The organism is Leuconostoc rapi, from assembly GCF_016908715.1.
Taxonomy (GTDB): domain Bacteria; phylum Bacillota; class Bacilli; order Lactobacillales; family Lactobacillaceae; genus Leuconostoc; species Leuconostoc rapi.
This window is the reverse complement of record NZ_JAFBEK010000011.1, coordinates 1-50,884: the sequence shown is the minus strand read 5'-3', so window position 1 is coordinate 50,884 and position 50,884 is coordinate 1. Positions and strand designations below refer to the sequence as shown.

51 protein-coding genes, 2 tRNA genes and 1 other annotated feature are annotated in these 50,884 nt (G+C 38.0%); of the genes, 8 read left to right on the top strand and 45 right to left on the bottom strand.

The annotated features are described in order from the left end of the window. Positions 1-122 precede the first annotated feature (122 nt). The 27 genes from cysS to JOD28_RS08720 all read right to left on the bottom strand — a co-directional run bounded on the left by cysS (position 123) and on the right by JOD28_RS08720 (position 29,826). Positions 123-1,532 carry a cysteine--tRNA ligase gene (gene cysS, locus JOD28_RS08850; RefSeq protein ID WP_204770451.1) on the bottom strand — a complete coding sequence of 470 codons (1,410 nt, stop codon included), beginning with the start codon at positions 1,530-1,532 and terminating at the stop codon, positions 123-125. A gap of 163 nt (positions 1,533-1,695) precedes the next feature. Next, on the bottom strand, positions 1,696-2,913 hold the full coding sequence (locus JOD28_RS08845) for a phosphoglycerate kinase (protein ID WP_204770450.1): 1,218 nt from the start codon (positions 2,911-2,913) through the stop codon (positions 1,696-1,698). An 80-nt stretch (positions 2,914-2,993) separates the two neighbouring features. Further along, positions 2,994-3,854 carry a glycosyltransferase gene (locus JOD28_RS08840; RefSeq protein ID WP_204770449.1) on the bottom strand — a complete coding sequence of 287 codons (861 nt, stop codon included), beginning with the start codon at positions 3,852-3,854 and terminating at the stop codon, positions 2,994-2,996. Then, the gene (locus tag JOD28_RS08835) at positions 3,827-5,272 is read right to left on the bottom strand and encodes a glycosyltransferase (protein WP_204770454.1); all 1,446 of its coding nucleotides are present in this window, start codon (positions 5,270-5,272) and stop codon (positions 3,827-3,829) included. The genes JOD28_RS08840 and JOD28_RS08835 overlap by 28 nt, the downstream gene beginning before the upstream one ends. 117 nt (positions 5,273-5,389) lie before the next feature. After that, the gene (locus JOD28_RS08830) at positions 5,390-6,067 is read right to left on the bottom strand and encodes a DUF4811 domain-containing protein (RefSeq protein ID WP_204770448.1); all 678 of its coding nucleotides are present in this window, start codon (positions 6,065-6,067) and stop codon (positions 5,390-5,392) included. Next, on the bottom strand, positions 6,064-7,572 hold the full coding sequence (locus tag JOD28_RS08825) for an MDR family MFS transporter (RefSeq protein WP_204770447.1): 1,509 nt from the start codon (positions 7,570-7,572) through the stop codon (positions 6,064-6,066). Before JOD28_RS08825 ends, JOD28_RS08830 begins: the two co-directional genes overlap by 4 nt. A 124-nt stretch (positions 7,573-7,696) precedes the next feature. Beyond that, positions 7,697-8,371, bottom strand: a complete 675-nt coding sequence (locus JOD28_RS08820; protein ID WP_204770446.1) for a nucleoside/nucleotide kinase family protein — start codon at positions 8,369-8,371, stop codon at positions 7,697-7,699. After that, on the bottom strand, positions 8,371-10,734 hold the full coding sequence (helD, locus tag JOD28_RS08815; RefSeq protein WP_204770445.1) for an RNA polymerase recycling motor HelD: 2,364 nt from the start codon (positions 10,732-10,734) through the stop codon (positions 8,371-8,373). The genes JOD28_RS08820 and helD overlap by 1 nt, the downstream gene beginning before the upstream one ends. Positions 10,735-10,861: 127 nt before the next feature. Further along, a tRNA-Glu gene (locus JOD28_RS08810) sits at positions 10,862-10,933 on the bottom strand. Between the two features lie 120 nt (positions 10,934-11,053). After that, on the bottom strand, positions 11,054-12,289 hold the full coding sequence (locus tag JOD28_RS08805; RefSeq protein WP_204770444.1) for an NADH-dependent flavin oxidoreductase: 1,236 nt from the start codon (positions 12,287-12,289) through the stop codon (positions 11,054-11,056). A gap of 100 nt (positions 12,290-12,389) precedes the next feature. After that, the gene (locus JOD28_RS08800) at positions 12,390-13,007 is read right to left on the bottom strand and encodes a LysM peptidoglycan-binding domain-containing protein (protein WP_204770443.1); all 618 of its coding nucleotides are present in this window, start codon (positions 13,005-13,007) and stop codon (positions 12,390-12,392) included. Between the two features lie 158 nt (positions 13,008-13,165). After that, positions 13,166-14,668 (bottom strand): bifunctional metallophosphatase/5'-nucleotidase, encoded by a 1,503-nt coding sequence (locus tag JOD28_RS08795; RefSeq protein WP_204770442.1) that lies wholly within the window; start codon positions 14,666-14,668, stop codon positions 13,166-13,168. A 44-nt stretch (positions 14,669-14,712) separates the two neighbouring features. Continuing rightward, the gene (gene phnE, locus JOD28_RS08790) at positions 14,713-15,522 is read right to left on the bottom strand and encodes a phosphonate ABC transporter, permease protein PhnE (RefSeq protein WP_204770441.1); all 810 of its coding nucleotides are present in this window, start codon (positions 15,520-15,522) and stop codon (positions 14,713-14,715) included. Positions 15,523-15,532: 10 nt separating this feature from the next. Then, on the bottom strand, positions 15,533-16,354 hold the full coding sequence (phnE, locus tag JOD28_RS08785) for a phosphonate ABC transporter, permease protein PhnE (protein WP_204770440.1): 822 nt from the start codon (positions 16,352-16,354) through the stop codon (positions 15,533-15,535). Next, positions 16,354-17,100, bottom strand: coding sequence for a phosphonate ABC transporter ATP-binding protein (gene phnC / locus JOD28_RS08780; protein WP_204770439.1), 747 nt, complete (start codon positions 17,098-17,100; stop codon positions 16,354-16,356). Before phnC ends, phnE (JOD28_RS08785) begins: the two co-directional genes overlap by 1 nt. 153 nt (positions 17,101-17,253) lie before the next feature. Beyond that, complete coding sequence (locus JOD28_RS08775; RefSeq protein ID WP_204770438.1) at positions 17,254-18,300, bottom strand: phosphate/phosphite/phosphonate ABC transporter substrate-binding protein; 1,047 nt, start codon at positions 18,298-18,300, stop codon at positions 17,254-17,256. A 323-nt stretch (positions 18,301-18,623) separates the two neighbouring features. Next, positions 18,624-19,073, bottom strand: a complete 450-nt coding sequence (locus JOD28_RS08770) for a F0F1 ATP synthase subunit epsilon (protein ID WP_204770437.1) — start codon at positions 19,071-19,073, stop codon at positions 18,624-18,626. A 14-nt stretch (positions 19,074-19,087) separates the two neighbouring features. After that, positions 19,088-20,488 carry a F0F1 ATP synthase subunit beta gene (gene atpD / locus JOD28_RS08765; protein ID WP_204770436.1) on the bottom strand — a complete coding sequence of 467 codons (1,401 nt, stop codon included), beginning with the start codon at positions 20,486-20,488 and terminating at the stop codon, positions 19,088-19,090. A gap of 243 nt (positions 20,489-20,731) precedes the next feature. Continuing rightward, positions 20,732-21,640 carry a F0F1 ATP synthase subunit gamma gene (locus JOD28_RS08760; protein ID WP_204770435.1) on the bottom strand — a complete coding sequence of 303 codons (909 nt, stop codon included), beginning with the start codon at positions 21,638-21,640 and terminating at the stop codon, positions 20,732-20,734. Positions 21,641-21,655: 15 nt separating this feature from the next. Beyond that, complete coding sequence (gene atpA / locus JOD28_RS08755; protein ID WP_204770434.1) at positions 21,656-23,170, bottom strand: F0F1 ATP synthase subunit alpha; 1,515 nt, start codon at positions 23,168-23,170, stop codon at positions 21,656-21,658. Positions 23,171-23,182: 12 nt separating this feature from the next. Continuing rightward, positions 23,183-23,725, bottom strand: coding sequence for an ATP synthase F1 subunit delta (gene atpH / locus JOD28_RS08750; RefSeq protein WP_204770433.1), 543 nt, complete (start codon positions 23,723-23,725; stop codon positions 23,183-23,185). 11 nt (positions 23,726-23,736) lie between these two features. Further along, entirely contained in the window at positions 23,737-24,246 is a 510-nt protein-coding gene (gene atpF / locus JOD28_RS08745) for a F0F1 ATP synthase subunit B (RefSeq protein WP_204770432.1), read from the bottom strand. Between the two features lie 26 nt (positions 24,247-24,272). Then, entirely contained in the window at positions 24,273-24,500 is a 228-nt protein-coding gene (gene atpE, locus JOD28_RS08740) for a F0F1 ATP synthase subunit C (RefSeq protein WP_013103401.1), read from the bottom strand. A gap of 160 nt (positions 24,501-24,660) precedes the next feature. Next, positions 24,661-25,386, bottom strand: a complete 726-nt coding sequence (gene atpB, locus JOD28_RS08735) for a F0F1 ATP synthase subunit A (RefSeq protein ID WP_204770431.1) — start codon at positions 25,384-25,386, stop codon at positions 24,661-24,663. A 412-nt stretch (positions 25,387-25,798) separates the two neighbouring features. Further along, positions 25,799-27,073: a solute carrier family 23 protein gene (locus tag JOD28_RS08730; protein ID WP_204770430.1), complete on the bottom strand. Its 1,275-nt coding sequence runs from the start codon at positions 27,071-27,073 to the stop codon at positions 25,799-25,801. A 534-nt stretch (positions 27,074-27,607) separates the two neighbouring features. Continuing rightward, positions 27,608-29,119, bottom strand: a complete 1,512-nt coding sequence (locus JOD28_RS08725; protein ID WP_204770429.1) for a peptide chain release factor 3 — start codon at positions 29,117-29,119, stop codon at positions 27,608-27,610. An 83-nt stretch (positions 29,120-29,202) separates the two neighbouring features. Next, entirely contained in the window at positions 29,203-29,826 is a 624-nt protein-coding gene (locus JOD28_RS08720) for a carbonic anhydrase family protein (protein ID WP_204770428.1), read from the bottom strand. Positions 29,827-29,961: 135 nt separating this feature from the next. On the opposite strand from JOD28_RS08720, the gene JOD28_RS08715 reads away from it, so the two are divergent. Continuing rightward, positions 29,962-30,639, top strand: coding sequence for an NAD(P)H-hydrate epimerase (locus JOD28_RS08715; protein WP_204770427.1), 678 nt, complete (start codon positions 29,962-29,964; stop codon positions 30,637-30,639). Positions 30,640-30,725: 86 nt separating this feature from the next. On the opposite strand, the gene JOD28_RS08710 is transcribed toward JOD28_RS08715, so the two are convergent. The 7 genes from JOD28_RS08710 to JOD28_RS08680 all read right to left on the bottom strand — a co-directional run bounded on the left by JOD28_RS08710 (position 30,726) and on the right by JOD28_RS08680 (position 37,311). Then, a complete protein-coding gene (locus JOD28_RS08710; RefSeq protein ID WP_204770426.1) occupies positions 30,726-31,523 on the bottom strand; it encodes an amino acid ABC transporter ATP-binding protein in 798 nt (265 codons plus the stop codon). Between the two features lies 1 nt (position 31,524). Continuing rightward, positions 31,525-32,244 carry an amino acid ABC transporter permease gene (locus JOD28_RS08705; RefSeq protein WP_204770425.1) on the bottom strand — a complete coding sequence of 240 codons (720 nt, stop codon included), beginning with the start codon at positions 32,242-32,244 and terminating at the stop codon, positions 31,525-31,527. Then, positions 32,241-32,963, bottom strand: a complete 723-nt coding sequence (locus JOD28_RS08700) for an amino acid ABC transporter permease (protein ID WP_204770424.1) — start codon at positions 32,961-32,963, stop codon at positions 32,241-32,243. Before JOD28_RS08700 ends, JOD28_RS08705 begins: the two co-directional genes overlap by 4 nt. Before the next feature lie 24 nt (positions 32,964-32,987). Beyond that, positions 32,988-33,848 carry a transporter substrate-binding domain-containing protein gene (locus tag JOD28_RS08695; RefSeq protein ID WP_204770423.1) on the bottom strand — a complete coding sequence of 287 codons (861 nt, stop codon included), beginning with the start codon at positions 33,846-33,848 and terminating at the stop codon, positions 32,988-32,990. A gap of 13 nt (positions 33,849-33,861) precedes the next feature. Further along, a complete protein-coding gene (locus tag JOD28_RS08690) occupies positions 33,862-34,866 on the bottom strand; it encodes a uroporphyrinogen decarboxylase family protein (protein WP_204770422.1) in 1,005 nt (334 codons plus the stop codon). 6 nt (positions 34,867-34,872) lie between these two features. Then, entirely contained in the window at positions 34,873-35,892 is a 1,020-nt protein-coding gene (locus JOD28_RS08685; protein ID WP_204770421.1) for a uroporphyrinogen decarboxylase family protein, read from the bottom strand. Positions 35,893-36,078: 186 nt separating this feature from the next. Beyond that, positions 36,079-36,337: a binding site (T-box leader), on the bottom strand. Between the two features lie 128 nt (positions 36,338-36,465). Next, entirely contained in the window at positions 36,466-37,311 is an 846-nt protein-coding gene (locus JOD28_RS08680) for an undecaprenyl-diphosphate phosphatase (protein WP_204770420.1), read from the bottom strand. A gap of 196 nt (positions 37,312-37,507) precedes the next feature. On the opposite strand from JOD28_RS08680, the gene JOD28_RS08675 reads away from it, so the two are divergent. Next, a tRNA-Lys gene (locus tag JOD28_RS08675) sits at positions 37,508-37,580 on the top strand. 130 nt (positions 37,581-37,710) lie between these two features. Here JOD28_RS08675 and trhA read toward each other — a convergent pair. The 4 genes from trhA to JOD28_RS08655 all read right to left on the bottom strand — a co-directional run bounded on the left by trhA (position 37,711) and on the right by JOD28_RS08655 (position 40,120). Continuing rightward, on the bottom strand, positions 37,711-38,349 hold the full coding sequence (gene trhA / locus JOD28_RS08670) for a PAQR family membrane homeostasis protein TrhA (RefSeq protein ID WP_204770419.1): 639 nt from the start codon (positions 38,347-38,349) through the stop codon (positions 37,711-37,713). 121 nt (positions 38,350-38,470) lie between these two features. Next, positions 38,471-39,352 carry a DegV family protein gene (locus JOD28_RS08665; RefSeq protein ID WP_204770418.1) on the bottom strand — a complete coding sequence of 294 codons (882 nt, stop codon included), beginning with the start codon at positions 39,350-39,352 and terminating at the stop codon, positions 38,471-38,473. A 49-nt stretch (positions 39,353-39,401) separates the two neighbouring features. Continuing rightward, positions 39,402-39,740, bottom strand: coding sequence for a fluoride efflux transporter FluC (locus JOD28_RS08660; protein WP_204770417.1), 339 nt, complete (start codon positions 39,738-39,740; stop codon positions 39,402-39,404). Beyond that, complete coding sequence (locus tag JOD28_RS08655; RefSeq protein WP_204770416.1) at positions 39,737-40,120, bottom strand: fluoride efflux transporter FluC; 384 nt, start codon at positions 40,118-40,120, stop codon at positions 39,737-39,739. Before JOD28_RS08655 ends, JOD28_RS08660 begins: the two co-directional genes overlap by 4 nt. A gap of 129 nt (positions 40,121-40,249) precedes the next feature. Here JOD28_RS08655 and JOD28_RS08650 point away from each other — a divergent pair, with 129 nt between their 5' ends. From JOD28_RS08650 to JOD28_RS08640, 3 genes are all read left to right on the top strand, one after another. After that, the gene (locus JOD28_RS08650; protein WP_013103384.1) at positions 40,250-40,501 is read left to right on the top strand and encodes a hypothetical protein; all 252 of its coding nucleotides are present in this window, start codon (positions 40,250-40,252) and stop codon (positions 40,499-40,501) included. 1,014 nt (positions 40,502-41,515) lie between these two features. After that, positions 41,516-42,187 (top strand): sensor histidine kinase, encoded by a 672-nt coding sequence (locus JOD28_RS09805; RefSeq protein ID WP_239531183.1) that lies wholly within the window; start codon positions 41,516-41,518, stop codon positions 42,185-42,187. A gap of 5 nt (positions 42,188-42,192) precedes the next feature. Then, complete coding sequence (locus JOD28_RS08640; protein WP_204770415.1) at positions 42,193-42,918, top strand: response regulator transcription factor; 726 nt, start codon at positions 42,193-42,195, stop codon at positions 42,916-42,918. Between the two features lie 419 nt (positions 42,919-43,337). Here the strand turns inward: JOD28_RS08640 and JOD28_RS08635 are convergent, their stop codons facing one another. The 3 genes from JOD28_RS08635 to JOD28_RS08625 all read right to left on the bottom strand — a co-directional run bounded on the left by JOD28_RS08635 (position 43,338) and on the right by JOD28_RS08625 (position 44,377). Continuing rightward, a complete protein-coding gene (locus tag JOD28_RS08635) occupies positions 43,338-43,451 on the bottom strand; it encodes a class IIb bacteriocin, lactobin A/cerein 7B family (RefSeq protein WP_204770414.1) in 114 nt (37 codons plus the stop codon). A 239-nt stretch (positions 43,452-43,690) separates the two neighbouring features. Then, on the bottom strand, positions 43,691-43,882 hold the full coding sequence (locus tag JOD28_RS08630; protein WP_204770413.1) for a hypothetical protein: 192 nt from the start codon (positions 43,880-43,882) through the stop codon (positions 43,691-43,693). A gap of 330 nt (positions 43,883-44,212) precedes the next feature. Further along, on the bottom strand, positions 44,213-44,377 hold the full coding sequence (locus JOD28_RS08625; protein WP_204770412.1) for a lactococcin family bacteriocin: 165 nt from the start codon (positions 44,375-44,377) through the stop codon (positions 44,213-44,215). Positions 44,378-44,682: 305 nt separating this feature from the next. Here JOD28_RS08625 and JOD28_RS09890 point away from each other — a divergent pair, with 305 nt between their 5' ends. Beyond that, a complete protein-coding gene (locus tag JOD28_RS09890) occupies positions 44,683-44,850 on the top strand; it encodes a LytTR family transcriptional regulator DNA-binding domain-containing protein (RefSeq protein WP_338087918.1) in 168 nt (55 codons plus the stop codon). A 492-nt stretch (positions 44,851-45,342) separates the two neighbouring features. On the opposite strand, the gene JOD28_RS08615 is transcribed toward JOD28_RS09890, so the two are convergent. From JOD28_RS08615 to JOD28_RS08605, 3 genes are all read right to left on the bottom strand, one after another. Continuing rightward, complete coding sequence (locus tag JOD28_RS08615; protein ID WP_204770411.1) at positions 45,343-45,522, bottom strand: hypothetical protein; 180 nt, start codon at positions 45,520-45,522, stop codon at positions 45,343-45,345. Between the two features lie 671 nt (positions 45,523-46,193). Next, positions 46,194-46,343 carry a class IIb bacteriocin, lactobin A/cerein 7B family gene (locus tag JOD28_RS08610; protein WP_204770410.1) on the bottom strand — a complete coding sequence of 50 codons (150 nt, stop codon included), beginning with the start codon at positions 46,341-46,343 and terminating at the stop codon, positions 46,194-46,196. Between the two features lie 24 nt (positions 46,344-46,367). Beyond that, entirely contained in the window at positions 46,368-46,514 is a 147-nt protein-coding gene (locus tag JOD28_RS08605) for a hypothetical protein (RefSeq protein ID WP_204770409.1), read from the bottom strand. A 397-nt stretch (positions 46,515-46,911) separates the two neighbouring features. On the opposite strand from JOD28_RS08605, the gene JOD28_RS08600 reads away from it, so the two are divergent. Next, the gene (locus JOD28_RS08600) at positions 46,912-49,059 is read left to right on the top strand and encodes a peptide cleavage/export ABC transporter (protein ID WP_220730317.1); all 2,148 of its coding nucleotides are present in this window, start codon (positions 46,912-46,914) and stop codon (positions 49,057-49,059) included. 18 nt (positions 49,060-49,077) lie between these two features. Next, positions 49,078-50,427: a bacteriocin secretion accessory protein gene (locus JOD28_RS08595; RefSeq protein ID WP_204770408.1), complete on the top strand. Its 1,350-nt coding sequence runs from the start codon at positions 49,078-49,080 to the stop codon at positions 50,425-50,427. 344 nt (positions 50,428-50,771) lie between these two features. Here JOD28_RS08595 and JOD28_RS09920 read toward each other — a convergent pair. Then, a partial coding sequence (locus JOD28_RS09920; RefSeq protein WP_204770452.1) for an IS3 family transposase occupies positions 50,772-50,884 on the bottom strand: 113 nt, incomplete at its 5' end.

Genomic DNA, 50,884 nt, shown 5'->3' with positions numbered 1-50,884 from the left:
TCTTTTCCTTTCGTTCGCTTTTTATCCCCCTTTTTTTCTTCCCCCTTTTCTCTTATTCGCTTTCCTGGTTTTTCCTTTACCTTTCCTTAAGGTTTAAAAAAGGACTCGCTACGCGAGTCCTTTTAAGCCTTGTGCCAACGTTGACCTTGTGGTGTATCCTCAACAACAATCCCTAATTGACGTAGCGCTTGTCGTAAACGATCCGATGCCTCAAAATCATGTGTGTCACGTGCTAACGTACGTGACTTTAATAATTCAGATTGTTCTTTTGTTAAATCAGATTGCACAGACAAATCTTCGATTCCAAACACAGACATTAATTTCGCTATTGTGTCTAGCAAATGCTGAACCGTCTCAAGTGATACTTGTCGACTTTCAGCCAACGTATTTGCAGTTGTTACGAGTTCGAAAACTGACGCTAAAGCGTTAGGGGTATTGAAATCATCATCCATTGCAGACTCAAAATTACTGATTTGATTTTCAATCATGTTCTCAATTGCTTGATCTTGACCAACAACAGCTGTCTCTAAACGAAACGATAAGTTGCGGTATGCTGTTCGAATACGATCTAGTGCCACGCGGGCCTGCTCCAATGTATCATTTGAATAATTAATTGGTCGACGATATTGTGTCGTGGCTAAAAGATAGCGAATTGCCATGGGATCATCATAGTTTGCTAACATATCATGTACAGTCGTAAAGTTACCCAATGATTTAGACATTTTTTCATCGTTGACGTTAACAAACCCATTATGCATCCAATAATTAACAAAAGTTTGACCTGTTCGGGCCTCTGATTGTGCAATTTCATTGGTATGATGCGGAAATGCCAAATCAATACCGCCACCGTGAATATCAATCGTATCAGCCAAATATTTTTGTGCCATGACAGAGCACTCAATGTGCCACCCAGGACGGCCTTTACCCCATGGCGACTGCCACGAAATTTCATCTTCTGCATGACTTGATTTCCATACAGCAAAATCAATCGGATCTTCTTTACGCGTTAGTTCAATATCATCCAAACGGCCAGCAGCGTTAGCCTCCATTTCAGCTAAATCTTGATGTGCTAAAATACCATAACCCTTAAAACGTTTGGCACGAAAGTATACATCGCCTTCAGATTCGTATGCATAGCCTTTTTTAATTAAATCCCCAACAAACACAATAATATCAGGAATAACATCCGTTGCACGAGAACGTACTGTTGCTGGTTTAATATTCAGCGGCAATGTATCTTGGTGGAACGCATCAGCATATCGGTTCGCTATTGTCATCTCATCAACACCCTGTTCACGAGCACGTTTGATAATTTTATCGTCAACATCCGTAAAATTTGAGACATAATTAACATCATACCCACGGTACTCAAAGTAACGACGGACAACATCAAACGCAATTGATGATCGTGCATTTCCAATATGAATATAATTATAAACTGTTGGTCCACAGACATACATGTTGATTTTACCCGGTGTAATCGGTTTAAATAGTTCTTTTTCGCGTGTCAATGTATTATAAACATGAATCATAGTGCTCTCCTTTAGCGACTCATTTTGTTGCTTAGCATTCATTATACAGGACATACTGTCTGTTTTACCAGTTATATGAATATATGCTCATATTTATTGTTAAAAATACATTTTCAGGTCATGACAACAAAAAAACAGCCTCTTTCGAGACTGTTTAAGCATATTACTTTTCAGAAATAGCAGCAATGCCAGGTAATTCCTTACCTTCAAGGTACTCAAGTGAAGCACCACCACCAGTTGAAATGTGTGTGAGTTTGTCAGCAACACCCAATTGTTGTACGGCAGCAGTTGAATCACCACCACCAACGATTGTTGTGCCACCATTTTCAGTTACTTTAACTAATTCTTCACCAATAGCTAAAGTACCCTTGGCAAAGTTAGACATTTCAAACACACCCATAGGGCCGTTCCAAACAACCGTCTTAGCATCAGCCAAAGTGTCTTGCAACAACTTGATTGACTTAGGGCCAATATCAAGGCCCATATAACCATCAGGAATACCAGCTTTAGCATCCACAATTTCCGTCTTAGCATCGTTTGAAAATGCATCGGCCGCAATTGAATCAACCGGCAAAACCAACTTATCACCAGCTTCAGCCATTAATTCTTTAGCCAACTCAACCTTATCGGCTTCAAACAAAGAATTACCAATTTTATCACCCTTAGCAGCATCAAACGTGTACGCCATACCACCACCAACGATAACCTTGTCAGCCTTGTTTAACAATGACTTAACAATCTCAATTTTATCAGAAACCTTAGCCCCACCAATGATGGCAACGAAAGGACGGACTGGATTAGCTACCGCGTCACCCAAGAACTTGATTTCTTTTTCCATCAAAAAGCCGGCTGCTGCTTGCGAAACATTAGCTGAAATACCAACGTTTGATGCATGTGCACGATGTGCTGTCCCAAACGCATCATTAATGAACAAATCATCACCCAATGATGCCCAGTACTTACCCAACTCTGGGTTATTCTTCGATTCGTTCTTAACTTCTTGACCATCAACAACGTCTTCAAAACGTGTGTTTTCAACCATTAATACTTCACCATCTTGCAAAGCAGCAATAGCAGATTCAAGTTCTGCGCCACGTGTCTGTGGTACAAACTTAACATCTTGACCAAGTAATTCTCCTAAACGTGCTGCAACTGGTGCCAATGACAATTCTTTCTTGTCATCCTCAGACTTGATACGGCCTAAGTGCGAGAACAAGATTGCACGCCCGTTGTTTTCAAGAACATATTTAATTGTTGGCAATGCTGCCACAATACGGTTATCGTTTCCGATAACGCCTGATTTGATAGGCACGTTAAAGTCAACGCGCATCAATACTTTCTTACCTGAAAGTTCCAAATCTGAAACAGTCAATTTAGCCATGATAGCCTCCAAAATTTTATTGTTACAACTCCATTATAAAACAAAATGTCGTTGTTGTGTTGTGATATGTGAAAAGCTAATCAAAATTTGACGATGCGCACTTTATGTGTCGCAATACCCTGTGATTTCAAAATATCAAAGTCATGCTGTGAGATGCGCACTTGTTGAATTTTATGTCTTACATCATTCAAAATAGCGATTACATCATGTCGCACTCGACCTTGTCCATCCAAAACGCCATCAACTAATGTTAAAACTGTATTTTGTGGCGAAAAGGCAATTTCACGTCCTAACTGTGTCGTATTAAAAGTGTATTGTGGCCATTTATTCCCAATACTAGCAATATATGCCTCCGCTTGTTGATATTTTTGATCATATGCATACACAAAATTACGGTGGTTTTCAAAGTAAAAATCGCTCACTTGAACGGTCCCTTGTCCAAAGTAAAAATCTGACTCTAATAAATCCCCTTCACTAAAATATTGCTTCGCAAATAACTTTCCATCTCGTCGATAGATATCTTTGTAATCAATCTTGCCATCTGGATCTTGCCAGACAACTGCCTGGACGAGCCTTTTAGAATCATTGAACCAACGGACGTGTGCTCTGACCTGCCCACGACTAATAATGTCCTTGGTTCCATCCCGATTAATCATAAATTGCGCGCCATCAGGTACTGGTAAATCCGTCCACCAAAGGCCGTTTTCATTGTCGATGTCTTCAAGATAACGTTGGGCATACATATCGTAAACATACGTCGGATCTAACCCTAATTTACGGACTAGATCCGTTGCATCCTCATGCGGTGTGGCTAGCCACAATGCATCACTTTTACCAGACCTGACCTGTTCGATTTGCCAAGCAATACCTGGAAAATTAGTATATGCTAAGGAATTAATGATTTCAATTGTTGTCATAAATTCACCATTACCTTTTGCCATTGGTTAGCAATACTGTCATTTTGAAATTGCATGGCAACATCATGTGCCCCTATTGATAACTGATTATAGGTTTCAAACGTATGCCGCATCGCGGCAGCGAGTTGACTAATATTAATCTGTTCATCAGCAGGATTACGGCTAAATTGCGCCAAATAACCGTTAACCCCATCATAAACAAGCTCTTGTGCACCATATAAATTAGCATAGGTTGCAATCGGCAGTGCATTACTGATTGCATCAATATAAGTTAACCCAAAGCCTTCTGAATAAGAAGCTGATACAAAAACATCATAAGCTTGCATATCTAGTCTCATATTTTGACTTAATCCTTTTAACATCACAAACGGAGACAAATTTAACGTATTAATCAGCGTGATCAAGGCGCTTTCTTCAATGCCAGCGCCATATATAGCTAAGGTTGCATCCAACCCCGCCTGACGCAATTGACTAATGGCTTGAATAATATGAGTAATGTGTTTTTCGGAATGCAGACGTGATGCTGTCACAAACTTCATAGCGCCGCCTAACCATTTTTGGGGTTCCGAAACGTCAGCGACACCGCCAACCGGAATAGCAACGATTTTCCGTGATAAATTATTAACGCCAATATCTTTTAATTGTGACAACATGGCCTGCCGTTGTAATTTTGTGGCAACAACAATTAAATCTACGTCAGCCAAATGATCAAACATATATTGGTAATAATTATTCCAAAGTGGGTGTCCCTGATACCAAGTTACAAAATGGTCGGCATGAACAACATCGACTATTTTCAATGTGTAATCCTGTTGCTTGATACGAATAATCGCCTCTTCGTTTTCAGTTCCACGGTCAATCAAATAAACGTTATTTTCAAAGCGATGCTGAATGTCTGAAAAAAAGAAGTCTAATAATTCTTCAAAAGTTGTGAACAAATAATCCTTTTCACGGAAGTTATCCACACGAATATTGGTCATTTGATCACCACGTGATGGCTCGTTTCTGTAATGCCAAGACACTTGATGTTCTTTGTTTTCCAAAATCACACGATCATCTTCAACTTGATATACTTGTTTTTCTTTATCATAGCGTTTTCGCCGTTGAATGGTTTCTATATAATTGCCGGTCGTCTGCCGTTTAATAATCCGTTGCGTATTGGTATTATCCCAAAGCACTTCTTCATCAAAGTTATGCATGGTCGTGTTACCATCACGTAAATATTTATCTGGGTCATCACTCAATAAATAATCATACACGCCAATGACCTCATGCTCAGCAATATGCCATTCCTTCATATGTTGATGTAATCGTGGTAAATGGTCTGTAAAAATCATTTTAAAGGGTAGATTTTTATCACGAAACTGAGCTGCACGATAAAATTGGGCATGCTCAACACCACTATTACCATGACCCATGCCTTTATTGACAAAAAAATACATCATGTTACCCCCTGTCCGTCAGTTTATAACTTTTATGAACACATATTTTCCCTATCATAGCATAAAAGCGACAATCTCCGAAACAGAAATTGTCGCTTTTTATCATATTTCAAGGGTTTAATTGCCTTGTAATATTTTTTTGATTTGTTCAACTTGTAACGTTGCTGCCTTATCAGGATTAACCTGAGTTAACGCTGATAATTGCTTTTTCTGTTGCTCAGCGGCGGCTTTATCAGCAGCCGATTTTGGCGCCAACTTACCTGGTAATGCTTCCGCTTGTGCGGTTGTCATTGCAATCCATGTCGCTGGTACTTGATAAGTGACATGGCGATGCTTCAATTCGTGATCATTACCGGCAATACCAAACAAAAACTTAAAACCATTCGATTTATAAACAAAACGCGTTGTCTGAGTCACCTGATAAGCTTTATTTCCTGAAATGTCCGTTCGACTTGAAGAAGTTTTTAAATCCGGTTTTGATACTGTTGTTTTTTTATCAGTTGCAGATTTTCTGTAAATATAGACATTTTCTTTACCATCAGTCCCAACATTTTGGTAAAGTAACACACCAAAGCCTTGATCGCCAGCACCCGCCGAATGAATCACTTTTTTACTAGTAGTCGTGACTTTCTCCATGCCATAATGATCATGCATATTGCCAACTAGCGCAGTAACACTCAAAATCAGCCCAGCAAACATCAACAGCGTGACGGTATATCGAACACCAGATGATTTGATTGTCATATTCGCAAAAAATGCTAAAATTGCAAACGCCGCCATAATTAAAATAATCATCTTACGTCACCTCCTTGATTTGGGGTGTTAACCTTACCGCTATGAAGCAGAAAAGTAATCAGTAAAGCAACAACAGCAAATGATGCAGCCAACAAGAATGATGCATGAAAACCACCAAGCGTTGCATCTAGAGCCTTGCGACCATAAGCCAATGGATCTTGCCCATTCAAGCCTTTCTTTGGCATGTTACTTTTAGTAACGGATTGCATAACTGAAGCCAAAACCGCTGTTCCTAAAGATGCAGCAATTTGCCTCATCGTATTGTTAGCTGCTGTGCCTTGTGCAGCTGTTTTTGGAGACAAGGCCCCCATGGCAGAAGCTGTCAAAGGCATCATTGTCATGGCAATACCAAACATGCGCAAAGTATAAAGTGCTGTGATATACAACGTTGGTGTTTCAGCTGTCATATAAAACAATGGTACCGTACCAATAATTAGAATTGTAAATCCAGTAATAGCTAGGCGCTTAGCGCCATGTTTATCATAAAATGCACCAGCAATTGGCGAAATAATACCCATCATGAGCGCACCAGGAAGGAGGGTCAAGCCTGAATTAAGTGGTGATAGGCCCCGAATATTTTGCATATAAATAGGTAAAACCATCTCTACACCTATCATGGCCATCATGACCAATGACACTAAAATAGTTGTAATCGTAAACTGTCTTGACTTAAATACTGACATATCTAAGAATGGCTTCTCCATTCGAGACTGATGCCACATGAATTCAATAACAATGATAATGCCAACAATCAAGGGAACAATAACATTCAAACTCCCCCAACCATCTGAAGCTACCATGGCAAAACCATATAATACTAAACCAAAACCAAAAGTAGACTCAATAAGAGACCGTATATCTAACGTCACCTTTTGTATTGGTAAAATGTCGTGGAACAAGAACAGCGAAGCAATCATAACAACAATGACAACCGGCAAAACAACGCCAAAGATCGAGCGCCATGAATTTTGCAACGTTAAGCCTAATAACGTATGATCTTTTTCTAAAATCCACCCTGACAATGTCGGTCCAATAGCCGGTGCCATACCAATGACTAGACCACCCATTCCCATAGCTTTTCCACGTGATTGGGCGTCAAACAATGACAGTGAAACAACCTGCATCAAGGGCATGAGTATGCCAACAGCCATCGCCTGCAAAACCCGTGCTACCATTAATAGCCAAAACATGGTCGTTGGCGTCATGAACGCAACAAACGTTCCTATAGTAAATAATCCTAATGCTGACAGATACAACGTTTTTGTGGGAATACGTGTTGTCAAAAAAGCAGAAACCGGCACCATAATACCATTGGCCATCAAGAAAATGGTTGTTAACCATTGCACTGTTGCAGCATTCACATCAAATGCTTTCATCAACGCTGGCAAAGCGGTACCTAATGCTGTTTGCATCAGCATGACTGAAAACACACCAATTAACATTACTAACATCATCGCCAGACGATTGACTGATTTACCGTGTGTATCACGTAATTCGTCACTCATGATTATTTTCCTCTGTTATATTCACTAATTTACCAATCGTTTTCAGAAAACAATTGATTTAACTTCTTAAAATATCTTACGCCTAAGTAAATAGATTGTCAACTTTGTTGACAATCTATTATAGTTATTTTATGATGATAGTCTCAATATCATGTTTTTTGTCTAATTTGACAACAGCGTCAGCGTGAGCACAACTAGGTCGAATGTAACGCTCAAGATTGACCTGGTTCGTCTCATCCCAGACCTTCATTACCAATTGAGAAAACTGCCCAATAGGCATCTGTGCATATTGATAACGCCAAGAAGTCGGATCATTCTTCGACCGTGCGGTCATTTCTAATGTTCGCGCCAAATACCATGATTTAATGTCTATTAAATCAGCATCGAGATAAATTTTAAAATCTGTCTGTTCAAGCTGTAGTGCTACGACACCTTCAATAATAAGTATGTCTGGTCTGTTAATGCGTTGTTTTTTGTCCGGATGAATATCAGCAATTTCTTGCGCATAACAAGGGATTTCAGCTAACAGTTCACCCGCCTCAAACTGCTTGATGAGCTGTGCTAAAGCCGCCATGTTATATGTTTGCGGAAACCCTTTTTGGTTAAAAATGCCCTTTGCCATTAACACAGCATTAGGCATCAAAAAATCATCTGTACTAATTACACTGACACGCACATCAAGTAATTTAGCAAGTTTCTGAGCAAAAGTACTTTTTCCAACTGACACTGACCCAGCAATGGCAACCGACATAAATGTATCGTTATACCGTTGCTTAATCGCTTGAACAAGACCATCCATTAGTTTACCTCATATAAATGTTCTGGCACATTGTCAAGTAATTGCGTCGTATGCTGTTCAGCTAATAACGTCAATGTATGCATAGCACGACTAGCTACTGTATACAGCAAGCGCCGTTCCGAATCATCCCCGTAACGTGTATTATCAGCGTGCCAAATAATGACGGCATCAAATTCTAATCCCTTAGCCAAATAAGACGGCACAATGATCGCCCCCTTTGCCAGACGTTGGTTTTCTGACTGAATTAAGGTGACTGACTGACTATCGAGTTGCGCAGCCAACTGTTGTGCATCATCACGTGTTTTTGTAATAATCGCTGTTGTATCATGATTTAACGTATGTTGCGTTAATTGTTGCTGTAACTTAACCAGCATATCCGATTCACTTGGCAATGTATATACCATCGGCTTGTCCCCGTCACGGTTAAACGCATCAATATCCTGTCCATCACGTAAAATATATTTTGTGAAATCTGTTATTTGCTGTGTTGAACGATAAGTTTGTGTTAATTTGACCTGCTCGATGCGTTCAGGATCAAACAACGATGAAAAGTCATCCTGTAAATGCGTTGCATTATCTTTTGTAAAAATAGCTTGGTTGAGATCTCCCAAAACAGTAAACTTTGCTCTAGGAAAACTAAATTTCAAAAATGCAAGCTGGAAAGGCGTGTAATCTTGGATTTCGTCAATAAAAAGAAAACGAATATCACGTTCACCTTTTTTACCGGTCATCAGATCATAGAGATATAAATACAATGTGGTATCTGTCAATGATAATTGTTTTTGCTTCAATGCAGCAACAATTGTTTCAACATGCGCTAACCAACTCGCTTCTGTCATATTAAACGCTTTTAGATCAAAATAATGGTGGGCATGCCGCAAAAAATCAATAAATTGTGCATTGATATTTAAGAAATTTGCACGACGAATTTGACGTGCTAGCGGCTTTAAGGATTGGGTCACAATTTGTTTTGCAAGGAAATGCCGTTCAGCTTTTTCACTCGCAAATTCACGTTCCTTTGGTCCCTCTCCGAGTTGAACCTGTCGCGTACGTGCTGCTGCATCAGTTTCTTCATTATCACCAACACGTACTTGCCCAGCGCCAACCAGTTCATCATATTCTTGCTTTGAAAGATTTTCAATGGCTAGTTCTACCCAGTCTTTACGCAATTCCTGACCGATATGAGCGCTCAAAATCCGCATCAATGTATCACGTGTTGCCTCTAATCGTTGCCCTAATTTATAATTTTCATTATATTGATAATAAATTTCTGAAATACGCGCTTTAGAAATTAAAGGCGCCCCGCGGAACATGAGATTCCGAATTTTCATGTCCGTTTGATTCAAATGTTCTGCATAAGCAGTGACTGCGTGAAACATAGCCAAACTGCCTTTTGCACGATTAATGTTTTCAGCAGTCTGATCATGCTCAAATCTTTCTTGTAGCGTTTCAACAGCCATTTTTGGCAAACGACGCGAAGCATATTGATAAAATGTCATTTGCACCATATTTTGTTCACCAAGTTCCGGCAACACATTATCAATATAATCATTAAATAGTTGATTTGGGCTAAATAAGACCACTTGTCCAGAAGTAAGCTTGCCACGATAACGATACAATAAATAAGCAACGCGTTGTAGCACTGCTGCTGTTTTACCTGAACCTGCCGCGCCTTGAACAAACAATAAGTCAGCAGCTGTATTACGAATAATTTTATTTTGTTCTTTTTGAATTGTTGTAACAATTGATTTCATTTTAGTTGATGATTCGCCTGATAAAGCATTCATCAACATGGCATCGCCAATAGCTTCTTCTGTGTCAAACAGCGTCACAATGACGCCATCTTCAATTTGAAATTGCCTTTTCAGCCTAACATCTGCCTGTTGCGTGCCATCTGGTGTTAAATAGGATACTTTCCCAATGCCACCATCATAATAAATTGAAGCGACAGGCGCACGCCAGTCATACACTAAAAACTGATTCTTCTCATTACTAAATGATCCCAGACCAATATAAATGGTTTCCACTTCACCATTTTGACTAGCCGTTTCACTAAAATCAATTCTGGCGAAATAAGGCTTTTCAATTTGTTTCGTTAATGTTGCCACACGACGTTCTGCACGTGTTTTAGAGTTTTCACGCTCAGATAGCATTTGTTGTTGCTGGCGAATTGAAGCTGCTGTTTCAACAATCCCCGAATAGGTATCCGTTTTTAGTCGAACATCACTCCAATTCTGTGCAACAGAGTCAATACTCTTGTTCGTTTGTTTAATTTCCGCGGCGGTTGCCGCAAGCGACTGTTCCATCGCCTGTAGTGTTTTATCAAGGTACTGCGTTTCGTCAATTTTAATTTGATTGTCCAAAATGCGTCTCACTCTCTTCAAATTCAGTGCTTTAATTATACGCTTTATAAATATAAAACACAAAAAAATTGCATGAGTTTCAAATAAAAGGCACATAAAAAGCCGCAACCGAAGTTGCGACTTGATATAGCTCGTGAGAGAATCGAACTCTCGATTCCGCCGTGAAAGGGCAGCGTCTTAGCCACTTGACCAACGAGCCATGGTCAGTGATGTCCGATATCTATCAGACAACTATATTAGTATATCAAGAAATAATATCGCCGTCAAGACTTTTTTAAATTGATTTTTGTTTTTGTATCAAACGCACGTCGCCGTCACTTTATGGTCGATTTTTCAAGGTCATTAGTTTGGTGGGATCAATCGGTTTGGTTACTGTTACCACAGCATTTTTATAATAGCGCCATGGTTGCTTTGGATCAAATAACACATCCGTTGTCACCGGGAAGCCATTTCTAAATCGTGTTAATAGCCACTCTGCCAACGGTTTGGGCACACCTAAAAGATCAAAATCAGATGGTGATATGGCATAACGGATGGCACGTTCATCGTTATTGGCTACTTTTTGAACCCAATTGGGTTCAACAATAAGTTCGCGTCCTAACGCCGCAAAAGTGACTCCAGCATCCATTAACTCTTCTACTTGTTCAGGTTTTTTAAGCAAACCAGCAACCATTAGTGGATACCCTTCAGGCAACGTTTCTCGATAATAATCTATGACCCGCTTAGTATCCTGCGTGTTCTTAAACGGCACTTGAAAGCTATCTTTCAATGATAAATGTAAGTAATCTATCGGTAAAGATGTCACTCGCTGTGCAAATTCCAACGACTCTGCTAGTGTGATACCTGGCACCATCGGTTCTTCTGGTGATTGACGATAACCCAATAAAAATGGTCTGTCGGCAAATTTTTCAATTGTCTGTGCCACCTTGGCAGTTACAGTTAAACCAAACCGTTGTCGTTTTTCGGTTGTACCACCCCAAATATCATCACGCCGATTACTATCTGCTGAAAAAAATTGTTGCATCAAATAGAGATTGGCGCCGTGTAGTTCGACACCATCAAATCCAGCCAAAATTGCTCTTTTTGTCGCATTAGCAAAATCTTCAATCGTTTGCACGATTTCATCATGTGTTAAAGCTCTTGGTACATCAAAATCACCATTTGTATAGGGCTGATTAGATGCAGACACCGGTGTTTCGCCACGTAAAATAGCATTTGTTGTTTGGCGCCCAGCAGCAAAGATTTGCAAAATAGCTTTCGCACCACCAGACTGAATCGCACTTGCTAATCGGCGTAACCCAGGTATTTTATCATCGTCAGCAACAGAAATACCGCCTTCCCAACCACGTCCAATTTCATTGATGTAGGCGGCCTCTGTGATGATCATCGCTGGCCCTTGCGCACGAAGCTGATAATAATGCAACTCATTATCCGTGACAGTCCCATCTTCTAGTGATGAACGCAATGTTGTCGGTGCCATAATCACATGATTACGGAGTGTCATTGCTTTATTTTTAAAGGTATACTTTTCTAAAAAGTCATAATTAATTTGCATAGATTCATTATACAAAAAATAAATACTTTAAGCCAATAAGCAACATTACAAATGATAACAAAAAAAACCGCATAAACGGTTTTAGGAAACTAATTAATGATTAATACCAACCAGTAGCTTGTGAATGTGCCCATGCATTTTCAGCAGAGCCATAACGTGCGCTGATATAAGACTTCATGGCGTTCAATTGATCATTGTAATCAGTTGAGTTTCCACCATAAACGGCACGCGCTTGTGCTGATAATTGACCAATACCATAGTATTGACCATTTGTCGCGTTCACGTTGCCACTTGATTCACGTGAAATCAATGCATCTAACGCTGCAGATGATGATACTTGTGGTGCTGCTGGCGTTGCGGCTGGTTGCGCTGCTGGAGCAGCAGGTTGTGCTTGTACGGCTGGTGCATCAGCAACAGCTTGTTGAACTGGTGCTGTTGCTTGTTGTGACGCTGCAGCAGCTGTTGTCTTTTCAACAAAGCTTAAGTGTTGCCCAACAACGATCAAATCAACGTTGTTGATGTTGTTGTTCGTTGCAATTGTATCAACAGACAAATTAAATTCTTTAGAAATCTTGTTCAATGTGTCGCCAGACTTGACAACATAATCTGTTGGTGTGTTTTGTGCGCTTGTTGTATCAGCGCTAGCATTTGAAGCGCCAAATGCAAATGCACCTGCAACACCCGCAGCAATTGTTAATGACTTTTTAAAACTAAACATGTATTTTCTACCTCTTAGATTGATTAAATTCTTAAGTTCATAAGTGCTCTTATGTTATGTAGATAAGTTTATGCCTTAAATATAATAACCAAACATCGAGATGATGTCAGTTCTATTACGCTCTGTTATTTAATAAACACTGAGATCAAATTTGTTTATTATTTAACGTGTAATTGTAATTTTGGGGATTCTGGTAACTGTGCATGCGTTTTAAAAAACGCTATTAGCATCTCTTGAATCGATTGATCACCCGTAGTTATTGTTTCAGATGAACGATATTCTGTATAATTACCACCACCAACAGCGCGATAGTTATTCATAGCAATCGTGAAAACATCCTTATCTTGTACTTCAACCCCTCGATATTGTAATTTTGACACCCGCTGACCGATTGATTGAGAAATATCAAAGGCGTAATCAATACCAAAAGCAAGATCGTAGTTATAATGTTCTACTTTGGGGACTAACCATTTCGGATTAATCGCTAGTTGATCATCAATTAATGTAAAATATTGTGCCGTATGTTCTAAACTCACACGCAAATCATGACCAGTCACACGCTTGGTGACAAGTGTATTGTCGAAGGGGTAATTTTGTAAAATACGACGTAATGTCAGGTTTTTAGGTAAATTAGAAGGATTATTGTTTAAACTCACAAGCGTGATGTCTGCTCCTGAAGACAGTAATTGCACATTGGCAATCCACTGTAAAATCGCATTCCCATGCTGAGCTAAGTATAATGGTGACTCAGCTTTGACTGCATGACTTAATTCAGTAATTGGTTGATCCAACCATGCCTCAACGCGTTTTTGCAATGGCTGTAATCGCCGCTTTATCGACTCTTGACTGACTAAACCGGCTGATTTTGTTACCGCATTAAATTGCCATTTACCATCAATTTCGTCACCTGTGATTTCAGCAAATAATTTTGCTTGGTTAGGCATTTGTAATGTTAACACATCATTAATAACTTGCGGCTGTACATTTCCGTGCTGATGACCAGTCAATAAAATGTCTAAATCAAGAACGTCAGTTAATTGCCAAGCAATATTTTCTGTACTGTCACTGATAACTTGACCTGTCGTTAAATCGCGTTCATAGCCACCATGATATACACCAATCACAACATCCACTGTTTCACGTAATTTTGCAATCGCTGCTGCTGCCTTAACCAATGGTGATTCAATTTTAATGCCTTCTAAATGTGCTGGTTTTTCCCAAATGTTAATATAGTCTGTCACTAAACCAATCAATCCCACGCTTGTCCCATTTTCTAATGTTTTTATTTGTGCGGGATAAAGCGTTTGGCCATCAAGATCTGTCACATTTTCGGCAATCACTGTTGCATCTAAATCATTCAAATGTTGTTGCAATTGATGGTACCCAAAATTAAAATCATGATTACCTAATGTTACATAATCATAACCTGCCATATTCATAGCAACAGTTACTGCATCAATATCATGATGTTTTTCTAAATATTGTAGTAATGGGGACCCTTGATACATATCACCACCATCAATAATAATTGTATTATGATCTTTACGGTAGTTTGCTACCACATTGATCAAACCTAAGGGTTGTTGACCATCTTTTATATAATCTGTCGGAAATAAATAACCATGTACATCGGATGTGTAATAAATTTTAAACTGCTTCATATTTTTCTCCCAAAAAAGGACGACAGTCGTCGCCCCCTTTTATATTAACCATGCAAAATCTTTTGACGTAATTTGTCAGATAAAATTTCAACCACAAAAACAAGAATAAACAAACCAATTAAGATGGCACCCACTTGATGCCAGTGATAGGCGTTTAAGGCAAAAATCATCGGTGCCCCAATACCGCCAGCACCAACAAGACCTAAAATTGTTGCTTCACGCAGGTTCATATCAAATCTATAAACTAAAATCGAAATAAAATCTGATCCTAATTGGGGTAAAATGCCATAACGAATTTTTTGAAAAAGAGTTGATCCAAAAGCATCTAATGATTCTAGAATACCTGAATCTAAATCCTCAATTGTTTCAATAAACAGTTTTGAAATCATACCAATCGAAACAATCGCCAACGTCATAACACCAGCAAATGGTCCAGGTCCGGTGACCCGGATAAACATTAACCCATAAACTAGTGATGGTACAGTACGAATCGCCATAATAATCACACGTGTCACAATGACGACTGGCTTTGGAACAATATTGGTTGCTGAAATAAACGATAACGGTACCGCAATAATTGCGCCAACCAACGTACCTAAAAATGCGATTGCAATAGTTTGTAATATTAAGTAGGCAACACCACTGTCACCTAAACCAAATAACAGACTTGTATCAGGCGTAAAAATACCAGATAGAATATTCCAACCAATTTCAAAACCTTTAGAGGTAATATGCGCGCCACTTAGCACAGGCGCTGACGAAGCCAATAGGATTAGTAGGATAATAATCGTTACACCATATTGCAGCCCGCGACGTGGTTCTTTACTGAGAACAGCTTCTAATTTCTGACTCATGTTGTTCTCCTTAACTCAAATACTTACGTAATTGTTGGCTCACTGTCTCAATGATAACCACGGCAATGAAGATGGATAGCAAAATCATGCCAACGCTTTGGAACTCGCGCCAACCAATTTTTTCATTCAAAATCATTCCGATACCACCAGCACCAACGTAACCTAAGATAGCAGCGTAACGGACATTTCCTTCAAAAGCAAACAAGGCTGTTGAGAGATAAGTCGGCAAGACTTGTGGCAAAATGGTTGTCACAAAAGCACGTGATGTATTTGCTCCTGTCGCAGTTAATGCCTCAAATGCACCCATATCAACTGTTTCCATATATTCAAATAATTGTTTACCAACAAAAGAGAAGCTAAATAGAAAAATGGCCACTGTACCGGCAAAAGTCCCTAAACCAAAAATATAAGTGGCAATCAGCGCCGACACTAATGTTGGTATCGTACGTACAACGGTTAAAATAAATCGAACAACCAGGTTGATTAGACGATTATTTGTAATGTTACTAGCTGCCAAAATGGCAAACGGTAGAGCGACTAGTGCGCCGAAAAAAGAACCAAAGAAGGACATTTGGATAGTCATCAATAACGGACGCCAAACCTGCATGAAATAAGGCAACTTTGGTGGAAACATACTGGCTAATATTTTCCAAAAACCAACAAAGTTTGTAAACAAGGTCACTACACTAAATCCAGTTACCCAAACAGATACCACAATACCTACCAAAAGCAAGAAAATAATCAATGGTACACGTGTAAATTTTTGTGAGACTTGTTTCCCATTTTCAAGCGTAAAACTTTCAGCTTCAAATAATTTATCGTACCAGCTCATTATTCGGCCTCGTCTTTACTATAAATTAAATCTAACACATCTTGTGTAATACCCGCAACTGGACCATCATAAACTATTTTGCCAGAGCGAATACCAATAATGCGTTTAGAATACTCCAACGCCAAATCGACATGATGAATATTAATTAAAACAGTTTGCCCAAGCTCTTCGTTAATACGTTTGAAGTCATCCATTACTTCATGCGCTGTGACTGGGTCTAACGCTGCGACTGGTTCATCTGCTAGTAAAACCTTTGGATTTTGAGCCAATGTTCGCGCTAATGACACACGTTGCTGTTGTCCACCAGACAATTGATCTGTACGAATAAATGCTTTATCCAACATCGATACACGGTCCAATGATTCAAGTGCTTTAATTTTGTCTTCCTTTGAAAACGCACCGAATAGTACACGACCAAATGACATATCTGGCACTAATGAGCTCATCACGTTTTTAATGACTGATATTCGAGGAACCAGATTGTATGATTGAAAAATCATACCGACTTTACGACGATAGCGGCGTAGTGCTTTACCCTTTAGGCTAGAAATTTCTATGCCATCAACCACCAATTGTCCTTCAGTGATATCATTCAAACGATTAATCGTACGAATAAAGGTTGATTTCCCTGCCCCAGACATTCCTATAATACCAATGAATTCACCATCTTGTATTTCTAAGTTAATGTCTTGTAGTCCCTTTACGCCGTTGGGATATGTTTTTGAAACATGTTCAAATTTAATCATGATTGCCGTCCTAAATTTTATGTATTTGAGCCGTACAGGCCCAAACGTCAGAAAAGCGGCGCTAATTGCGCTGCTTTTCTGACGTTTTGAGTTACGTGTGGTTATTAGCCAGCTATAAACGAACGCTAAACTAAGCACTTGCGTAATCAAATTTTATTTTTGTACACTTTTTAACAATTTTTGTGCAGCACGTTCGCCATCATAGTTTGATGATTTGGCTGGTTCGTACCCTTCATGCGAGTAAACCGCAATCACTTTCTTACCTGCATCTGTTTTTGCTAAGTTAATAAATGCCTTTGACAATGCTTTTTCCAATTCTGGGGTCATTGTCTTTGACTTCTTTGAAACGGAAATTGTATCATTATAAATTTCTTGTGAGACGCCGATAACATTTGTTTCTTGCCAAATTGATTTTGGCTGCTTATAATCTGTTGTCCATGCACTTGTAAAATCACGTCGTGCATCACCATAGGCAGGCAGTACGTCAATTTGACCAGAAGCCAAACGTGCCATACCTGAACCATATGAATCCACAGTCACTGTGCTTTTCAGATCTGAAACTGTTTTCTTATAATTCTTGTTCAACCACAATGCTGGATAGATATAACCAGCTGAAGATGTCGTTGATGACAAGCCCCACTTAGCAGAGTTAATATCTTCCCAAGTTAATTTTTCGCCAGCGTTAACTTTTTTAGCTAATTCTTGACCCTTTTTTGAGGGACCAGCGATAAATAATGAGCGATACTTTGATGATTGTGATTTTGTTTGTTCCGTTGGCTTCCCGTCATTCCACTTCTCTGGATTTGAGAAATTTTTGTTCAACCCAGCACGTGTTGCTGTCAACAAAACTTTAGCACCATCTTGATACATCACATACGTGCCACCTGGAATAAAGCCAACATCAGCTGTACCAGAAGTTAGGGCCTCACCAGCTGCTTCATAACTTGTACCGACTTTGATATCAACTTTCTTGACATCATAGCCTTCTTTTTTCAACTCTTTTGTTAGCAGACCCTTCATCGGTTCAGTCATGGTCACAATTTTATCAGGTTGCTTAGACGGTACAAAATAGATTTTTAAATCTTTAATTGTTTTGTCTGATGTTTCTTTTGCACCTGCATGCGTGAATCCAAAGTACGCTACAATAGCAACGACAACAACAATAACAATTGCTGCGAGTGTTTTCGCATTCTTACTCATGATGTTTCTCTCCCGTACGCCTACTGGCAATTTTCCATAACAAATATTACTCTTCTACTATACAAAACTAATATCCAGTATCTAGTTTTATTATGTAAAGGATTTGTATATTTGCCTCGAATACTAATATAACAGAAAAATGCCGTTGTAAACGATTTTCAATGTTAGGATTGTCTCATTTAAAAATGAAACGCCCGGCACATGACGAACGTTAAGCGATAATAAAGATATGTTTCCGAACGTTTGTCTTTTACAATTTGCCGTCTGAGCTTAAATAGCGCACAAAAAAGCCGAATGAAATCATTCGGCTTTCGTTTAACGGATTATTTACCTTGTCTAATTGCAGCAACATGGATACGATTAACTGCTCGCATCAAAGCAACACGAGCACGCTTCAATTCAGCATCATTATGATCACTTTGTGCATGAGCAATACGTGCTTCAGCACGTTCTTTGGCGCCCTCAGCACGTGTCACATCGATATTATCAGATGTTTCTGCACTGTCAGCGACTATTGTGAGCAAATCATTAGAAAACTCAGCAATACCACCATTGACGGCTAGCGTATCCATTTGACCGTTGCTTTTTACAAGCAATTCATTAATTGTTAATGCAGCTAACAATGGTACATGCTTACGCATAATACCAATTTGTCCACCTTGTGTATTTACAACAGCCAACTCAATGTTTGACTCATTATAAACTTCCCCAACAGGTGTCACAATTTGCACTGTGATTCCTGTTGACGCTACAGTAGCTGTTTCATCTGCCATTTTTCAATACCCCCTTATTGGGCCATTGTCTTGGCTTTTTCAACAACTTGTTCAATAGCCCCAACATTACGGAATGCATCTTCTGGCAAATCATCATATTTACCATCCAAAATATCCTTGAACGAACGTACTGTTTCAGCAACTGGTACATATTCACCATTGATTCCGGTAAATGTTTCAGCAACTGAGAATGGTTGTGATAGGAAGAATTGAATACGACGCGCACGATTAACAGTCGTTTTTTCTTCATCCGATAACTCATCCATTCCCAAGATCGAGATAATGTCTTGTAACTCACGATAACGTTGCAATGTTCGTTGCACTTCAGTAGCAATTTCATAATGCTCTTGACCCACAATTTGTGGATCCAAAGCTGATGAAGTTGAGGCCAAAGGATCAACTGCTGGATAAATTCCTTGTTGTGTCAATGAACGCTCCAAGTTTGTTGTTGCATCCAAGTGAGCGAACGTTGTCGCAGGGGCTGGATCAGTATAATCATCAGCAGGCACATAAACGGCTTGAATTGATGTTACTGATCCTTTTTTAGTCGACGTAATACGTTCTTGCAATTGACCCATTTCCGTTGCCAATGTTGGTTGATAACCAACAGCTGATGGAATACGACCCAGCAAAGCTGAAACTTCAGAACCAGCCTGAGTGAAACGGAAGATATTATCAATAAACAATAACACATCCTTTCCTTCATTATCACGGAAGTTTTCAGCCATTGTCAAACCAGTCAAAGCCACACGCATACGTGCACCAGGGGGTTCATTCATCTGACCATAAACCATGGCTGTTTGCTTCAAAACGCCAGATTCTGCCATTTCATGGTACATGTCATTACCTTCACGGGTACGTTCTCCGACACCAGTGAAGACAGAAATACCATTATGTCCTTGCGCAATGTTGTGAATAAGCTCTTGAATTAGAACTGTTTTACCAACACCAGCACCACCGAACAAACCAATCTTTCCACCACGGACGTAAGGTGCGAGCAAATCAATCACCTTAATACCTGTTTCCAAGATTTCCGTAGAACTGGCTAGTTCGTCATATTTAGGGGCTTCGCGGTGTATAGAATTACGTGGTGTATCATCGGCAATTGCGCCGTTGTTATCCACTGGTTCTCCTAACACGTTGAAAACACGACCCAAAGTAGATTCTCCAACCGGCACAGTAATTGCATCGCCAGTATCAGTGACTGACATGCCACGTTGAAGTCCATCAGTCGAGTCCATAGCAATGGTACGCACTACGCCGTCCCCTAATGCCAATGAAACTTCAACTGTCAATGTTTGGCCTTCGCCTTTATCGATTTTAAGCGCATTATTGATATCAGGCACTTGCTGCCCTGCTTCAAATGCAACATCGACAACCGGACCAATCACTTGTACGACTTTTCCAGTACTCATTGTCGTCTTCCTTTCAGTTTAGAGCGTGAGCAACCAAACGTTTGGCGTCGTGATGTATAGAAGATCATGAGCGATGACAAAGCCATCACAAGCAATCTGTTCTTACACCCAGGCACCAATCGGTTGCCAACGCGTTTCTGCACATGCAGTTTTATTTTTAATTGTGGTTAGTTGTTTGTCATAAACGCGGTAAACAAAACTTAATTGCTATCTGTCAGATCTTGTCGTGTTTACCACTTTCGTTTACTCCAACGCAGCCATACCACCGGTAATTTCTGTAATTTCAGTCGTAATAGCTGCTTGACGCGCACGGTTAAACTGTAACTCCAAGCGTCCAATAAGATCCTTGGCATTATCTGTTGCACCCTTCATCGCTGTTGATGAGGCTGCATGTTCGGCCGTTTTAGCATCAAGAACTGCTTCATACACTAAGCTTTGTGCAAATTGCGGCAATACAACGTTCAAAACAGCCGTTGTATCGGGTTCAATTTCATACGCACTTTGAATATTCAATTCTGCCTTTTGTTCCTCTGTTCCACCCATAGCATTCAATGTGTCACCAGTTAATGGCAATAATTGAACATCACGATATTCACTAGTCAGACGGTTAATAAAGTGGTTGTAGACAACATGAAGTGCATCAAACACTGCATTTTCATACAAACTTGTCACTGTTTTAATCACTGAGCGAATCTCGTTAAAGGACGGTACATCTGAAACACCACGGTGTTCTAGAATAACTTCAAAACCACGTTTCTTATAGAAATCGGCACCATTACCACCCACCGCAAGAATTGTTGTGTTCGTGGTATTCAAATTTAAACGTGCCATCAATTCATTAGTTTGTTTGATAACATTAGCATTATAAGACCCAACCAATCCACGATCTGACGTCACAACTAAAATACCCGTTTTGTTAATTGGACGTTGTGCAATCAGAGGAATATGCTTGGCATCTGCATTATCAAAAAGATGCGCAGAAACTAAATGTTCCACAACTGCTTCCAAACGCGCAGCATATTCTTGATAACCAGTACTATAACGTTGAATTTGACTTAGTTTAGCCGTAGAGACCATTTGCATGGCACTCGTAATTTGACGCGTCTTTTTAGTAGATGAAATACGACGCTGAATATCTTGCAAAGAAGCCATCGCAGCGTCCTCCTATTATTCCGCTGTTGAATTAGCAAAACCAGCCTTAAAGGCTTCGATTGCTGAATTCAGTGCAGCTTCTTCAGGCAAATTTTTTGTTTCGACAATTGTCTTAAACAAGTCAGCGGCATTTGCATCAACATATGCGATTAACTCATCTTGGAAACGTTGGATATCAGCAATATCAACGTCATCAATATAACCATGAGTTAAGGCATACAAAACAACAACTTGTTGTTGCACAGCCATTGGCTTGTGTAATGGTTGTTTCAAAATTTCGACTGTGCGACGACCACGAGCCAATTTAGCTTGTGTTGCAGCATCCAAATCTGATCCAAATTGTGCGAAACTTTCTAATTCACGGAATGATGCCAAGTCCAAACGTAATGTACCGGCAACTTTTTTCATTGCCTTGATCTGTGCATCACCACCAACACGTGAAACAGATGTTCCAGCATCAATGGCTGGTCGAACACCCGCATAGAATTGATCAGCATCCAAGAACACTTGGCCATCAGTAATGGAAATAACGTTCGTTGGGATATACGCTGACACATCACCAGCTTGTGTTTCGATAAATGGGAGGGCAGTCATTGAACCACCACCAAGTTCATCAGATAATTTAGCTGCACGCTCTAACAAACGTGAATGTAAGTAGAACACATCACCAGGATAAGCTTCACGTCCTGGCGGACGACGAAGGATCAAAGACAGCTCACGATATGCCGTGGCTTGCTTTGATAAATCATCATACACAATCAACACATGCTTACCGTTGTACATGAATTCTTCACCCATGGCTGCACCAACATAAGGTGCTAGATACAACATTGGTGCTGGTTCTGAAGGTCCAGCATTGACAACGATTGTATAATCCATTGCCCCTAATTGACGTAATGTTTCAACTTGTGTACGCACAGTTGAATCTTTTTGACCAATCGCCACATAAATAACAATCATGTTTTGATCTTTTTGATTCAAAATTGTATCGATGGCCAAAGACGTTTTACCTGTCTTACGGTCTCCAATAATTAATTCACGTTGTCCACGTCCAATTGGTACGAGGGCATCGATTGCTTTAATACCTGTTTGCAACGGTTCGAAAACCGACTTACGTTGCATAACACCGGGTGCTTTAACTTCGACAGGGCGTGTTTTATCAGTCTTGATTTCACCTAATCCATCGATTGGTTGACCCAAGGCGTTTACAACGCGTCCAATTAATTGTTCGCCAACGGGCACTTCCATGATGCGCCCAGTGCGCTTAACTGTATCACCTTCACGAATATCATCAAAACCACCAAGAATGATGATTCCAACTTCGCTTGAGTCGAGGTTTTGGGCCATGCCGAATGTGCCATTAGCAAATTCAAGCAATTCACCAGCCATAGCATTTGCTAAGCCAGTTGCACGTGCCACACCATCACCAATATAGGTAACAGTACCCACTTCTTCTACAGTTAGCGTTGTGTCGAACTTTTCGAGCTGTTGCTTAATTAAAGCAGAAATTTCTTCAGCTTGAATAGCCATTATTCTTCCTCACTAACCTAATAATTGTGCCTTCATTTTGGCAATTTTTGTTTTTAAGCTACCATCAATTAACGTGGATTGTGATTGTAAAATCACACCACCAAGTATACTTTGATCCACAATATTTTTTAAATTAACATGTTTAGCACCTGTTTTTGATGCAAACACTGACGCTAATTTAGCTAATCGCGTGTCATCTAGGGCAACTGCTGTAATTGCCGAAACATCCACAATGCCATTAGCTTCGTTATAATAATCATCAAATGAATCAACAACTTGGGGTAAAATAGCCAATCGGTTATTATACGCTAATAGTTTCACCAAATTTTGAATTGGCTCAGCAGCACCCGTTGTCAGCGTTGTTAACAAGCTGTCGCGCGATGCGCTATCAATATCATTTGAGGTTACGATAACAACAAAATTTGGATTATCATTGAAAACATCTTTTAATGCATTCAAATCTGACCGTGTGGCATCTACGTTATTTTGTTGCGTAGACAATTCAAAAATTGCTTTGGCGTATTGGTTAGCTATATCTTTAAGATTTTTTGCCATCCCAATACTCCTTATTTAGTTTCTAAATCTGAAATGTAAGCATCAATTAATGCTTGTTGATCATTTAACGATAATTCTTTTTGCATTAACTTTGAAGCAATTGCTACTGAGAGCGCTGCAACATCGTTTTTTGCATTTAAAATTGCATCTTCCTTGAGCTTTTCAGCGTCTGTTTGTGCACGCTGGCTGATTAAAGTAGCACGATCAGAAGCAGTAGATATTAATGTATCACTTTGCTTTTGTGCGCTTGCTTTAGCATCAGCGACAACTTGAGTTGCTTTTTGACGTGTATCAGCCAATTCACTTTGGCGTTGTACTGCTAAGTTTTCTGCTTCTTGACGTGCAACTTCAGCGCCATCAATATCATTAGAAATTTTAGCAGCACGATCATCAAGTGTTTTGGTCACTGGACCGTATGCAACCTTTTTCAAAATATACATCAACGCGAGGAATGAAATAATAATAAATACCGAGTTACCTATTGGTATTTTTTCTGCTGCTAAGGTTGTTAAACCAAACATGATTTTCCTCCACTAGTTACTTGTGCTTATCTACCCATCAACATGAAGGCGAACACAATTGATAAGATGGGCATAACTTCGACCAAAGCAACACCCAAGAACATACGTGACAACAAACGACCTTCAAGTTCTGGTTGACGGCTCATACCTGCCAAGAATTGTGAGATCAAAACACCGTTACCAATACCACCACCAACGGCGGCTCCAGCGGCTGCAAGACCAGCTGCGATAACACCAAGATTGTGCAAATCCATTAGATTTCTCCTTATTGTAAAGCGTTTAACGAAATTTTCATCACTAAGCGCGTTTCTATTTAACTGGATGAAACGCTCCCGCGTAATTAACAAACCAACTTGTGTCATAACCTGATTATTTTTTAGTCAAATTGTGACACAAATCTCATTTGTTAGACAACTATTCGTTTCCTGAGAGTTGTGCAATGAAGACGCTCGTCAAGATAACAAACACATAAGCTTGAATACCACCTATAAACAGCGAAAATCCTTGCCATATCATTTCAATAGGCAGAGCAGCTACTGTCCATAGCCCATTAAAGTGTCCAGGCCAGGCCAAATTATTGGCCACCAATGTCAGTAACATCTCCCCTGCAAATATGTTACCGAACAAACGTAGTGATAATGTCAAAAAGTTCGCCAGTTGTTCAATAATGTTCAGAGGTAACATCCAACTATACGGCTTAAATAACATATTTTTAAGATAGCCCTTCAAACCAAGCTCTTGCGTCCCAATACCATGCGCAATAACCAAAGACATCACAGCCAAAGTCATCGCTGCAATTGGTGTCGCTGTTGGTGACTTAAGATAAGTAACACCATCAGCTCCTTCAAAATGAAGCAACAGTCCCATCTCATTTGACACGATCAAAAAGAAAAATAGCGTAAAAGCGTACAAACCAAATTGTCGTGCTTGTTTTTTGGGTAACTGCCCATCAACAATACTACTCGTAAATTCCAGTAAATATTCTATCAGGTTCTGGCGCTTACCCGGCTTTAACGACAGACGCCGTGTCAAGACAATTGATACAATCACAACAATTGCCATTGCTAACAAAGTTGAAATGATCGTTCCCCAGTCAAATGTCAGACCTAAAAAATCAAATTGTGCCGTTGGGTCATTCATTTTTTTCTCCTTTCCCAATAAATTTGGCGAAATGGTCGTAATCGGCTATTCGTCTTAACATATAAATCTATAATACGCTTTTAAAAATGAAATACAACCACTTTACGTCACTTTTTCACAAAGAAATACCGGAATAGTGAGATAAGCATTGGTACGCTAGTTTTCAGAGGTTAATTATTAAAACTGATTTGTGTTTTAATTGTTTATATCCCAGTAAAATTCTTAATAAACTGTTAAAAAGCCTTGTTTTTTTCGTCTTTAAGGCGACAAATTACCAAAAATCCAGTGGTATGTTTGCAGTTAGATTTTATGCTATTCATAGTAAATATAGATGGCTATTTTGTCGCAAATTCAACTATATTGTGACAAAATAAACAAAAATCCCGCATCATTGCAGGATTTTTATCTATGACTATGCTCTTTCGCTTGCAGCTATTTTGGGTAAAATTAAATTCAATACAATGCCCAAAACTGTCGCAATCGCAACACCAGAAAAATCTAACTGCGCACCTAATTGTAAATGAAAATTACCAATCCCAACAACCATTACGGGTGCGGCAATCATCAGATTACGTTTTTGACTATAATCAACTTTATTATCAACAATCACTTGCAGACCCGCCGCAGCAATCACACCATACAGCATAAAGCCCACGCCACCAGTAACTGCTCCTGGAATGGTTGAAATAAGTGCAGACAATTTACCGACAAAACTAAAAATAACAGCAAAGAACGCGGCGCCACCAATTACCCAAACAGAATAAACACGGCTCAACTGCATCACACCAATATTTTCACCATAAGACGTTACGGCAGGTCCGCCAACCAAACCGGCCACGACCGATGCCGCACCGTCTCCTGTCAAAGTGCGTTTTAACCCAGGATTGACGAAGAAATCATGACCTGTTATTTTTGACAGCACCATTAAATGACCTAAATGCTCAGACAACGTGACCAAAGCTAACGGCGCCATGCTTAAAATAGCCGCAGGATAGAGTTTAAACCCTTCTTTACCAATAAAAGTTTCATAATTTGGTAATTGAAACCAGGATGCCTTTGCAATTGGTGTGAGATCAACTAATCCAAAAAATAAAGCAACAATATAACCAAAAACGATACCCAAAAGTACAGGTAATAAGCCCAAGAATCCTTTCAAAAACATGTTAAAGGCTATCGTTGCTAATAACGTTAGTAAAGCGACCGTAAAAATTTTCCAATCATATTGACCATTGGCAGTCGTTGCTGAGCTGGCTGCTGATCCCGCCAAACTCAAGCCAATAACCATAATAATCGGCCCAACAACCTCTGCTGGGAAAATAACGTCAATCCAACTTGTTCCCGTAAAAGTAATGATAAATGCCACAACTAAGTAAACGACACCGACAGAAATAATGCCTTGTGCAACGGCAGGATATCCCACAGTCTTCATTAACGAGGCCATCGGGATAATAAAGGCAAAGCTCGACCCCATATAGGCCGGCACCTTTCCGCGTGTAATCAGTAAATGAAGCAGTGTCCCGATTCCAGAAGTAAATAAAGCTACCCCGGGATTCAAGCCAACGAGTAATGGCACTAGTACCGTTGCGCCAAACATTGAGAAAAGGTGTTGCAATGATAAGCCTAACCAAGTAAAAAATGGGGGTTTATCATACAAATCATAAATTGCCGTATTTGCGTTTTTTGCCATCGTACTTTTGTGCGTGTTTATCATCAATAGCACGCACTTCCTCCTAAAATCATTAAATGTCTATCTCACATGATGTCAAACAATCTTATTATAAACTAAAAACCCGACATAGCATCTTACTATGTCAGGTCTTTAGTTTATTTAATTATAAGTTGCGCTGCAAACGCACTGTTGCTGCTGAAATATCCACAACCAACTATCGTCTCGCTTCTTGCCAATTTACTAGGACTGCTTCCTATGTGCTGGTGTCCAGACAATGATTTGTCTGCTAATATGTTAATGATTTGCAGCCGATAAATTTTTTTAACGCCAGTTAATTACGCTTATCATTTGTCAATGTTATTCCCAAAGGAATGGTTATCTACATAACTGTCGTTTACAAGATGATAGTCCATGAAGTATCAATTTCTGTCAAATTGTTTTGCGTCATTCATGGCCTCCTCTTTATTTGTTAACTTCATTATACCAATAATTGTAAGCGCTTGCAATACTATTTAAAAAAATAATCTCACTGATTATTTTTTTAAATATACATTACATTTTTTCTTCCAAAATAACATCTGGATACTTATCGTGGAACCAGTTCATAGCAAACCTATTCTCAAACAGGAACACTGGTTGATCATAGCGATCTCTTACAAGTTGATTACGACTCGAGGCCATTTTTTCATCCAGCTGTTCAGGTGATATCCAACGGGCAACCTTTGACCCAATTGGCTCGAATTGAATTTCAACATTGTATTCATTTTCCATACGAAATTGAAACACTTCAAACTGCAATTGACCTACGGCACCGATAATGTAATCACTGCCTTGCCATGACTTATAGAGTTGAATTGTCCCTTCCTGCACAAGTTGTTCAATGCCTTTATGATATGATTTCTGTTTCATCACATCTTTAGCAATAACCCGGTTAAACAATTCAGGCGTAAATGTTGGCAAATCGGGGAATTGTACAGATTTTTTACCCGCGTAAATGGTATCACCAATTTGAAAATTACCCGTATCATACACACCAATAATATCGCCTGGAACCGCATTTTGAACATTTTCACGTTCTTCGGCCATAAATTGTGTGACATTCGATAACTTCAATTTTTTACTATTTCTTTGTAAAACGACGTCCATCCCGCGATTAAATTCACCAGATACAATACGGACAAAAGCAATCCGGTCACGATGACGCGGATCCATATTAGCTTGAATTTTAAACACAAAACCAGTAAACTGCGTCTTATCAGGTGTCACAATGTCGTCATTCACGGTCTTCATCGCTGCTGGCGCCGGTGCATACGTCAAATATTCACGTAAAAATTCTGTTACACCAAAATTGACCAAGGCTGATCCAAAAAATACAGGTGTTAACTGCCCATGCGCAATGGCATCTTGATCAAATGCATTACCTGCATCGCGTAATAACTCGATTTCATCCATCGTTTCATCAACAATTTCTGGATGTGCCGTCGCGTTTTTGAAAGGTACCATAACATCTTTTTGCAAATCATAAATACCTTGCAAAATTTGACCCGAACCCACTGGCCAATTCATTGGATAGGCTTGAATACCCAATACAGTTTCTAATTCATCCATCAAGTCCAATGCTGGACGTGCATCACGATCAATCTTGTTAAAGAACGTGAAAACTGGTATGCCACGTTGTGCCACGATTTCAAACAGCTTTTTAGTCTGTGGTTCAATACCTTTAGCAGCATCTACCACCATCACAACTGAATCAACAGCCATTAATGTCCGATAGGTATCTTCTGAAAAGTCTTCGTGTCCTGGCGTATCCAAAATATTAATTCTTTTACCATCATAATCAAATTGCAGTACCGAAGAGGTAACAGAAATTCCACGTTGCTGTTCGATTGCCATCCAATCAGATGAAGCTAATTTATGTGACCCACGACCCTTGACTGTTCCCGCCTCACGAATCACACCACCATGAAGTAATAATTGCTCAGTTAAAGTTGTTTTACCAGCATCCGGATGCGAAATAATAGCAAATGTTCGTCTGTTTTTTAATTGTTCTTGAAAGTTTTCCATAATCTTTAGTTTACCTGATATAGCAGCATTGAGCAACATAAAAAAGCTGATTCTATCAGCTCACTATTTATCAAAATCATCAATCATTTTGATAAATGAACAGATATGACGTCTCGACCTGCAATATCCTGTACATCGCGATAATTATGAGGATAATGCTGATGTATCACCGATAAATCATCTGCACTAATTGCAATAGGATGCGAAAAAATCACCCATGTGACATTTTCACCAAGTGGCGGGGTCGTCAATGACCCGACGTATCGATAATATGACTGATCTGTCGGTAACCAATTAGCTAATATTTGGGCATCGACTGTTTCTGAAAACACCTCTGGAATATGTGTATCACTTGCTGATGTTGCAACATCTCCAAATACTGCCAGTACTAAAATCCGATCATCACGATGATAAACAAAATGAATTTCAGTGTCATGTCGCACATCATCAATGAGATGCTCTGCACCGTCATGAAAGTGGAAACGTTCGAGCGTCCAAGTTTCGCCAGCAATTTCTAGTGTACCAGATACTAAAAATTGTTCACCAACCACACGATCTTCAAATAACGTTTGACCGCTAAAATGCGTTATTAAATCTGATTGTGTATCGTCTTTTACCTGTTGACTTTTAATAGCAATTGGTGACTGTCGTAATGTATCGCCAACTTCGCGCCAGTCTTCTTGTTGACTATAATCTAAGTGTTTCATATCACACCTCCAAAATGGTTATTTAATATTGTAACAAATATAGACCCGAACATTGATAAATTCCGTAAAACTCACCCCTATTTCCACTATTATCCTGTATAATAAGACTAAGAATTGGAAAGAAAAGTGACTCAAATGCAACTTGTAACTGCTACTGAAATGCAAAATATTGATAATTATACGGTCGAAACAATCGGCATGCCACAAGACGTACTCATTGAACGGGCAGCTATGTCTGTCATTGATGTGATTGGTGCTGGACACTTTAATTTAGACCACATCCTTGTCCTAGCTGGTTTAGGTAATAACGGCGCTGATGGTGTCGCAATTTCAAGACTATTATATGCACAAGGATTTAATGTTTCGCTACAATTTGTTGGTAATGTCACACGCGCTAAGGACAGTGTGAAGCGCCAGCTAGACATTATTGAAAAATACGGCCTTGTTCGTGCTGAAAAAAGCGATTTCAACGAGGCAACACTAATTATTGATGCCATCTTCGGTACTGGTTTAAATAACCTACTACCAGAAGGTCTACAAAAAATGATTAAAGCGGCCAATCATATTGAGAAAACAGTCATTGCTGTTGACACCCCCACTGGTATTGATGCAACAACAGGTGAGGTGCGTGGTGCTGCCCTAAAAGCACACACAACTGTCACATTTGGTTATAACAAAGTCGGTTTAACGCAGCGCGTTGGCGGCTATCTTTCAGGAAATGTCATTGTTAAGGATATCGGTTTATTGACACCGCAAGATTTTACCTTCTCATTACCAGACAAAGAGAACACCCCTTCAGTTGCAACATCATAAACACAAAATGCTTCATAAAAGCCGCATGGTTTAGAATTAAATTTCTAATACCATGCGGCTTTTATATATTTAACATTTAGCTTCTATTAAGATTCCTTATTACCAATAATCGTTGCTTTTTCATATTCAAAACCATTATGTGCTACTGTAGCTGCACTAATGCGGCTCAAAAATTCCTTGAGTCGTGGTGATTTAGGATGGTCAAAAAATTCAATCGGTTTATTTTGTTCAACGACTAAGCCCTTGTCCATAAATATCACTTTATCGGCAACATCTCTGGCAAAGGCCATTTCGTGCGTCACAACAATCATTGTTTTGCCTTCATCAGCCAACTGCTTAATGACTTGTAAAACATCTGCTACAAGCTCTGGATCTAGTGCACTTGTTGGTTCGTCTAATAAAATGATTTCAGGGTTCAACGCAGCTGCTCGAGCGATGCCAACACGTTGTGCTTGACCACCAGACAACTGACTCGGATATTGGTTTTGAAAATCTAATAACCCAACTTTTTTCAAGGCTTCCTGCGCTTTTTGTTTTGCTTGTGCTTTGGGTATGTGACGTCCAATAACTAAGCCCTCTTCAACGTTTTCTAGGGCTGTTTTGTTAGCAAACAAATTAAAGTTTTGAAAAACAAATCCCATTTTTTGACGTAATTGTTTGATTTCTTCTGAAGTAGCTGTTTGAATATCAATTTTTTGATCATCAAATTCAATATGCCCTGAGTCACCTGGCGTTAAGAATGCAAGACCCCGTAAAAAAGTTGTTTTACCAGATCCTGAAGGCCCTAGTAGTGCCACAACATCCCCTTTATCAACCTCAATATCGATGCCTTTTAGTACCTCATGTTGTTGATACTTTTTTCTAAAATTTTTAACTTTTAACATGCTATGCTCCTTGTCTAGCTGTGCCACGGACTTTATGTCGACTTAAATAACGTTCCAAAAATTTAAATCCCAATTGGAGTATGGCGCCTAAAATGAAGTAAACAATAAATATGTCAATATAGGCTTCAGTGTAATCATACGTATAAGCCGCGGCTGTCTTAGCCACTGCGGTGACTTCCTGAACGGTCATCATGAAAGCAAGTGATGTCCCTTTTAAAATGTTTAAAGTCAAATTACCGATGTTAGGAATGGCAGACACAAGTGCCTGTGGCACAATAATGCGATAGTAAGTTTGTAATGGTGATAGGCCTACCATGACTGCCGCTTCTTGTTGTCCTGGATCAACTGTCAAAATAGCGGATCGAAATACCTCTGAAAGGTTAGCCACTGCAATGAGCGCAAATACGGCAATAGCATAAATGGCTGGATTAACGTCAAATATTTTAATTTCCAAATGTAAATGCCGATTTAAAATAACGTTGAGTAGGCTAGGCAATGTACTATAGAATAGTAAAATCAGCAACACCATCGGTGTAGCACGCATGAGTGATGTGTAAATAATCGTTAACGGATATAATATCTTAATTTTCTTGATTTTAATCCATGCTAACAAAAATCCCAATGGTAAACCAATCAATACAGATGCACCAGTGATTAAGAGCGTCATGGGAATCGCTTTGATTGCTAACCAAAAAGTATGAATTAAAAATGATATATTCATGCTGTAACCTCCACTGGGTTTGATGCAATAGCACGACTTTTCCCCAGACGCTTCTCCAGATATTTTGTCCCCTGTTCAACGACCACAAAGATAATCCAATAAATGATGGCCAATGCAAGATACGTCTCTAATGAATGATGACCAAAGTTGCGAGAAATCAAATTATCTCCTGCACCCATCATATCAACCAACCCAATCACGTAAGCTAACGCGGCATCTTTAATTAATGCAGCGATAGTATTAGCAAAGTTCGGTAACGCAACCACAATTGTTTGAGGCAATGTTACACGATAAAAAGCTTGCCATTCTGATAACCCCACCATTAATGCCGCTTCACGCTGACCACCATCAACAGATAAATAAGCTGATTTAAATACTTCAGCTAAATTCGAAGCAAACAACAACGATAAGGCAATCACGACAAAAATCGATTTTTGCCAGTCATTGATATTGATATTTAGCGTTAATAGCAATAACTTTGGTAACCCATAAAAAATTAAGAATAATAATACAATTGGTGGTGTAGAACGTAATACAAACACATAACCTTGGGATAATGTCCGCCACACTGATGATTGACTTAATTGACCGCGAGCAATAAGTACACCTAATAAGGTACTGAAAATAGTTGATGTGACAATAATAAGCAAAGTAACTGGAAAATACGGTAAGACTTCACCAAAAACAGATACTAAAAATTTAAAACTAAATGGCGGCATATTCACTCCTTCATTTTGTTGATGTTATTTATCACCAACAAAGTCCCAAACATTTTCTTTGAAGTACTTTTGTGATAATTTAGTCAGTGTGCCGTTCTTTTGAAGCTTTTTAATTGCCTGGTCATATTCTTTAGCAAAGTGCGCATTATCCTTATTTGAACGGCTAATAATTGGATATGTCTTAATGCCCTTATAAGGCGTGTAAGCTAATTTGTCAGCTGACTTATGATAAGCGCCGTTAGCAGCCGCAACAGAATTTTGGTAATTCACCTTGACATCAAAGTAAGCATCGTAACGCCCTTCTAGTACCCAGTTATAAGCATCTCCGACAGTAAATTGATCGGCTGCCTTAAGATTAATTTTTTCGTTTGGATGCGCCTTATTCCAATCCTGTACGACCGCATATTGACCGTTTTGCGGTGAAATTGGTACCAATTTACCTGATTTTTTAGCAAAATCAGCAAATGTTTTATAATTATCATCTTTCCTATAGGTAATTCCTATAATAGAAGCGCCAACTGCTTGCTTTGGTAAAATGTACTTTTGTGCCCGTTCTTTGGTCCACCAAGCCCCTTTAACACCCACATCATACTTGCCAGAATCCAATCCGACTAGTAAATCTTCGTCTGATGTTGGATGGTACTTAAACTTATAATCTGGTAACAGTTTATCTACTGCTTTTAACACATCAACTTCATAGCCTTTAGATACGCCATTTTGTGCGTAGTCATAGGGCACATAATTCTGTGTATGCGCCACATTAATTGTTCGCACCTTTTGTGCCGATTTTGTACTATCTGCATTCAAATGACGAACGACTGCACCTGCTCCGACAACAACGACCACCACAGCGGCACCAATAATCAATCCTTTTTTCTTAACCATTCTCTTCTCCTCATTACACAATAGCAACTTGATGTACAGCGTCAATTGCCCATTTCAAGTGATCGATTGAAATATCACGCGGTACGGTGCAATCCGCACCAATAATGACACGACTTGTGTCAACATCTGCTAGGACATTCGTAACCTCTGCTTCAATTTCTTCTCGACTGCCTTGGTACAAAATATCTTGTGTATTATTACCAAAACCGCCCAAAACGATTTTATCCTTAAAAATATCTTGCCCTTCGCGCAAAGAAACATCTTCAATTTTAACTGCCCAATTGACAATGGGTAAATCATAATCAGTAAACCATGACAAATGATTTTTTGTCTCACTGTAGCCACAAATATGTAAAATATTAACATCACTCACTTCGTTAATGACTGCAATGATTGATAAGTCGATCTTTTTTTGTATATGATCAAAAAGATCGTGGTTATAATGATCACTTTGAAGCTCTTGTGTACTATAGTAAACACCATCTGCACCGCCTTCGTTTACAACAGCCTTAATTTGCTTGATGACACCTTGTGCAATAACCTCTAATATATGTGTTATATCATCAGGGTAATCAATAAAAAATTGTGTTAAGCGTTCATCTCCTTGTTTTGGTAATTCTTGACTACTATCAAACAAAGCCCATTTCAAAAGTGTCACCGGCGAAAAAATGTTATAAAATGCTTGTCGATTACCGATCACCTTGCGCTGCGCTTTGACCAAATCGACTTGTCGTAATAACCAATCATCATCATCGGCAATTACCTGAATCTTTTTCAAATCGTCCATATTTTTTGGGTTATCCACACCATCCAAGGGTAAATTAAAGTAACCATCACTCATTAATTTAACAAAATCTGGTTGTACCGCTTCAATGTAGGCCTTGTGCCCTTCAATATTAATCTGATTTTCTTCTGGATGTTTTAGTGCATCAACGGTCTCATCGTCGGCAAAATGGCGCCAAAAACTGACTGGTATAACTTTTTTTGTCTCTGTTAATATAGCTTGTTGATTACTCATATGTAATTATGCCTTTACTTTCTTCTGCTGTACTGCTTCTGACACCCAACGTAGACGGTTCAGATCGATGTCACGTGGCACTGTACAATTTGCCCCAATGATTAAATGATCACGACCTGTTTCTTGAATCAGTGTATGAACATATTGCTGTATGTCTGCTTTTGTTCCTTGATACAATAAATCATACTTTGTGTTACCAAAACCACCTAAAACTGTTTTGTTCGGAAAAATACGTTTACCTTCACGCAGCGATACTGATTCAATATCCGTTGCCCAATTGATAATTGCTGCTTCATAAGTTTGGAACCAATGTACGTTGTTTCTAGCGCCACCGTTACCACAAATATGTAGAACATTGAGATCTGATAGCTTATTAGCTGCTTGTAACACCTGATGATCCGTATCGGCCACGAACTTTTCAAAGTCTCCTTGATTCAGCCGTTGGTCTTGAATGACTTGGGTACTATAGTAAATCCCATCTGCACCAGCCCGAATGGCTGTTTGGACTTGTTTAATGACATCCTGTGTAATGACTTGCAAAGCTTGTTTGATCGCATCAGGGTTCTTTAAGATTTCAGTTGCTAATGTTTTATCAGCATTTGCCTTGTCATGCTGACCATTTTCTTGTTTCACCAACGCCCATTTAAGTAATGTTGTCGGTGAAAAAATATTGTAAAGGCCCTGACGATGACCAATTACTGCGCGTTGTTTGGCAATCAACGTTGCCGTTTGTTTTAGCCACGGGTGATTATCTGTTATTGGTGCTAAGTCATCATAAATTGTGCGATGCTCACTTTTTACTTGATAATTAAATTGGTAATGAAATAAACCATCACTCATTAATTTAACAAAATCTGGTGATAAACGGTCAACGAGTTTTTGCGTGCCACTGACCGTGCGGTCAATAATCTCTGGATCCGCAAACGCATCAAGATCAACCCCAGAAGCTGCTGAGAAATGATACCAAAAACCAACCGGTACCTGTTGATTGCTATGGCTTACAAATGTATTTTCTATATTACTCATGTATCCCCCTTAAAAAGATAAATAAATTAGAAACATAACGATTTTATTTTAATAGTCACATTCGGTCGTTGGCTATTCCTAAACCTTTTAAGTAAATTAACCTTGTTTTAATCATCAAACAGGACATTTTATTTGTCTCCTCACATTTTTAGAACAAAAAAGTCCCGCAGCTCGAAATGACTCAAGCTGCGGGACGACATGATCGCGTTACCACCCGTTTTTTGCATATAATTACTTATACACACTTACTAAGTACGGAAAAATGTTGCCTTCGATACTCTGACACTGTAACGGGTGTACCCGAATGACGTTTACTTCACCAGTAAAGCTCACATCATTTTTAACTCCAAGACCATTTTTCCAATTGGCATCATACTAACTTTCACCAAGCGTTAGCTCTCTATTCAATCATGTCAATAGGTACTTATCTTTTCAATGTTATACGTTGGAAATATTATATAACGCTCATTTTCTAATGTCAATGGTTTATTTAAAACTCTCAACCTTACTTTTTAATTTTTTGGCACAAAAAAAGCACGTCACTATGATAATTACGTGCCTAACTACTTATTTTTATTTCACGACGCCAATGACACCAAGTAACAAGAATACGATACCAATAACAATACGATACCAACCAAATATCTTAAAGTCGTTGTTCTGAATATAACGCATCATTACCTTGATTGCGAAAAAGGCGACAAGCCATGATACGATAAAGCCAACTAGGAATACAAGACTTTGCATCCCTGTAAATCGACCACCGTCTAGCAAAAATGAGCCGACTTTCAAAAATGTGACGCCGAACATAATTGGAATAGACAAGAAGAACGAAAATTCTGCAGCAACAAAGCGTGAAGCACCTAAAATAACAGCGCCTAAGATTGTCGCTCCCGAACGAGATGTACCAGGAACTAACGATAATACTTGGAACAAGCCAATAAATAGTGCCAACTTAAATGTTATTTTATTAACATCTGTAATTTTAGGTGCAATGTTTTTTTGTCGGTTTTCGATCAAAATAAACGCAATACCATAAATAATTAACATTGCAGAAACGACCCAGAAATTAAGGAGATGCGCGTCCATGAAGTCATTAAACAAAAGGCCAAATATGACTGCTGGAATAACACCGACAACAACTTTGATCCACAAGCGCCAAGTCTGAAAACGTTCTCGTGATGTTTTTTGTGATGAGAATGGGTTTAAACGATTAAAATAAAGCTGAATCACAGCAAAAATGGCACCAAGTTGAATGGCATAATCAAAGACTGGCTTAAAACTATTTGTCCAAACATCGCCACCTGGTATACCCATCAAGGCTTCTGCCAAGATAATGTGCCCTGTTGATGATACGGGTAGAAACTCCGTGATACCTTCTACGATACCGATAATAATCGACTTTAATATATCTAGCATGTGCTATATTGTTGTATGAGCAGTTATTGCGCCTATTACACCCAAATAACTGTCACGTTTCCTTCCAATTTAACTCTCTTTATTCTATACTATCTGAGGTTATTACGCCACAATACACATGTTTCTAAAAAAGTATTGTATTTTTAAAAAGGGCATGGTATTATATTATATGTTGTTTATAAGATAAACATCGTATGGACAGCTAGCTCAGTTGGTAGAGCAACGGACTCTTAATCCGTGGGTCCAGGGTTCGAGCCCCTGGCTGTCCACTAGATCAAACCAATAGAAATATTGGTTTTTTTTATGTTTTTTATCATGCTAAAAAACCGAAGCGTTGATGTGTACTCCGAAAGTTGGTTTAACTTTCAGGGTACACTCACTTTTGCTTCGGTTTTTTGTTTATAAACTCATATATATGCTGACAAACATTAAGCCTGCACCAATTAGCACAAATATATGCCAGTAGACATGACCCATTGGAATTTTCGGTATCAGATAAAAAATTGTACCTGCCGAATAAGTGATGCCTCCAGCGACTAAAAGCCAAAAAGCAACCGGTGACAAGACACCCCACAAAACTGGCATTGCTAAGACAATTAACCATCCCATCACCATGTATATCGTAACAGACACCCATGGCCAACGACCAACAAAGAACAAATCATAGGTAAAGCCAGCAATTGTCATTGCCAGTATCGCACCCCAAATTGTCCAACCTTGCCAGCCTTTGATAAGCAACCAAGTATATGGTGTGTAACTACCCAAAATCACAAAATAGATACCTGCATGATCAAAGAATTGAAACAGTTTAGCTGCTCGTGTAAAGACCAAGGAATGGAAAAGCGTTGAAGCGAGTAAAAAGAAACCGATCGTGCTGATGTATATGACAATAGCAGTCAGTTCCAACGCTGTCACTGGTCGTCTTAAAACATGAAGCATTAAAGCAATGCCAGCCAACACGGCTAACAAAAATCCGAGTCCATGGGTCACCGCGTTTAAGACTTCATAAGTAATTTGGTAACGTTTAGATCGTTGCATTTAGTTGTCCCCGTAAATCAATTTAATGTTAATATTATAACATGATTAGTCATAAGATAGCATCATTTGACAATCGTATTCGTAAGCTAACACGGCAATGCATCCCTAGAGTCGTACCATTTTAAACGAGTGTTTCCCAATCATGTGCCCATAAGACACCCATTGCGCCATCACCCGTATGCACACCAATATAAGCACCAATAACGCCACGTTCAAACTTAACTGTCGGATAATCATGTTGTAAGTCCTTAAGCCACTTGTCGCCAAGTTTTGGATCATTACCATCTACAACAATTGCACGAACCGGAAAGTCAACTTGTGTTAAATATTGATTAAGTGCTGTCTTAATTTCTTTGAGCGCACCGCTCATTTTACGCGCTTTACCGACTGCACCGATTTTACCTTCATTTTGAATGTCCATCGATAAAATTGGCTTGATATTAAGTAACCCACCAACTAAAGCCGCACCACGGGATAGACGGCCGGTACGTTGTAAGTGTGATATATCATTGACAACAAAACGTACATCAAAGGTCTGCTGTAAAGTTTGTAAAGCTGCAATAATGTCGTCTAATGTGTGCCCTTTTTCAGCCATAAAAGCTGCCATGACAGCTTGCATGCCCGATCCCATCACAGCAAACTTCGAATCCCATACACGAACATCTGAAAGGTCTTGACATGATTCTGCTACTAGACGTGCTGTTTGGTAGGCACCCGATAACCCTGAAGAAATAGGCACAATCAACGCTTGATCATATCCAGATGACTTAGCAATATTTAAAGCCTCTTCCCAATCTCCTGGCGCCGGTTGTGATGTTGACGCTACCATTTTTTTATCCTTCATCATCTTAACTAATTCACCAAGATCATGAATATCCACTGATTCTTTATAGACTTCCTCTCCAAAAATAATCGGATCATTTACTTGAAAAATATGATAACGATTACGAATTGCTGCTGGTATTGCTGAAGCTGAATCACTAATGATTGCTATTTTAGACATTTTATTCTCCTAAATCAACAGATTATTAATCGTCTGTCAATGTTGTTACTTAATTCATAATTACCAATGCGCTGCCCAACATAAAACACAGCATGCCGCCAATCAATTGTACCATGAGATAAATTAATTGCTTGTAAAATGGCTGTTGCGCACTTTGGACCATCATTGTACTAAACGTGGTGAAGCCACCAAGCAACCCTACAGACCAAAAATTGTGCATATCAGATAACTGATGACTTGCAAATAGCATTCCCATACAAAGCGCACCAATCATGTTAATTGCAGAAACAGCTGTAAAAATATGTGTGTGAAATGGCCAAAACATCACCAGAAGATAGCGCAACATTGTACCAAGTGAGGCACCAATAAATACTGATAATAATATCATACGGTTCTACCAACTTTTTGCCCTAATCTTACCATTAAAATACCACCAAAAACGGTCAATATAATATATAACCATGCAACTTGTAAATTATTGCGAAGTAGTTGATTAAATTGTAAAATCATTGTACTAAATGTGGTAAACCCGCCAATAATCCCGGTACCAATAAATGGCTGCCATCGCGTTAATTGGCTACTATTTTTAGTTAAATACGCACCAAAAAGTGCCAGTAAGAAGGCGCCTAGCCAATTAATAGTCACCGTCATCAAAGGTAGATACCCAATAATTGGTATCAAACTGAGTAAATAGCGCAAACTACCCCCAATGCCACCACCAAAACCGACAATCAGTAGTTCACCTAGACTTTGTCGTTGTTTTTTCATAACTATCATTTTAACAATTTTAAGCATGATGAGCAAAAGAAACGTCTCCTGCATTGCTTTTTTATCGCGTTCATGACACAATGTAATGGCTAATTTTTTTATTAAATACCAACCAATTAGGGAGTTACTATGTTTTCATATTATGTTTTGCCAACCATCTATATTTTATTACTTGTTATTTTTTCATTACTCAAACCTGAACGTTTTACAATCACGGCGTCTGAATTTCAGCGTGTCACTACAAAGGCAGTGTTACTCGCTATTTTGGCAGTCACACTGACCACAAGTACACTCACACAAGTCTATGGCTTTTGGTTCAATATCACATTATTCTTGTCATTAATCCGTGTGGTAACGCGTGTACGACAACAGAAAAAATAGCAGTACTTGCTAAAAAGCATTGATTGAAAATTTCAATCAATGCTTTTTAGATTATTTTTGAGTTGCAAAAACCATTAAATTCGGTACATAAAAAGATGTCACAGACATTAACAATTATCTCCCAAAAAATTGTGATTTATTGACGATTGTTTGCAACTGACTTAAGAAACCAGCACCTTCAATCTGTATCAATGCTTCTTCACTTAATTCCTCAAAGTTCATTATTTTTATCATATCATGTTCCCTTTCAATTTACTTAACAAATTATACGTAATATCGAATAAAACTACAACCGTCTTATCCTTATTACTGAAATTTTCATGGTAAACGTTTACTTATTAGTGTAAAATATTAATATATTTTGGAGGGATTTGCTTTGAATTTATTAATTTTACTTCATCTTGTGTTTGGCCTTTTATTTTTATCAATTATAAAATTCACTGTATTTTGTGCAATAAGTAAAACTCAGTGGCACATAGAATATTACCTAATATTCCTAGTAATGACCACATTGACAGCGTATATTTTAGGTACATTTGGTCACATTGTACAAGTGGTTTTACTAATTATATTAGGATTCAAATTTAATCGGCGAACCCAAAGCATTCACCTCATATACTTTTACGGGCTATACGCTGTATTGAGTGTATCGGCTTTTGGTACGATTATTCAGTCACTTGGTACATTTTTTTCACCAATAAAATTCCTTTCATATAACACAACAACTATGTACGAAACAATTTTATCACCAGTCATTATCGGCATTTTACAATATTTCATTATTAAATTAATCGCGCCAAACTTGACAATTATTCGAAAGAATCAATACTTTCAAAAAAGCAATCGATTCAAATTCGTAAACTTACTTTTATCTCTAAGTTTATTATCTTACTTGTTAATCCCATTATTTAAAAACAACGCGTATAAAGCTACTGTTAATATTTTTTTGCTATTAGTGTCGTTTCACTATTAATTTATCTTAAAAATACTACCCAAAACTACTTTAATTTGCAATTGGCAGAACAAAGACAACAACAACTTAAAAACTTAACAAATTACACAACGGAAATTGAAACGCTTTACAAAAACATTAATGGCTTTCGTCACGATTATATCAATTTAATCATTAGCCTGGAAACAAGTATCCAAAATGGTGATATAAAACAAATTCGCGAAATATATAATAACGTATTAAAAAAATCGCCTAACATACTGAATCACGATCACCATTCTCTAGGCGTCTTATCAAAAATTATGATCCCCGCTATTAAAAGCCTTTTATCTCATAAAATTATCTATGCTTTGGAAAAGGGCATTCGTATCGAAATTGAAATTGAACAACAGTGGGCAAACTGCCACATGGATACGCTTGATTACATTCGAATTCTAGGCATCTTACTTGATAATGCTATCGAAGCAAGCGAAAATACTGCTAACGCATTTATTCATATTGCCGTGATTATCGATCCGTTACAAAAAGAAAATCGCTTCATCATTGAAAATGCCACCACTGAGGAAACAAGTGCAATTCACCAACTTTTTAAACACAGTGTCACAACAAAAGGAAACGGCCATGGCACAGGTCTACACAATGTGCAACAAATTTTAATCGACTACGAACAAGCACACTTAGAAACAGCACACGCCAACCATAAATTCAGCCAAACATTGGTTACACAAGGATAATTTTTATGCATATCAATATTTTAGAAGATGACATTATACAACAACAAAAATTAAAGCGCTATTTAGTTGAAATTTTGCAAGAAAATGATTGGTCTTATCAGCAAATCAATACCTATTCTAGACCAGAACAATTGCTCACTACTTTAACCGGCCGTGGTACACATCACCTCTATTTTCTCGATGTTGAACTCAAAGGTTCCGATAAAAAAGGATTCGAGGTTGCCAAAGAGATCAGAAACCATGATCCATATGCCATTATTATTTTTGTAACAACACACTCTGAATTTTTATCGCTCACTTTCAAATATCAAGTATCCGCACTAGATTTCATTGCAAAAGATCAAGATGCCAAGGATTTTAAGCAACAACTAGAAAAGAATTTACAACATGTCGTTGAACAATTCAACATCGATACGCCACTTGACTTATTCCAATTCAACACACCAAAGGCCCACTTTAAAATACCTTTTAGTGATATTCTGTATTTTGAAACACAACCCGGAACGCGTCAAATTGTGCTCGTTGGTGTTGCGCAACGCATGGAATTTACAGGCCAATTACAAGACATTGCGGCCATGGATAGCCGTTTATTCCGCAGCCATCGCGCTTATCTTGTCAATACGAATAATATTGAACAGATCGATAAGGTTAACAATGTCATTATTTTTAAGAATCAATCAACCTGCTTGATCTCACGCCGAAAAGTGAAATCATTGATAAATATTTTATAACTAAAAGCCGCTGACAATACTACTAATTGCATTGTCAGCGGCTTTTTGGTTAGGTATAGCAACTCTCGAATTATAATTATTACTGATGCTTAACCGAACTGCCCTAGACAAAACAATGATCCGAAATATTGACTTAGGATCAGTATAAATCAAACCGATTACCGCAGCTATGATATAGAAAGATTTAAAAGCAATGCTTCCTTTTAAAATAAGCTCAACGTTAATTTCCCTCTATAATATTTTAATAACTTTTGTTAGCCGTAGTTAACAGCATTTAATCCAATAACCACGCCTATTTCAAGTCCTACAAAAAATACAGTTGTAAAAAATATCCAATAACGATATTTATAAAATTCTTCGAACGTCTTTTTCATCAATACACCTACTTTTAATTAATTCTGTTCAGTCCTATTGTGGCTCTAGTTCCAGCCGCTGTCCAAATAGCCCAAGACAGCTATCGGAATAATTCCTCCCTCAACTTGACGTAGTTGACTGTCAGTTAATACGCTAAATCCTAAAACACTATTTCCCATATTCTTATCTCACTTCTAATTTTTATCGTTGCGCAACGAATACATTCAATATACGCTGATAAAATAACGTTTGATATATCAATGACCTCAATAGTCTGTTTACAGCACTGAAAGGTTGAAATCAACCATTCACGTCAAAGTCAAAATATCTACAAAACATTGAGCCCATGGACAGCCGTTTATTCCGTAGCCATCGATTTTTAGTTAAAATGTTGTACTCACCAGTGGCAATTCTGTTCTTATAAAATTAAAAGATGTTTATATGTATAAACTGCTGCATTAGCTCCCCCTCTTGCTGTTTTTCCAACAACATATCCAAATCCTGTCCAAAATCCGTCATTCGAACCACCTACCGTAATCATTAACTCTTCATTACTAATTGTCGTTAATTTATATTTTTGAACCATTTTATTTAATTCATATTTTTTCATTTTTCTATTTATCCTTCTGTATTTTCATTAGTCAAAAATGATAATATCATATGCTAACCCTTGATCGCTGTTTCACATATACTAAAATTTGATTATTCTCGCTGCTTCATTTTTAAATAGTATATGTAACTGGCTATAATCAAGGTGAAATATACTGACAATCCACCAACAATTATAGTTATGATGAAACTGTCAATAATTTTGATAATTAAACTATTTAAAAAATCTCCAATGCTGATTCCAATTAAAATAACTATTGCAATATAAATCGGATGCACATTTTCAAAAAAAAAGCGGACTGTCTTCTCCATATAAATTTCCTCTAATTTTTTATCCCCACCCTTTTTTAATTCCCTTGACAATTTGATCTGTATGTGTCCATCCATCCTTCAAAAAATACAGACCTACACCCCAACCAATAACGGCCGGTACAAAACCACCATTTACTTCACTTAATTCACTATCAGATAATGTTTTATAGTTTTGATAATTCAATTTTTTTCCTCTTTTCTTTTACTTAAACTAACCACAATGAGTCCTTTTAATTATATCTCCATGCCTCGTGTTCATGTTTCTTATCACATTTTGTTGCATCTGTCTTATTTTGTTTGGATGGATTTTTGAGATATGAACAAAATGATCCTATACTGACATTCCGAACTGTTTGTTGCTAAGGTACAATTCACGATACTCAAAACATCAAAACAATCCTAACTTTCTAATTTTTATCGCTGCGCAACGAATACATTCAATATACGCCGATGAAATAACGTTTGATACATCAATGAACTCAACGGTCTATTTACTGCACTGAAAGGTTTAAATTTACCATTCACGTCAAAATATCTACCATTAGTGTTACGAAACACATTGAATTTGCAGGCCGATTACAAGACATTGCAGTCATGGATAACCGTCTATTCCGCAACCATCGCGCTTATCTTGTCAATACTAATAATATTGAATAGATCGATAAGGTTAACAATGTCATTATTTTCAAAAACCAATCAAACTGCTGGATTTCACGCTGAAAAGTAAAAGCATTGACAAATATTTTATAACTAAAACCCGCTGACAATGCTACTAATAGAATTGTCAGCGGGTTTTTGGTTGTGTATAGCAACTCTCAAGTTATAATTATTACTGATGCAGGTTGTAAACTGATATCAAATACATATTGTCTACATAACTTTTATAAGTAATAACGCTCAATATTTTTTAAACGTATTATTTGTTTTTGTCTCCACCAAAACGCCTAATGCTCCTATGGTAGCAATTAATATACTAAAATAGGATAATTGTCATAAACTATAAGACAGTCCTAAAAACAAAATTACAAGTTCTTCTGATGATTTAAACTTTGTTTGATTCGACTTTAATCCATGTAGGACAACGTCTATAAACGATGCCACAGTCAAAACACCTATGCATGTCTGAATTACTAATATCATCATATTAAATTATACAGTCTCCCCGAAATAAACATCAATAGCAGTTCTAACTAGACCTACTGATCCTATAACGTTACCCTGCCATGTGTTTTTTTCACCTGCCACTTTGCTTAATTCGATTTCTGCTAACTGTTGATGTGTTAATGATTGAAATTCATTAACACTGTTTGTTTTTTCTTGATGAGTCATAGTTGATTTCTCTCTGTATATTACAATATTTTTCAATGACTTTCGTTAACCATGGTTAACAGCATTTAATCCAATAACCACGCCCATTTCAAGTCCTACAAAAAATATAATTGTAAAGAGTATCCAATAACGATATTTATAAAATTCTTCGAACGTCTTTTTCATCAATATACCTATTTGCGGTTAACTCTGTTCAGTCCTATTGTTGCTCCAGTTTCAAGTCCGGCTGTTCCAGCTGCTGTGCATATCAACTCAAAATATAATTTTTACTGTTGCTTAACCGAACTGTCCGAGACAAAACAACGGTCCGAGCTATTAACTTACAAACACAGTTTATTAGACCAATATACTTGATATCACTCCGAAAAATGAAAGCACTAATAAATATTTCATAGCTAAAACCCAATAACTTGAACAGCAGAAAAATCACAACTATTTAAAAAACAATTTATTTACTTTACATGAGTAGGTGTAACCAAATAAGTAAGAACCAACATATACATAATTAGTATCCCGGTAAAGTTTTTAGAAATAAGGTGAGGTGTTGTTATAATTTTCATATCACCTAATAATAATAAACTAAAACATACTAATTCTATCACTGTGATAGTTACAATTATTATATTTTTATAATTATTTAAAAAACTTAACATAATAGTACCTATCCTTGTTTAATGTTTTCGATTAGCTACGTCTTTGCCTACATTATATCCCGCTTGAAAAACACCAACTGCAAGAGCAGCTGGTGGTATCCACCAAGCCCCACCGTTTACTCTAGATAACTCGTTTTCGTTTAGTATTTTAAAACCCGTATTGTTCATAGTAAAAATCCTTTTCAATATATATTAGCGACGATTAACAAGGTATCCAGCAGCCATGCCAGCTACAAAAACACCTCCATACATTGCACCGACAACCAAAACAGGGTTACCGCCAACAATTCCTTCCATCTGCAAATCACTCAACTCAGTAAACTTTGTCATTTGTGGCATATTTATTTCTCCTTTATTTATTGTATTATTAACAAATGTTTATATTATATACGATGCTCATTTAAAACAATTAATACAGTTGTTCCCATACTGAAATTCCGCACCACTTTATTTCCAATTTACAGTCCACGATACTCAGAACAACATTAACTATTATAATCATCTCAAAATACAGCAGTCCTATATTTTTTCATCGTTGCGCAACGAATATACCCAATATACGCTCATGAATTTCTACTTGATACATCAATGACCTCAATGGTCTGTTTACAGCACTGAAAGGTTGAAATTAGCCATTCACGTCAAAATATCTACCATTGACGTTTATTTTGAAAAAAAAATGTATTTTCCCTATAAAATTTAGACTGGTACTATTTTAAGGGAGACTATACATAAAATGAAGAGATTTGATTACATATCACAACTAGAAGAAAAAGATTGTGGTGTATCTGCACTTGCGATGATTTTAAAACAATATGGTTCTGATGTTTCCTTAGCAAGTATCCGCGAACGTTGTCAAACATCACTGTCAGGAACAACGGCACTCGGTTTGGTAAAAGCAGCCGAATCATTTAACATGGATGTTCGCCCTATTAATGCCGACCTGACATTATTTGATATGAAAGATTTACCATTACCATTTATCGCTCATGTTGAGAAAAACGGACAATATTTGCATTATTATGTCGTTTATCATGTTACTAAAAATAAAATCATGATTGCGGATCCAGACCCAACAGTTGGTAAAACAACTATGACTCTGCAGGATTTTTCTAACGAGTGGACCGGTGTCGCATTATTCATGTCCCCATCCCCAGAATACAAACCAGTTAAAGAAAATAAGAGCAGCATTCAATCATTTTTACCCATTATTGGTCGACAAAAACCACTGATTGCTAATATTATTGCGGCGTCTTTATTAATCACACTAATTAGCATTGCTGGTTCATACTACATGCAACTTGTTATCGACGCTTATGTTCCCAACGGCCAAGCTAATACCCTAACTATTGTTTCATTAGGATTGATTGCCACCTACATCCTACAACAAGTACTGGGTTTTGCTCGAACCTACTTATTAACAGTTATGGGGCAACGTCTATCTATTGAAGTCATATTGTCTTATATTCGGCATTTGTTTGAATTACCAGTTAATTTCTTCGCCACACGACGAACTGGTGAAATCGTGACACGTTTTAATGATGCTAATGCTATCATTGATGCAATGGCTAACACGATTCTTTCTTTATTCTTAGACTTAGGCATTACTATTATCGTCGGTAGTGTCTTGGCTGTGCAAAACATACACCTGTTCTTACTCTCTTTAATTTCATTTCCAGTGTATTTTTTAATTGTTTACACCTTTATGAAACCCTTTGAACACCTCAATCAGGAACAAATGGCGAGTAACGCAACGTTAAGCTCATCGATTATTGAAGATATTAATGGTATAGAAACAATCAAATCACTCACAAGTGAAAAGTCTAGTTATCAAAAAATTGATCGAGAATTTGTCGATTACTTAAAGAAATCATTTGCACATCAAAAAAGTGAAGCGATTCAAAATAGCATTAAACAAGCGACTCAACTGATTATTAATGTGCTCGTCCTATGGTTTGGTGCTAAACTAGTTATTTCTAATCAACTGAGTGTGGGTCAATTAGTCACGTATAATGCCTTATTAGGTTATTTTACCGAACCGTTTCAAAATATTATTAACTTACAAACCAAAATACAAACAGCAACTGTTGCAAATCGGCGATTGAATGAAGTGTACTTAGTGGATTCAGAATTTAAAGCGAACGAATCACAAGAATTACAAAAAGATAATTCATATGACCTCAAAATAGACAAAGTGAGCTATCAATATGGTTATCAGAAACCTATTCTAATCGACTTTTCTCTTAAAATAGCTTTTGGTGAAAAAATAGCCCTTGTAGGTGTTAGTGGATCAGGAAAATCAACACTTGCCAAACTGTTAGTTAACTTCATGTCACCATCTAGCGGAAACATTCAAATTGGTTCCCAAGACATTACTCACGTTCATCGCCAAAATCTCAGGCGACATGTGACCTATTTACCCCAAAATCCTTATATATTTACTGGTAGCATCTTGGACAATCTCACGCTTGGTGCCCCTGACGGTACAACACAAGAAGATATTTTAAATGCTGTGACATTAGCGGATATCAAAAACGATATTGAAAGTATGCCTCAGAACTATCAAACTGAAATTTCAGAAGATGGCGGCATGTCTGGTGGTCAAAAGCAACGCATTGCTTTAGCTCGTGCGCTTTTAAGTCAATCCCCTATTCTCATTTTGGATGAATCAACTAGTAATCTCGACGTATTGACTGAGAAAAAAATAATCGATAACTTACTCACGATTAAAAATAAGACAATTATATTCATCGCTCACCGACTGGCTATTGCTGAAAAAGCACAACGCGTTATTTTACTTGAATCAGGTACTATTGCTGAAGATGGTACCCACAACGAGCTGCTTACCCATCACGCACAATATTATCATTTAGTTAATCGCTAATCATCGAAAGGTCACAACATGTTCAATGAAAAACTCCTAGAAAGCTCGGAATTTTACAGTAAACGTTATCAAAACTTTACAACACTAATTATCTTTCCAACGCTGATCCTATTATTGCTCTTAATCGGTTTAGCTTTTTTTACGCATAAAGAAGTCGTAGTCAAAAGTACTGGTGAAATTAATCCGGATAAAATATTGGCTACCATACAATCTACAAGCAACAATGCAGTCATCAAAAACAACTTAATATCAAAAAACTCTGTGCGTCATGGTGATATGCTAATTCAATATCAAAACAGCGAAACCGATACCACTTTAAAGCTCGAAAATGCTAACCTTCAAAACCTACAGGCACGCGAAAAAGCATTGTTAACCTATAAAAACAGCCTGAGTGAAGACAAAAATCTTTTCTCCGAGACAGATGCCTATGGCTATTCCGATGCCTTTCAAAACTACCTGTCTCAATCCCAAATACTATCCAATGATTACCAACAACAATTAGATGGTCAAAATCGTGCTACCCAACAAAAGGATATTCTCACAAGTTCATTGAACAAGAAAGAAAATAATCTCAATCATTACCAGTCATTATTACTTGCTATCCAAAATAACACGAATTTGTCACTAGAAAATAATTATTATCGTATGTTTTCTGAGTATAAAAATCAAACAGCAACGCTCAATACTGAAGAATCTGCTAACATCAAACGCAATACTATCAATACGTTGCAAGAACAAATAGACCAGTTAGAAGATGCTATAGCGAATTATAAAACACAATATACCGCTTTACCCTCTGAAAACGCATTATCACCCAATACATTAGCAGATAAGTTATCTGATCTAAAATCACAGCAATTGAGCACTGTTGCCAAAGATCTCAGTGCTGTAACACAGGAAATCAAACAAATAAAAATTCAGCATCAAGCCACCCAAGATAACTATAACAATGCTATTGTTTCCCCAGAAACAGGTACGGTGAAACTACTAGTTGATAAGACAAAAACGCGTTATATGCCACAAGGTACAAATATTGCACAAATCTATCCTAATTTAACTGAGAAACCCAAATTGAAAGTAACTTTTTATATTACCACATCGGAAATTACAACTATATCTAAGGGACAATTAGTTCGCTACATGTTATCACAAAACAACAACACAAAATCAACATTAACCGGGCATATCTCCCAAATTGCCGCCCATCCTGTGACAACTAAACAAGGTCATTTTTACCAAGTCGATGCAACATTAAATTTGAAAAATAACGACTATTCAACTGTGCATTATGGTCAAGAAGGTACTGTTAGTGTTATTACGGGCAAAAGTACCTGGTTTGTTTACCTCAAAAATAAACTGATCAGCTGAAAGTATATTAATAACTGATGTGAACCCAAAAAGTTATTGGGTTTTCTTATGTCATAATAGTCAAATAAATCCTATTCTCCTCACTCATCATTACATCAGTTTCCATGTCTAGAAGGAGGTATCAATTATTTAAATTGTCTATGTAGAAGTAAAAAGCAGATACCAAGTGAAAATTAGGTACCTGCTTTTTATAGTGCTGATTATATTAATCTGAATTATCTAATTCTTCTGATAGTGCCATAATTCTTTTTTCCTGTGAATATTTACCCCACATAAATCCCACCAAAAAGAGAGATTGCTCCTAAGTCAATAGTTCGGACTCTTTTTTCTCTAGGGCCGTTCGGTTAAGCGACTTGCATTTTGCGATGCACGACACTGATGCGTTCGTCATTGTACCAATCTAAATAATTTGAAACAGCCAAAATTAAATGTGCTAGCGAGGCAAAGCGGAATTGAT

Bases quoted from the DNA above. Each gene is read 5' to 3' on its own strand.
- atpD (WP_204770436.1), bottom strand. From the start codon at position 20,488: ATGAGTACTGGAAAAGTCGTACAAGTGATTGGTCCGGTTGTCGATGTT.
- JOD28_RS08820 (WP_204770446.1), bottom strand. From the start codon at position 8,371: ATGGATGGTCTTGTTCAAGCGATTAAGCAACGGTATAACGATACATTT.
- JOD28_RS08800 (WP_204770443.1), bottom strand. From the start codon at position 13,007: ATGTTTAGTTTTAAAAAGTCATTAACAATTGCTGCGGGTGTTGCAGGT.
- atpF (WP_204770432.1), bottom strand. From the start codon at position 24,246: ATGTTTGGTTTAACAACCTTAGCAGCAGAAAAAATACCAATAGGTAAC.
- atpH (WP_204770433.1), bottom strand. From the start codon at position 23,725: ATGGCAAAAAATCTTAAAGATATAGCTAACCAATACGCCAAAGCAATT.
- JOD28_RS08770 (WP_204770437.1), bottom strand. From the start codon at position 19,073: ATGGCAGATGAAACAGCTACTGTAGCGTCAACAGGAATCACAGTGCAA.
- phnE (WP_204770441.1), bottom strand. From the start codon at position 15,522: ATGAGTCAGAAATTAGAAGCTGTTCTCAGTAAAGAACCACGTCGCGGG.
- JOD28_RS08695 (WP_204770423.1), bottom strand. From the start codon at position 33,848: ATGGTTAAGAAAAAAGGATTGATTATTGGTGCCGCTGTGGTGGTCGTT.
- JOD28_RS08760 (WP_204770435.1), bottom strand. From the start codon at position 21,640: ATGGCTTCTTTGCAAGATATTCAGCGTCGTATTTCATCTACTAAAAAG.
- cysS (WP_204770451.1), bottom strand. From the start codon at position 1,532: ATGATTCATGTTTATAATACATTGACACGCGAAAAAGAACTATTTAAA.
- JOD28_RS08595 (WP_204770408.1), top strand. From the start codon at position 49,078: ATGTTCAATGAAAAACTCCTAGAAAGCTCGGAATTTTACAGTAAACGT.
- JOD28_RS08795 (WP_204770442.1), bottom strand. From the start codon at position 14,668: ATGAAGCAGTTTAAAATTTATTACACATCCGATGTACATGGTTATTTA.
- JOD28_RS08830 (WP_204770448.1), bottom strand. From the start codon at position 6,067: ATGATTATTTTAATTATGGCGGCGTTTGCAATTTTAGCATTTTTTGCG.
- JOD28_RS08725 (WP_204770429.1), bottom strand. From the start codon at position 29,119: ATGGAAAACTTTCAAGAACAATTAAAAAACAGACGAACATTTGCTATT.
- JOD28_RS08710 (WP_204770426.1), bottom strand. From the start codon at position 31,523: ATGTTAAAAGTTAAAAATTTTAGAAAAAAGTATCAACAACATGAGGTA.
- phnC (WP_204770439.1), bottom strand. From the start codon at position 17,100: ATGATTAAATTTGAACATGTTTCAAAAACATATCCCAACGGCGTAAAG.
- JOD28_RS08605 (WP_204770409.1), bottom strand. From the start codon at position 46,514: ATGCCACAAATGACAAAGTTTACTGAGTTGAGTGATTTGCAGATGGAA.
- JOD28_RS08650 (WP_013103384.1), top strand. From the start codon at position 40,250: ATGTTTTCATATTATGTTTTGCCAACCATCTATATTTTATTACTTGTT.
- JOD28_RS08720 (WP_204770428.1), bottom strand. From the start codon at position 29,826: ATGAAACACTTAGATTATAGTCAACAAGAAGACTGGCGCGAAGTTGGC.
- phnE (WP_204770440.1), bottom strand. From the start codon at position 16,354: ATGAGCTGGTACGATAAATTATTTGAAGCTGAAAGTTTTACGCTTGAA.
- JOD28_RS08845 (WP_204770450.1), bottom strand. From the start codon at position 2,913: ATGGCTAAATTGACTGTTTCAGATTTGGAACTTTCAGGTAAGAAAGTA.
- JOD28_RS08840 (WP_204770449.1), bottom strand. From the start codon at position 3,854: ATGGCAAAAGGTAATGGTGAATTTATGACAACAATTGAAATCATTAAT.
- JOD28_RS08630 (WP_204770413.1), bottom strand. From the start codon at position 43,882: ATGAAAAAATATGAATTAAATAAAATGGTTCAAAAATATAAATTAACG.
- JOD28_RS08690 (WP_204770422.1), bottom strand. From the start codon at position 34,866: ATGAGTAATCAACAAGCTATATTAACAGAGACAAAAAAAGTTATACCA.
- JOD28_RS08680 (WP_204770420.1), bottom strand. From the start codon at position 37,311: ATGCTAGATATATTAAAGTCGATTATTATCGGTATCGTAGAAGGTATC.
- JOD28_RS08775 (WP_204770438.1), bottom strand. From the start codon at position 18,300: ATGAGTAAGAATGCGAAAACACTCGCAGCAATTGTTATTGTTGTTGTC.
- atpB (WP_204770431.1), bottom strand. From the start codon at position 25,386: ATGAATGACCCAACGGCACAATTTGATTTTTTAGGTCTGACATTTGAC.
- JOD28_RS08835 (WP_204770454.1), bottom strand. From the start codon at position 5,272: ATGTATTTTTTTGTCAATAAAGGCATGGGTCATGGTAATAGTGGTGTT.
- atpA (WP_204770434.1), bottom strand. From the start codon at position 23,170: ATGGCTATTCAAGCTGAAGAAATTTCTGCTTTAATTAAGCAACAGCTC.
- JOD28_RS08600 (WP_220730317.1), top strand. From the start codon at position 46,912: ATGAAGAGATTTGATTACATATCACAACTAGAAGAAAAAGATTGTGGT.
- JOD28_RS08730 (WP_204770430.1), bottom strand. From the start codon at position 27,073: ATGGCAAAAAACGCAAATACGGCAATTTATGATTTGTATGATAAACCC.
- JOD28_RS08610 (WP_204770410.1), bottom strand. From the start codon at position 46,343: ATGAACAATACGGGTTTTAAAATACTAAACGAAAACGAGTTATCTAGA.
- JOD28_RS08805 (WP_204770444.1), bottom strand. From the start codon at position 12,289: ATGCAAATTAATTATGACTTTTTAGAAAAGTATACCTTTAAAAATAAA.
- JOD28_RS08700 (WP_204770424.1), bottom strand. From the start codon at position 32,963: ATGCCGCCATTTAGTTTTAAATTTTTAGTATCTGTTTTTGGTGAAGTC.
- JOD28_RS08640 (WP_204770415.1), top strand. From the start codon at position 42,193: ATGCATATCAATATTTTAGAAGATGACATTATACAACAACAAAAATTA.
- JOD28_RS08635 (WP_204770414.1), bottom strand. From the start codon at position 43,451: ATGGGAAATAGTGTTTTAGGATTTAGCGTATTAACTGACAGTCAACTA.
- trhA (WP_204770419.1), bottom strand. From the start codon at position 38,349: ATGCAACGATCTAAACGTTACCAAATTACTTATGAAGTCTTAAACGCG.
- JOD28_RS08655 (WP_204770416.1), bottom strand. From the start codon at position 40,120: ATGAAAAAACAACGACAAAGTCTAGGTGAACTACTGATTGTCGGTTTT.
- JOD28_RS08715 (WP_204770427.1), top strand. From the start codon at position 29,962: ATGCAACTTGTAACTGCTACTGAAATGCAAAATATTGATAATTATACG.
- JOD28_RS08665 (WP_204770418.1), bottom strand. From the start codon at position 39,352: ATGTCTAAAATAGCAATCATTAGTGATTCAGCTTCAGCAATACCAGCA.
- JOD28_RS08615 (WP_204770411.1), bottom strand. From the start codon at position 45,522: ATGACTCATCAAGAAAAAACAAACAGTGTTAATGAATTTCAATCATTA.
- JOD28_RS08705 (WP_204770425.1), bottom strand. From the start codon at position 32,244: ATGAATATATCATTTTTAATTCATACTTTTTGGTTAGCAATCAAAGCG.
- JOD28_RS08660 (WP_204770417.1), bottom strand. From the start codon at position 39,740: ATGATATTATTATCAGTATTTATTGGTGCCTCACTTGGTACAATGTTG.
- atpE (WP_013103401.1), bottom strand. From the start codon at position 24,500: ATGGATTTGCACAATCTTGGTGTTATCGCAGCTGGTCTTGCAGCCGCT.
- JOD28_RS08825 (WP_204770447.1), bottom strand. From the start codon at position 7,572: ATGAGTGACGAATTACGTGATACACACGGTAAATCAGTCAATCGTCTG.
- JOD28_RS08685 (WP_204770421.1), bottom strand. From the start codon at position 35,892: ATGAGTAATATAGAAAATACATTTGTAAGCCATAGCAATCAACAGGTA.